Source organism: Rhizobium yanglingense, from assembly GCF_977109285.1.
This window is the reverse complement of record NZ_CDSAWY010000004.1, coordinates 850,571-905,637: the sequence shown is the minus strand read 5'-3', so window position 1 is coordinate 905,637 and position 55,067 is coordinate 850,571. Positions and strand designations below refer to the sequence as shown.

52 protein-coding genes and 6 pseudogenes (2 of these 58 running past the window's edge) are annotated in these 55,067 nt (G+C 60.9%); 25 read left to right on the top strand and 33 right to left on the bottom strand.

The features are described from left to right. Both ACW4PC_RS09515 and ACW4PC_RS09510 read right to left on the bottom strand, forming a co-directional pair. On the bottom strand, positions 1–303 hold the start of the coding sequence (locus ACW4PC_RS09515; protein WP_455873596.1) for a DUF2076 domain-containing protein. 462 nt of this gene lie to the left of the window's left edge; 303 of the gene's 765 nt are visible here — the first part of the coding sequence; its start codon is at positions 301–303; its stop codon lies off the left edge, out of view. Positions 304–407: 104 nt separating this feature from the next. Beyond that, positions 408–1,130: a hypothetical protein gene (locus ACW4PC_RS09510; protein ID WP_455873595.1), complete on the bottom strand. Its 723-nt coding sequence runs from the start codon at positions 1,128–1,130 to the stop codon at positions 408–410. 162 nt (positions 1,131–1,292) lie between these two features. On the opposite strand from ACW4PC_RS09510, the gene ACW4PC_RS09505 reads away from it, so the two are divergent. The 3 genes from ACW4PC_RS09505 (at position 1,293) to leuA (ending at position 5,368) form a co-directional block, all read left to right on the top strand. Beyond that, positions 1,293–1,880, top strand: coding sequence for an ATP-dependent Clp protease proteolytic subunit (locus ACW4PC_RS09505; RefSeq protein ID WP_039845507.1), 588 nt, complete (start codon positions 1,293–1,295; stop codon positions 1,878–1,880). A gap of 261 nt (positions 1,881–2,141) precedes the next feature. Beyond that, entirely contained in the window at positions 2,142–3,326 is a 1,185-nt protein-coding gene (locus ACW4PC_RS09500; protein ID WP_455873594.1) for a benzoate/H(+) symporter BenE family transporter, read from the top strand. 326 nt (positions 3,327–3,652) lie between these two features. Continuing rightward, positions 3,653–5,368 (top strand): 2-isopropylmalate synthase, encoded by a 1,716-nt coding sequence (gene leuA / locus ACW4PC_RS09495; RefSeq protein ID WP_455873593.1) that lies wholly within the window; start codon positions 3,653–3,655, stop codon positions 5,366–5,368. A gap of 43 nt (positions 5,369–5,411) precedes the next feature. Here the strand turns inward: leuA and ACW4PC_RS09490 are convergent. Then, positions 5,412–5,892: pseudogene (locus tag ACW4PC_RS09490) on the bottom strand (winged helix-turn-helix transcriptional regulator); the annotation flags it as partial. A gap of 5 nt (positions 5,893–5,897) precedes the next feature. Here ACW4PC_RS09490 and ACW4PC_RS09485 point away from each other — a divergent pair. Further along, on the top strand, positions 5,898–6,863 hold the full coding sequence (locus ACW4PC_RS09485; protein ID WP_455873592.1) for a quinone oxidoreductase family protein: 966 nt from the start codon (positions 5,898–5,900) through the stop codon (positions 6,861–6,863). Positions 6,864–6,866: 3 nt separating this feature from the next. Here the strand turns inward: ACW4PC_RS09485 and ACW4PC_RS09480 are convergent, their stop codons facing one another. The 4 genes from ACW4PC_RS09480 to ACW4PC_RS09465 all read right to left on the bottom strand — a co-directional run bounded on the left by ACW4PC_RS09480 (position 6,867) and on the right by ACW4PC_RS09465 (position 10,005). Beyond that, the gene (locus tag ACW4PC_RS09480) at positions 6,867–7,712 is read right to left on the bottom strand and encodes an anti-sigma factor family protein (RefSeq protein WP_455873591.1); all 846 of its coding nucleotides are present in this window, start codon (positions 7,710–7,712) and stop codon (positions 6,867–6,869) included. A gap of 3 nt (positions 7,713–7,715) precedes the next feature. Continuing rightward, the gene (locus ACW4PC_RS09475) at positions 7,716–8,222 is read right to left on the bottom strand and encodes an RNA polymerase sigma factor (protein ID WP_455873590.1); all 507 of its coding nucleotides are present in this window, start codon (positions 8,220–8,222) and stop codon (positions 7,716–7,718) included. A 168-nt stretch (positions 8,223–8,390) separates the two neighbouring features. Then, positions 8,391–8,951: a hypothetical protein gene (locus tag ACW4PC_RS09470; RefSeq protein ID WP_039845501.1), complete on the bottom strand. Its 561-nt coding sequence runs from the start codon at positions 8,949–8,951 to the stop codon at positions 8,391–8,393. Positions 8,952–9,096: 145 nt separating this feature from the next. Continuing rightward, positions 9,097–10,005 carry a metallophosphoesterase family protein gene (locus ACW4PC_RS09465; RefSeq protein WP_455873589.1) on the bottom strand — a complete coding sequence of 303 codons (909 nt, stop codon included), beginning with the start codon at positions 10,003–10,005 and terminating at the stop codon, positions 9,097–9,099. 71 nt (positions 10,006–10,076) lie between these two features. On the opposite strand from ACW4PC_RS09465, the gene ACW4PC_RS09460 reads away from it, so the two are divergent. Next, the gene (locus ACW4PC_RS09460) at positions 10,077–10,556 is read left to right on the top strand and encodes an NUDIX domain-containing protein (RefSeq protein ID WP_455873588.1); all 480 of its coding nucleotides are present in this window, start codon (positions 10,077–10,079) and stop codon (positions 10,554–10,556) included. A 3-nt stretch (positions 10,557–10,559) separates the two neighbouring features. Here the strand turns inward: ACW4PC_RS09460 and ACW4PC_RS09455 are convergent. Then, positions 10,560–11,551, bottom strand: a pseudogene (locus tag ACW4PC_RS09455) (glutathione S-transferase family protein). Between the two features lie 232 nt (positions 11,552–11,783). On the opposite strand from ACW4PC_RS09455, the gene ACW4PC_RS09450 reads away from it, so the two are divergent. After that, the gene (locus tag ACW4PC_RS09450; RefSeq protein ID WP_455873587.1) at positions 11,784–12,329 is read left to right on the top strand and encodes a GNAT family N-acetyltransferase; all 546 of its coding nucleotides are present in this window, start codon (positions 11,784–11,786) and stop codon (positions 12,327–12,329) included. 86 nt (positions 12,330–12,415) lie between these two features. Continuing rightward, positions 12,416–12,805, top strand: a pseudogene (locus ACW4PC_RS09445) (MFS transporter); the annotation flags it as partial. 52 nt (positions 12,806–12,857) lie between these two features. Here ACW4PC_RS09445 and ACW4PC_RS09440 read toward each other — a convergent pair. From ACW4PC_RS09440 to ACW4PC_RS09425, 4 genes are read right to left on the bottom strand one after another with little or no spacing between them, the layout of a single operon-like run. After that, positions 12,858–14,927: a hypothetical protein gene (locus tag ACW4PC_RS09440; protein WP_455873586.1), complete on the bottom strand. Its 2,070-nt coding sequence runs from the start codon at positions 14,925–14,927 to the stop codon at positions 12,858–12,860. Position 14,928: 1 nt separating this feature from the next. Continuing rightward, positions 14,929–17,742, bottom strand: coding sequence for a DUF4159 domain-containing protein (locus ACW4PC_RS09435; RefSeq protein ID WP_455873585.1), 2,814 nt, complete (start codon positions 17,740–17,742; stop codon positions 14,929–14,931). After that, entirely contained in the window at positions 17,739–18,659 is a 921-nt protein-coding gene (locus ACW4PC_RS09430; RefSeq protein WP_455873584.1) for a DUF58 domain-containing protein, read from the bottom strand. The genes ACW4PC_RS09435 and ACW4PC_RS09430 overlap by 4 nt, the downstream gene beginning before the upstream one ends. Positions 18,660–18,672: 13 nt before the next feature. Further along, positions 18,673–19,683, bottom strand: a complete 1,011-nt coding sequence (locus tag ACW4PC_RS09425) for an AAA family ATPase (RefSeq protein WP_022714193.1) — start codon at positions 19,681–19,683, stop codon at positions 18,673–18,675. Positions 19,684–19,841: 158 nt separating this feature from the next. On the opposite strand from ACW4PC_RS09425, the pseudogene ACW4PC_RS09420 reads away from it, so the two are divergent. The 3 genes and pseudogenes from ACW4PC_RS09420 to ACW4PC_RS09410 all read left to right on the top strand — a co-directional run bounded on the left by ACW4PC_RS09420 (position 19,842) and on the right by ACW4PC_RS09410 (position 22,361). Beyond that, positions 19,842–20,464, top strand: a pseudogene (locus tag ACW4PC_RS09420) (DUF1285 domain-containing protein). Beyond that, complete coding sequence (locus tag ACW4PC_RS09415) at positions 20,461–21,111, top strand: CoA pyrophosphatase (protein ID WP_455873583.1); 651 nt, start codon at positions 20,461–20,463, stop codon at positions 21,109–21,111. Before ACW4PC_RS09420 ends, ACW4PC_RS09415 begins: the two are co-directional and overlap by 4 nt. After that, positions 21,108–22,361, top strand: a complete 1,254-nt coding sequence (locus tag ACW4PC_RS09410) for a CCA tRNA nucleotidyltransferase (protein ID WP_455873582.1) — start codon at positions 21,108–21,110, stop codon at positions 22,359–22,361. Before ACW4PC_RS09415 ends, ACW4PC_RS09410 begins: the two co-directional genes overlap by 4 nt. Here ACW4PC_RS09410 and ACW4PC_RS09405 read toward each other — a convergent pair whose 3' ends face one another. The 3 genes and pseudogenes from ACW4PC_RS09405 to hemF form a co-directional block, all read right to left on the bottom strand. Beyond that, positions 22,362–22,547, bottom strand: coding sequence for a DUF1059 domain-containing protein (locus ACW4PC_RS09405; RefSeq protein WP_074069055.1), 186 nt, complete (start codon positions 22,545–22,547; stop codon positions 22,362–22,364). A gap of 125 nt (positions 22,548–22,672) precedes the next feature. Next, positions 22,673–22,952: pseudogene (locus ACW4PC_RS09400) on the bottom strand (hypothetical protein). Between the two features lie 116 nt (positions 22,953–23,068). After that, the gene (gene hemF, locus ACW4PC_RS09395; RefSeq protein WP_455873656.1) at positions 23,069–23,983 is read right to left on the bottom strand and encodes an oxygen-dependent coproporphyrinogen oxidase; all 915 of its coding nucleotides are present in this window, start codon (positions 23,981–23,983) and stop codon (positions 23,069–23,071) included. 179 nt (positions 23,984–24,162) lie between these two features. On the opposite strand from hemF, the gene ACW4PC_RS09390 reads away from it, so the two are divergent. Next, positions 24,163–24,423 (top strand): hypothetical protein, encoded by a 261-nt coding sequence (locus ACW4PC_RS09390; protein ID WP_022714201.1) that lies wholly within the window; start codon positions 24,163–24,165, stop codon positions 24,421–24,423. Between the two features lie 3 nt (positions 24,424–24,426). Here ACW4PC_RS09390 and ACW4PC_RS09385 read toward each other — a convergent pair whose 3' ends face one another. Together ACW4PC_RS09385 and ACW4PC_RS09380 are read right to left on the bottom strand one after the other, a co-directional pair. Continuing rightward, positions 24,427–26,073 carry a Na/Pi cotransporter family protein gene (locus ACW4PC_RS09385; RefSeq protein WP_455873581.1) on the bottom strand — a complete coding sequence of 549 codons (1,647 nt, stop codon included), beginning with the start codon at positions 26,071–26,073 and terminating at the stop codon, positions 24,427–24,429. A 203-nt stretch (positions 26,074–26,276) separates the two neighbouring features. Then, a complete protein-coding gene (locus tag ACW4PC_RS09380; protein WP_455873580.1) occupies positions 26,277–26,738 on the bottom strand; it encodes a tRNA (cytidine(34)-2'-O)-methyltransferase in 462 nt (153 codons plus the stop codon). Between the two features lie 381 nt (positions 26,739–27,119). Between ACW4PC_RS09380 and ACW4PC_RS09375 the strand changes: the two genes are divergently transcribed. Further along, complete coding sequence (locus ACW4PC_RS09375; protein WP_455873579.1) at positions 27,120–28,976, top strand: ABC transporter ATP-binding protein; 1,857 nt, start codon at positions 27,120–27,122, stop codon at positions 28,974–28,976. 163 nt (positions 28,977–29,139) lie between these two features. Here ACW4PC_RS09375 and ACW4PC_RS09370 read toward each other — a convergent pair whose 3' ends face one another. Next, positions 29,140–29,364: a CopG family transcriptional regulator gene (locus tag ACW4PC_RS09370; protein WP_455873578.1), complete on the bottom strand. Its 225-nt coding sequence runs from the start codon at positions 29,362–29,364 to the stop codon at positions 29,140–29,142. Between the two features lie 164 nt (positions 29,365–29,528). Between ACW4PC_RS09370 and ACW4PC_RS09365 the strand changes: the two are divergent. The 5 genes and pseudogenes from ACW4PC_RS09365 to ACW4PC_RS09345 all read left to right on the top strand — a co-directional run bounded on the left by ACW4PC_RS09365 (position 29,529) and on the right by ACW4PC_RS09345 (position 35,092). Continuing rightward, positions 29,529–31,419 (top strand): annotated as a pseudogene (locus ACW4PC_RS09365) (ABC transporter ATP-binding protein). Between the two features lie 241 nt (positions 31,420–31,660). After that, on the top strand, positions 31,661–32,239 hold the full coding sequence (gene petA / locus ACW4PC_RS09360) for a ubiquinol-cytochrome c reductase iron-sulfur subunit (protein ID WP_022714206.1): 579 nt from the start codon (positions 31,661–31,663) through the stop codon (positions 32,237–32,239). Between the two features lie 14 nt (positions 32,240–32,253). Continuing rightward, positions 32,254–33,525, top strand: a complete 1,272-nt coding sequence (locus ACW4PC_RS09355; RefSeq protein WP_455873577.1) for a cytochrome b — start codon at positions 32,254–32,256, stop codon at positions 33,523–33,525. A gap of 21 nt (positions 33,526–33,546) precedes the next feature. Further along, complete coding sequence (locus tag ACW4PC_RS09350) at positions 33,547–34,431, top strand: cytochrome c1 (RefSeq protein WP_455873576.1); 885 nt, start codon at positions 33,547–33,549, stop codon at positions 34,429–34,431. A gap of 118 nt (positions 34,432–34,549) precedes the next feature. Further along, positions 34,550–35,092 (top strand): adenine phosphoribosyltransferase, encoded by a 543-nt coding sequence (locus ACW4PC_RS09345; protein WP_028739503.1) that lies wholly within the window; start codon positions 34,550–34,552, stop codon positions 35,090–35,092. Positions 35,093–35,100: 8 nt separating this feature from the next. Here ACW4PC_RS09345 and ACW4PC_RS09340 read toward each other — a convergent pair whose 3' ends face one another. The 3 genes from ACW4PC_RS09340 to ychF are packed head-to-tail and all read right to left on the bottom strand — an operon-like array spanning position 35,101 to position 37,162. Continuing rightward, entirely contained in the window at positions 35,101–35,568 is a 468-nt protein-coding gene (locus tag ACW4PC_RS09340; RefSeq protein ID WP_455873575.1) for a MaoC family dehydratase, read from the bottom strand. Continuing rightward, positions 35,565–36,026 (bottom strand): MaoC family dehydratase, encoded by a 462-nt coding sequence (locus tag ACW4PC_RS09335; protein ID WP_039845481.1) that lies wholly within the window; start codon positions 36,024–36,026, stop codon positions 35,565–35,567. The genes ACW4PC_RS09340 and ACW4PC_RS09335 overlap by 4 nt, the downstream gene beginning before the upstream one ends. 32 nt (positions 36,027–36,058) lie before the next feature. Next, positions 36,059–37,162: a redox-regulated ATPase YchF gene (gene ychF, locus ACW4PC_RS09330; RefSeq protein ID WP_455873655.1), complete on the bottom strand. Its 1,104-nt coding sequence runs from the start codon at positions 37,160–37,162 to the stop codon at positions 36,059–36,061. Positions 37,163–37,527: 365 nt separating this feature from the next. Between ychF and clpS the strand changes: the two genes are divergently transcribed. Further along, a complete protein-coding gene (gene clpS, locus ACW4PC_RS09325) occupies positions 37,528–37,839 on the top strand; it encodes an ATP-dependent Clp protease adapter ClpS (protein ID WP_074069044.1) in 312 nt (103 codons plus the stop codon). Positions 37,840–37,912: 73 nt separating this feature from the next. Further along, positions 37,913–38,296 (top strand): hypothetical protein, encoded by a 384-nt coding sequence (locus ACW4PC_RS09320; protein ID WP_455873574.1) that lies wholly within the window; start codon positions 37,913–37,915, stop codon positions 38,294–38,296. Here ACW4PC_RS09320 and ACW4PC_RS09315 read toward each other — a convergent pair whose 3' ends face one another. From ACW4PC_RS09315 to ACW4PC_RS09295, 5 genes are all read right to left on the bottom strand, one after another. After that, positions 38,297–38,752, bottom strand: a complete 456-nt coding sequence (locus ACW4PC_RS09315) for an N-acetyltransferase family protein (RefSeq protein WP_455873573.1) — start codon at positions 38,750–38,752, stop codon at positions 38,297–38,299. A gap of 5 nt (positions 38,753–38,757) precedes the next feature. Beyond that, positions 38,758–39,474 carry an aminoacyl-tRNA hydrolase gene (gene pth / locus ACW4PC_RS09310; protein ID WP_455873572.1) on the bottom strand — a complete coding sequence of 239 codons (717 nt, stop codon included), beginning with the start codon at positions 39,472–39,474 and terminating at the stop codon, positions 38,758–38,760. A gap of 85 nt (positions 39,475–39,559) precedes the next feature. Next, positions 39,560–40,279, bottom strand: a complete 720-nt coding sequence (locus ACW4PC_RS09305; RefSeq protein WP_455873571.1) for a substrate-binding periplasmic protein — start codon at positions 40,277–40,279, stop codon at positions 39,560–39,562. Positions 40,280–40,301: 22 nt separating this feature from the next. Further along, positions 40,302–42,659 carry an EAL domain-containing protein gene (locus ACW4PC_RS09300; RefSeq protein WP_455873570.1) on the bottom strand — a complete coding sequence of 786 codons (2,358 nt, stop codon included), beginning with the start codon at positions 42,657–42,659 and terminating at the stop codon, positions 40,302–40,304. A gap of 184 nt (positions 42,660–42,843) precedes the next feature. Next, positions 42,844–43,458, bottom strand: a complete 615-nt coding sequence (locus tag ACW4PC_RS09295) for a 50S ribosomal protein L25/general stress protein Ctc (RefSeq protein WP_455873569.1) — start codon at positions 43,456–43,458, stop codon at positions 42,844–42,846. A gap of 374 nt (positions 43,459–43,832) precedes the next feature. Between ACW4PC_RS09295 and ACW4PC_RS09290 the strand changes: the two genes are divergently transcribed. Beyond that, positions 43,833–45,302, top strand: coding sequence for a hypothetical protein (locus ACW4PC_RS09290; RefSeq protein WP_455873568.1), 1,470 nt, complete (start codon positions 43,833–43,835; stop codon positions 45,300–45,302). 87 nt (positions 45,303–45,389) lie between these two features. Next, positions 45,390–45,917 (top strand): 2'-5' RNA ligase family protein, encoded by a 528-nt coding sequence (locus tag ACW4PC_RS09285; RefSeq protein WP_455873567.1) that lies wholly within the window; start codon positions 45,390–45,392, stop codon positions 45,915–45,917. 94 nt (positions 45,918–46,011) lie between these two features. Here ACW4PC_RS09285 and ACW4PC_RS09280 read toward each other — a convergent pair whose 3' ends face one another. The 7 genes from ACW4PC_RS09280 to lgt form a co-directional block, all read right to left on the bottom strand. Beyond that, entirely contained in the window at positions 46,012–46,488 is a 477-nt protein-coding gene (locus ACW4PC_RS09280) for a Kazal-type serine protease inhibitor family protein (RefSeq protein WP_455873654.1), read from the bottom strand. 119 nt (positions 46,489–46,607) lie between these two features. Then, positions 46,608–47,540, bottom strand: coding sequence for a ribose-phosphate pyrophosphokinase (locus ACW4PC_RS09275; RefSeq protein WP_455873566.1), 933 nt, complete (start codon positions 47,538–47,540; stop codon positions 46,608–46,610). A gap of 105 nt (positions 47,541–47,645) precedes the next feature. Then, positions 47,646–48,467 (bottom strand): hypothetical protein, encoded by an 822-nt coding sequence (locus tag ACW4PC_RS09270; RefSeq protein WP_455873565.1) that lies wholly within the window; start codon positions 48,465–48,467, stop codon positions 47,646–47,648. A gap of 98 nt (positions 48,468–48,565) precedes the next feature. After that, entirely contained in the window at positions 48,566–49,717 is a 1,152-nt protein-coding gene (locus ACW4PC_RS09265) for a M24 family metallopeptidase (protein WP_455873564.1), read from the bottom strand. 4 nt (positions 49,718–49,721) lie between these two features. Continuing rightward, on the bottom strand, positions 49,722–50,516 hold the full coding sequence (pgeF, locus tag ACW4PC_RS09260; protein WP_455873563.1) for a peptidoglycan editing factor PgeF: 795 nt from the start codon (positions 50,514–50,516) through the stop codon (positions 49,722–49,724). A gap of 99 nt (positions 50,517–50,615) precedes the next feature. Continuing rightward, positions 50,616–51,716, bottom strand: a complete 1,101-nt coding sequence (locus ACW4PC_RS09255; protein WP_455873562.1) for a class I SAM-dependent methyltransferase — start codon at positions 51,714–51,716, stop codon at positions 50,616–50,618. A 21-nt stretch (positions 51,717–51,737) separates the two neighbouring features. Further along, positions 51,738–52,586, bottom strand: a complete 849-nt coding sequence (gene lgt, locus ACW4PC_RS09250; protein WP_455873561.1) for a prolipoprotein diacylglyceryl transferase — start codon at positions 52,584–52,586, stop codon at positions 51,738–51,740. Positions 52,587–52,779: 193 nt separating this feature from the next. On the opposite strand from lgt, the gene ACW4PC_RS09245 reads away from it, so the two are divergent. The 4 genes from ACW4PC_RS09245 to ACW4PC_RS09230 all read left to right on the top strand — a co-directional run. Beyond that, complete coding sequence (locus tag ACW4PC_RS09245) at positions 52,780–53,040, top strand: accessory factor UbiK family protein (RefSeq protein WP_022714228.1); 261 nt, start codon at positions 52,780–52,782, stop codon at positions 53,038–53,040. Between the two features lie 395 nt (positions 53,041–53,435). Next, positions 53,436–53,936: a YbjN domain-containing protein gene (locus tag ACW4PC_RS09240; protein ID WP_455873560.1), complete on the top strand. Its 501-nt coding sequence runs from the start codon at positions 53,436–53,438 to the stop codon at positions 53,934–53,936. Position 53,937: 1 nt separating this feature from the next. Further along, positions 53,938–54,756 (top strand): pyrroline-5-carboxylate reductase, encoded by an 819-nt coding sequence (proC, locus tag ACW4PC_RS09235; RefSeq protein WP_455873559.1) that lies wholly within the window; start codon positions 53,938–53,940, stop codon positions 54,754–54,756. Positions 54,757–54,765: 9 nt separating this feature from the next. Beyond that, positions 54,766–55,067, top strand: the 5' portion of a protein-coding gene (locus tag ACW4PC_RS09230; RefSeq protein WP_455873558.1) for a tRNA-binding protein. It continues 40 nt past the right edge of the window; the window shows 302 of its 342 coding nt (coding positions 1–302); its start codon is at positions 54,766–54,768; its stop codon lies off the right edge, out of view.

The window sequence follows — 55,067 nt, the reverse complement described above, 5'->3', positions numbered from 1 at the left end:
CTGCGCCTGGCCGGTGCCAAAGATCGAGCTCAGGAAACCGCCGCCCTGTTCGGCCTGGTGATGTTGGCTTTCGCCGGCCTCGAGCTGGCGGATGCGCTCTTCCAGTTCCTTGATGTGGTTGGCGGCCGCTTCAAGACCCTTTTCCTGAACGATGACGGCCTGCGCCAGATAATAGGTCGTATAGGGCTGCTCGCGCACGCCCTGATCGATGAAGGCCTCCGCTTGGCGGTCGCGCGGTGTCGCGGCGGCGGTGCGGATCCTGTCGAAGAGGCCGGCCAGCAATTGGCGTTCTTCCGGTGACATAGCTGTTTCCTTGTGTCTTTCGTGCGGACATGGCCGCCTGAGGATGAGGTAGGAACGGATTTTGGCTTTTCAAAGCCGCGGTGCGTTACATTTCGGTAAGGCCCTCAGGACCGGACCCAGACGCGCAGCGGGCCGAGCGACGTAAAGCCAAGTTCCAGCGCATCGCTCAAATCATCGCCGTGCTCGTAGCCGACGATCGGCATGCCGGGAAAGATCTCGGCCGCCTTCTGCACCAGCCCGGCGCGGATGGCGCGGTCTCTCTTTTTGATGGCAAAGACATTCGAGTGGCCGACCACGTCCGACTGGCGATTGAGAATGCCGCCGCCGCAGAGCGCTTCGCTCTCGAAGGCGGCAAGAAAGGCGATATCCGCATTGCGCAGCAGCGGTTCAGCGAAGATCGGCGTTGTCTGCGGCGGGTCGCCGGCGCCCCAGGCTCTTTCCCATAGCTCGAGTTCAACCGCCGTTGTGATCCGCTTCCATGTCAGGGACTGCTCTTTCGGCGCATGAATCTCAACCGCCTCGATGCCGATCCATTCGGCCTCGAACAAGATTTCGAAACCGAGAGGCGTAAGGGTGAGCGCGGCGTAGCTGTCCTTGACGCCCCAGCCGCCCTTTCGCGAGCGGATCACAACAGCTATCGCTTCCTCCTGCTCGCGCGCGCTATCAGCGCCCGTCAGCGTTATGACGTCCGGATAAAAGGGCGGCGTGCCCTGGCGGTGAAGCCAGACGGTTGCGGAAAATTCGCCGGGCACGCCTTGTGCCTGACAGACGGCATTGCACCAGAGCGCATTGTTGCGGACAGCCGCGCCCAGCATTTCCGATGTCATTTTCGCCTCCGCTTTCAAGCTCTCCGGCAGAATGCGAGCATGTCGCCGGTTTGTCATAAGAATATCTTCACCCGTTCCGTGCCTTGTCTTTTTCCCGCATTGTTTTACCCATTGAGTCGCACTATGTGCGAGGAACCCGATTTGGAAGTAAGAGAGGTTCGTATGAACGACGAAGAACAAGACGACGACAAGACGAAGGAGCTGCCGCTCGGCAAGGAAACGGAGGCGAATCTTTTCAAGTCGCGTTCGATCTTCATCTACGGGCCGATCAACCAGGAAATCGCCCAGAAGGTCTGCTCGCAGCTCGTGGCGCTTGCTGCAGCCAGCGACGAGGACATCCGTATCTATGTCAGTTCGCCCGGTGGTCACGTCGAATCCGGCGATTCGATCCATGACATGGTCAAATTCATCAAGCCAAAAGTCTGGATGATCGGCACCGGCTGGGTCGCCTCGGCCGGCGCGCTGATTTACGTCGCGGTACCGAAGGAACGGCGTCTTTGCCTGCCGAACACGCGCTTCCTGCTGCACCAGCCGTCCGGCGGCACGCGCGGCATGGCCTCCGACATCGAGATCCAGGCACGCGAGATCATCAAGATGAACGAGCGTCTGAACAAGATCATGGCGGCCGCCACTGGCCAGTCGATCGAGAAGATCGCCGCCGACACTGACCGCGACTACTGGCTTTCGGCAGAAGAAGCCAAGGCTTACGGCCTGGTTTCGCGGATCGTAACGTCGCAGAGCGAGATTTGATTTCACTTCGCCCCGGTGGGGAGAAGGCGGGCTGAAGGCACGAATGAGGGGCGGCGCGGCAAGCGTTGCCCCTTTTTCTTGGTAAGCAGATGGTGTTTGCATCGATCTCAAGGATCGATCGCCCGGCTCGGCGGGCGCCACATCTCCCTCACGAGCATCTTCTCCTTGGGGGGACGAGGGAACCATAAGGCGGGCATCTGGACTTGCGCGACTCCATTCGATGGGGCTCCATGGAACTTTTCCAGTCATCCGAGACGCGCCATGCTCAAAGACTTTTCCGTCCAGGCCCTGTTCATGGGCGTCCTCACAGCCTTTGTCGGCTTTGCCAGTTCCTTCGCCGTCGTGCTGCAAGGATTGCAGGCAGTGGGCGCAACGGATGGGCAGGCGGCCTCGGGGCTTATGGCGCTGTCGATCTCGATGGGCATCTGCGGCATCGTGCTGAGCGCGGTAACACGGCTTCCCGTCAGCATTGCCTGGTCGACGCCGGGCGCAGCACTTCTTGCGAGCACCGGGGCGATCGAGGGTGGGTTCAATGCCGCCGTCGGTGCCTTTCTGATCTGCGCGGTGCTGATCGTCGTCGCCGGCCTCTTCAAGCCGCTTGGCCGCGCGGTCGCCGCGATCCCGGCGCCGCTTGCCAATGCCATGCTTGCCGGCGTGCTGCTCGGCCTCTGCTTCGCCCCGGTAAAGGCGATCGCCTTCAATCCGCTGCTCGGGCTGCCCATCATTCTCGCCTGGATCGTCGTCGGCGCCTTCAGGCGGCTCTGGGCAGTGCCTGCCGCCCTCGGCGCCTTCGCGCTGGTGCTCACATTCGGCATCGACATTCCGGACGGAGCGCTGGCCTCGATCGGGCGGTCGCTTGTGCCGACTATCGAGATCGTCCGTCCGGTGTTCAATCTTGCGGGCCTCGTTTCGGTCGCGCTTCCTCTCTTCATCGTCACCATGGCATCGCAGAACATTCCGGGCATCGCGGTGCTGAAGGTCAATCTTTATGATCCGAAGCCCGGGCCGCTCTTTGCCGTCACCGGCTTCTTTTCGGTTCTTTCCGCGCCCTTCGGCGGCCATGCCGTCAATCTGGCGGCGATCACGGCGGCGATGTGTGCGGGGCAGGACGCGCATGCAGATCCGAAGCGACGTTATTGGGCGGCGCTGATCTCCGGCGCCGGCTATGTGGTGTTCGGACTGCTTGCCGGCGTCGTGACAGCCTTTGTGGCTTTGGCGCCACCAATCCTGATCCAGGCGGTCGCAGGGCTGGCCCTCGTCGGCGCCTTCTCCGGATCGGCGATGGCCGCCTTTCAGGCGCCGGAATTGCGCGAGGCTGCGGCGATCACCTTTCTGGTGACGGCATCGGGCGTTTCCTTCGCCGGCATTTCCGGAGCGTTCTGGGGGCTCGTGGCCGGCGGGTTGATGCTGGCGCTGTCGCGTTTCGTGCAGGCGGCAAGAAAATAGGCGGGGGGTTGCCGTTTTTTTGTTCGGCAGCTATAAGCGCGGGCATGAAGACCACTGGCGCAAAGATTTCCAACACTATTGTCCGCGGCCGCGTTGCCCTGCGTGACAACACGCGCGCCCTGACGTCGCTTCTTCTCCTCGGCCTTACACGCGGTTGCCGGGTCCTTTGAGGAGCGCCCGGCGGCCGAAAGCCCGCTGGCCCTATCGCTCCTCGCGACGAATTCCCTGAATTCCAACATAGACCAACAAGGTCCGCATTTGCTGTCGCCAAGCCCGCCATGATGGGCTAAGACGCGGGGCAAATTGCCGGGACGAGGAAGAAGACAATGGACGCGAAGACGCAAAATCCCGCAAAAGGCATGCAATCCGCAGGCGTGAAATACCGCCCGTACCCGCAGGTGAACATTCCCGACCGCACCTGGCCCACGAAGACGATCAGCAAGGCGCCGGTCTGGTGCTCTGTCGACCTTCGCGACGGCAATCAGGCGCTGGTGGACCCGATGGGCCATGACCGCAAGGCTCGCATGTTCCAGCTGCTGCTCGACATGGGCTTCAAGGAAATCGAGATTGGCTTTCCCTCCGCCTCGCAAACGGACTTCGACTTTGCGCGCTGGTGCATCGAGGAAGGAAATGTGGCGCACGACGTTTCGCTGCAGGTCCTGGTTCAGTGCCGCCCTGAGCTGATTACCCGTACCTTCGAGGCGCTGCGGGGTGCCAACAAGCCGATCGTCCATTTCTACAACTCGACGAGTGAGCTGCAGCGCCGCGTGGTTTTTGCCAAGGACGTGCCGGGTATCAAGCAGATCGCCGTCGATGCGGCGAAGATGATCACCGACATGGCGGCGAATGCCGGCGGCGGCTACCGCTTCGAATACTCGCCGGAAAGCTTCACCGGTACCGAGCTCGAAGTGGCGCTGGAAATCTGCAATGCCGTCATCGACGTGATGAAGCCGACGGCGGACAACAAGCTGATCATCAACCTGCCGTCCACCGTCGAGATGGCGACGCCGAACGTCTATGCCGACCAGATCGAATGGATGTGCCGCAATCTCGACAATCGCGAGAACCTGATCGTCTCGCTGCATCCGCATAACGATCGCGGCACCGGTATCGCGGCAGCCGAGCTCGGACTGCTGGCAGGCGCCGACCGCGTCGAGGGTACGCTCTTCGGCAACGGCGAGCGCACGGGCAATGTCGATGTGGTGACGATGGCGCTCAACATGTTCACGCAGGGCGTCGATCCGGAAATCGACTGCTCCGATATCGAGCGCATCAAGAGCGTCTTCGAGTATTCGAACCAGATGACCATCGGCGAGCGCCACCCTTATGTCGGCGAACTGGTCTATACGGCCTTTTCCGGCTCGCATCAGGATGCGATCAACAAGGGTATGAAGGCGATCAAGGTCGCCAACCATCCGGTGTGGGAAGTGCCCTATCTGCCGATCGACCCGCAGGATGTCGGCCGCTCCTACGAGGCGATCATCCGCATCAACTCGCAGTCCGGCAAGGGCGGCATCGCCTATATCCTGCAGCAGGACTACGGGCTCAATCTGCCGCGCAATCTCCAGGTCGAGTTCCGCGAGGACATCCAGCGCATCACCGACGAAGAAGGCAAAGAACTGCCGTCGCGCCGCATCTACGACCGCTTCATCGAGCGCTACGTGACGCAGCCCGAGGGCCGCATCAAGTTCGTCGATCATCACACCTTCGCCGATCCAGAGCGAAAGGGCGTGCGTGTCGTCGCCGCTGAGATTATCGACAATGGCGAGACGAAGCGTATCGAGGGTCGCGGCAACGGCCCCATCGACGGCTTCATCAACGCGCTCTCGCACTATCTCGGCATCGAGATGTCAGTCGAAGACTACTCGGAGCACTCCCTGCAGCACGGCTCGAATGCGGCGGCCATCTCCTACGTCGAGACCGCCTATCCCGGCGGCAAACTCTTTGGTGCCGGCATCAGCACCAATATCGTCGGCGCCTCGCTCGAAGCGATCGTCTCGGCGGCCAACCGCGTGCTGGATGTGAGAGCCGGGAAGAACTGATCGAGATTGCGCAGCGGGCGCGGCCGGCTGCGCGTTTCGTCCCTCAGGCGGCGAAAGATGGCTTGCGCGGGCGGACGATGCAGTCGGCAATGTCAGCGGTTTCATTCTGCGCCTCGGCGTGGCGCTGGCCCCATTGGCAGAGCGCCAGCAGCACCGGTTCAAGCCCAAGCCCGAGCTCCGTCGCGGTATATTCGACGCGCGCGGGAACTTCGGCAAACACCTCGCGCCTTACCAGACCATGGTCCTCCATTTCGCGTAGCTGCTGGATCAGCACCTTCTGCGTGATCTCCGGCATGATGCGTTTCAGCTCCGAAAGGCGCTTCGGGCCGGAGAAAACGTAGTAGAGGATAACCGGTTTCCAGCGCCCGGCGATCACCTTCAGGGCGCGTTCGACGGGCAATTTGGGCAGTCGCTTGATGAGTTCAGCCATGGTCACTTCCTGGTGGGTATGGCACGAAAGAGTGTCTATTCCTGCCGCCGAGCTTACTGATAAAGCGCTGCCCACGCCATTCAAACGTGAGGTCTGCCCATGAAAGCCGTCCGCTTCGACCATTTCGGTCCCCCTGAGGTTCTCAAGGTCGTCGAGGTGCGGAAACCAATGCCGCGCGAAGGGGAGGTGCTCGTTCGCGTCCGTACTGCAGGCGTCAACTTCTTCGAAGTGCTGATGCGCGCCAACCGGTATGCGGTGACGCCGGACTTGCCGATGATCCCGGGTGTTGAAGTCGCGGGTGTTGTCGAGGCGATAGGCGAGGGAGTTGATTCCACTGTCATCGGGGCGCGCGTTGGCGTTCCGCTTTTCGCGCTGGGGCGGGGTGAGGGTTATGCGGAGTACGTCGCCGTGCCGGGTGCGTCAGTGATCTCGATCCCTGACGCGTTGTCCTTCGAGGCGGCGGTTGCGCTGATGGTGCAGGGGCTGACGGCGCTGCATATGGTGCGTCAGGCGCCGCCACGGGACAAAACCGTTCTTGTCCACGCGGCGGCCGGGGGCGTTGGCTCGCTGCTGGTGCAATTGGCGAAGCGTGAGGGCGCCGGATCGGTCATCGCGACGGCAAGCAGCGAGAAGAAGAGATCGCTCTCCCGCACGCTGGGCGCGGATGCGGCGATCGACTATACAGCCGAAGGCTGGCAGGAGACCCTCCGTGAAAAGGCGCCCGTCGATCTGATCTACGATACGATCGGTGGCGAGGTGACACGTGCCTCCCTTGCAGCGCTTGCGCCGGGCGGAGAGCTTGTCTTTGCTGCACTGGGCCGCTTTCGGCTTGAGGTTGCCGACCTGAATTCCATGTTCGAGAAGAACCAGACGCTCAAGGGATTTGCGCTGCTGCCTCTGTTATCTGAAACGCTGGCGGACGATCTCTCCGCGCTGTTTTCGCTTGCCGTCTCCGGCGCGCTGATCGTCGCAAAGGGCGCGAGTTTTCCGCTGGACAAAGCTGCCGATGCGCATCGCGCCTTCGAAAGCCGGGGCGTCAGCGGCAAGGTCGTGCTGGTCCCGTAAGGCTCAGATCGCGGTTGCGACTTCCATGGCGATCTGGCTGAGCGAGGCTTCGGCCGAAGGTCCGGCCAGAACGTAGGAGGTGCCGGCATTGTGCCAGGTGATCAGGCCGATTTCGTCCCTGATCGTTTCCTTGAAATCCTCGGACTCGGGCGGCTGGGCATCCTTGCGGAAGCAGATGGAGATGAGATCGCCGTCCGTGCTCGTATAGACCAGCTGGCCGACCGGCTTTCCGTCGCCAAGAAGCACGCGGGCGCCCTGGAAGGCCCAGCCGTCGGTAGACAAGTCAGGCACGCGGAAGGCGACGCCGACCGTGGACGTCAGCCAGTTGGAAATCTCCTCGGCCTGGGTAGAGGGGACCTCGACGATATGCCGCGGCTGGCGGATCATCAGGCGCTGGTAGGCGGTGATGTCGTTCAGCCAGTTCTTGCTGCTGGCATTGTCGTCCACGATCTGCGTCGTGCCATTGCCCGTGGGAGAGCCAGGGCTCGTGCCGGCGAGATAGCCGATGCCGCAGCCGACGATAAAAAGGATGATCGCTGCGGCCAGCGCCTGCGTGCCGCTCGGCGCGAGCTTCATCGACGGGCGGGTGGTTCGCGGCGCGATGGGCGCCTTGGGCGGCTGGACGCTCTTGATCGAGCGCACGAGTGCCAGCGGAACCGGCTCCTTAAGAATATCGTCCAGACGGCGGCGGCCGAAATCGGCGCCGTGACGCAGCTTGTCGTAAAGCCGACGCGCACCTTCGTCGGTGGCGAGGCGCTGCTCCAGCTCATGCTTCTGTTCCGGCGTCGTTTCGCCGTCGAGAAGGGCGGTCAGCTGCGCGTCAAGCGATAATTTTTTGAAATCGGGCAAAGTTCAGTACCTGTGAGGATGATCGTCGGCGAGGCTTGCGAAGTGCAGCCGCGCCGCGGCAAGCTGCGCGGGCATGCTGCCGGCCGATATGCCCATGATGTCGGCGGTCTGCTGATAGGTATGTCCTTCGACAGCGACGAGCAGGAAGACGCTCGAAATGCCTGAAGGCATTTCGGCGAGCATGCGGTGTATGGCATCGGTATCGGCGACGGCTGCGCGGTCACGCGCCGCCTCGCGGATATCCGTGACGTTGCTCTTGGAAGCCGGTCGCGCCTTGCGTCTGCGGCCATCGTCGCTCCACTGTTGGCGGGCGAGTGTGTAAATCCAGCTTTCGAGCCGGCCTTCGCCGCTCCACTGGTGGCTCTTCGCCACCGCACGCTGACAGACCGCCTGCACCAGATCGTCGGCGGCAGCCGCATCGCCGGCAAGCGTCATCGCGAAGCGCCGCAGCCGCGGGAGCAGGCCCACCAGGTCGCGTCGGATATCGATGGTCGTTACAGGCTGACGCATAGTCTCATTTCATGAATGTGTTCGGGCGAAGCACCCGATGTGGGCCAAGCTTTTTATATCGTGGAAGTGACCTTTATGGAACAATTTTGCACTGCCGCGCAAGAAGAAGACGGCGCGGTCGAAGAATTCCCAAAGGTTTCTCTGTTGGTCGCCGGAGCGCGCCCCGTTTCAATAGGTCCGGTAGCCGTTCAGGCTCTGCAATAGCGCCCGATAAGCCCAGGTGTTTTCGCCGCCGCGGTCGCGAATTTCGACGAGCTGGACGCGGGCACCCTGGATGTCACCTTCTTCGGCCAGGGCCTGGCCCATGTATGATCGTGCGAGGATATAATTCTCGTCGGCTTGCAGCGCCTTGCGGTAATAGGACATTCCAAGTTCCATCCGGCCCGCCTTGCGGTTTGCATAGCCGAGATAGTTCAGGATGCGCGGATCGTTCTTGTTCCTGGCGAGGTTCAAGACGGTGATGGCATTTTCATATTGGCCGGCATAGGCGAATTCGCGCGCTGCCTCGTAGAGGTCGTCGTCGTTAAAGCTGCTCTTCTTCGGCGCGACGCATTCCTTCCTCTTCTTGTCCCACACCTTGCCGTCGGCGCATTTGGTCGTGGTTTCGGTCTTCGGAGGCGGGCTCGTCTCGTCGCTTTCGTCACCGACGGCGAAGGCCGGTGCCGAGAGCCCGGCCGCAAGGCCGAAGGCGAGGGTGAGACGGCAGATGCGGTTTGCTGCGGCGCGCATGGCTTGTTCCCTGATCGGCGGCGATTGCGGCCGGATTGTACAGCGGGATTTGGAAATACCAAGGGCTTAAGCATTGCCTGGGGGAAAATCGCAGCGGCTTCAGAAAATGATTCAAAAAGCGGCGAAAAAGATTCCGCTTTTCCGTCTAAAGCTTGAAAATATCGACACTTTCCGACGAAACGCCATCGCCCATGTCGTTCAAGTTGAAGCGTTCGCCCCTCAGTTCCCAGGCGCCGGGCGAACCGTCGATGCTGAAGAGATTATAGGCGGCACGGGGCTTCAAGCCACCCGGTCCCTGCGAGGCGGAAGCAATACCGACCACAGGCACGGGACCGGTCTGGCCGCGCAGCCAGTGGAGCGTATTGAGATGCGTATGGCCGTGGAGCACGAGTTCTGCGCCGCCGGTCGAGACGACGGCGGCAAAGCGGCGGATGCCAATCATCCGCTTGTAGAAAGCAGTCGCGCCGCGGATCGGCGGGTGGTGGATCATAACGACGCGAAAGAGGCCGGCTTCACCGGCCGCGCGGAGCATGTTGACGGTCTCGCGGGCCTGCCGCTGGCTGAAGAAGCCGCTGGCGGCAAATGGTGGCGTGGCGACGGCCGTCGAGCAGCCGACGAGCGCGACTTTGCCGCGGACGCGGAGATAGGGAAAGATGTGCCTGTCTTCCTCCCATTCGGCTGGGGCGAGGTCGCCGCGCACATAGTCATACCAGGCGCGCATGGATTTCTCGTAGGCGCCGGGCACATAGGCGTCGTGATTGCCGGGAACCACGGAGGTTTCCGCCGGTTCGCCGAGCGCGCGAAGCCAGGCGGCGGCGGAGCGGATCTCAATGCCGCTTGCGAGATTCACCAAGTCGCCGGTCACGGCCAGGTGGTCCGCATGGCGCGCACGGATATCCTCCAGGAGCAGATCCAGCGTGCCGCCGAAAAGATGCTTGCGCCTGTGGCGGTGCCAGTTCACAAAGCCGGTAATGCGCTTCGAGAAAAGCTCGCGGAATGAAAGATTGGGAAGGGGGCCGAGGTGGATATCCGAAATATGCGCGAGCTTGAACATGCTACGACACATAGACCAGGATATTTACAAATCAAACACATCCGATTGAACGAAATAGTGAAAACAGACCCATGACGACCAAGGAAATCAGGCCCTGGCAATCCAAGCTGCTGATGCGGATCGTGCATGGCTATTTCGCCCTCGCGCGCGGCATGACCATGGGCGTGCGGGCGGCCTGTTTCGATTCGTCCGGGCGAATTTTTCTGGTCCGCCACAGCTACATTCCCGGCTGGCATATGCCTGGCGGCGGGCTGGAGCGCAACGAGACGGCAGAGGAAGCGCTGATCAAGGAACTGCGCGAGGAGGGCAACCTCCAGATCATCGGCAGGCCGCAGCTCTTCCATGTCTATTTCAACGCATCGGCGAGCCGGCGCGATCATGTGGTCTTCTACCGCGCCGAGGTCGAGCAGACCGCGCCGCGCAAGCCGGATCGCGAAATTGTCGAATGCGGCTTCTTCGCGCTCGACGGTCTGCCGGACGGCACGACTGAAGCGACGAGGCGCAGGCTGAGGGAGTTGAGCGGCGAAGAGCCCGCCGCCCACTTCTGGTAGGATTCACGCAGCAGCGGCAAGCTTGGCGCGGCCGTGCAGGCGCTCCAGATCGAGCGCCGGGCCGACCGGGACCACGCCCGTCGGATTGATCGTCCTATGGCTGCGGTAATAGTGCTCCTTGATGTGGCGCAGGTTCACCGTCTCCTTGACGCCCGGCGTCTGGTAAAGATCGCGCAGGTAGCCCGAGAGGTTCTCGTAGTCTTCGATGCGGCGGATGTTGCACTTGAAGTGGCCGGCATAGACTGCATCGAAGCGCACCAGCGTCGTGAACAGCCGCCAGTCGGCTTCCGTCAGCCGGTCGCCGAAGAGATAGCGGCTTTTGCCGACGACGCTCGTCCAGCATGTCCAGCGTTTCGAAAATCTTCACGACATTCTCTTCGTAGGCTTCCTGCGTCGTTGCAAAGCCTGCCTTGTAGACGCCGTTGTTGACGGTGTCGTAGACGATCGCATTCAGCGCATCGATATCGGCGCTAAGAGCGGCGGGATAGAAATCCGTCTTCGAATTGGCTCAGGCCGTCGAAGGCGCTGTTGAACATGCGGATGATCTCGGCCGATTCATTATTGACGATCGTACCGGTCTTCTTGTCCCAGAGCACGGGAACGGTGACGCGGCCGGAATAGTGCGGATCGGCCTTCACGTAGATCTCGAAGAGGGTCCTTGCACCGTAAAGGTGATCGCCGGTCGCGCCGTCGCCGACTTTGAATTCCCAGCCGTTCTCGGCCATCAGCGGATCGACGACGGACACGGAGATGATGTCATCGAGCGTCTTCAGTTTGCGGAAAATGAGCGTGCGGTGTGCCCAGGGGCAGGCGAGCGAGACATAAAGATGATAGCGGTCGGCCTCGGCCTTGAAGCCGCCGCTGCCCGTGGGTCCTGCCTCTCCAGTGGCCGTGATCCAGTTGCGGAACTGAGAGGCCGCGCGCTTGAAGTGGCCCTTCGTTTCCTTCGTATCGTACCCGACGTTCTGCCAGACGCCGTCAACCAGCATGCCCATTGTGCGCTTCCTTCAAATTCGCCGTTGGCGGAAACATATTGCACGCGGCCGATCTTTGCAGGGGTGCAAAGACTGAACAGTGCGTCACAAATGTTTTTTCGGTCGCGTCACTTTGCGTTGGACGAGGGAAATTTTTCCTGCTATCGGCCTTTTCACATTTTCTCAGGAACCCGATTTGTTTTACGCATCCAGAAATCCGCGACGACGCTGATGCTTCCGAACGCCTAAGCGCGTGCTCGAAAATCATCACTTCCGTCTATCCGGTTTCTGTCTCATCATGCACAAGCACGATCTGGTCTACCTCACCGAGGATGCGTCTCACGACGCGGTTATCGAACACATCAACGAAGAAGCTTTCGGCCCTGGCCGGCACACGCGTGCGGCGGCGCGCATCCGTGAGCAGGGGCCGCACGATCTGTCGCTCTCCTTCATCTGTACCGATGACGGCGAAACGATCGCCTCGGTCAGGATGACGCCGGTCATGGCGGGCGAGGTTAAAGGGCACCTGCTCGGGCCACTCGCCGTCCGGCCATCGCACAAGAATATGGGCATCGGCCGCGAACTCGTGCGGATCGCGGTGGAGGCGGCAATGCGCAAGGGCTCCGAGGCTGTCATCCTTGTCGGCGATCCGCCGTATTATTGCCCGCTCGGCTTCGAGAAGGTCGCCTACAACGCGCTCGCCTTTCCAGGGCCAGTCGATCCCGCCCGCGTTCTGGTCGTTCCGATTGCCGAAGATGCGCATCAGCGTCTCAAGGGTATAATCGGCTGGCGTGCATAGTTCATAAGTTCTATCGCTGATTTTCCCTAACCTGACTTTGCGCGAAGTTTCGGCAGCTTGGTGGAGGGCGGCATGAGCGAATTTCGATGGACGCGGCGCTGGATCGCGCCGGGACGGGCGCATTTCAGCGGCGGCTGATGGCGATTTTCGGGCTTGTCTGGGCGGCCGACGCCATGCAGGTGCTGGCCGTCTCCTTCACGGCCGCTTTGATCGCCGCCACGTTCCAGCTGACGGTGCCGCAGGCACTGCAGACCGGAACGCTTTTCTTCCTCGGCATGCTGATCGGCGCCGTCGTCTTCGGCCGGCTCGCCGACAGGGTGGGCCGGCGCTCCGTGCTGATCTTGACGGTCGCCTGTGATGCCTTGTTCGGTACGCTTTCTATCTTCGCTCCGGATTTCACCAGCCTGCTCGTACTGCGCTTCTTAACCGGGATGGCTGTTGGCGGCACGTTGCCGGTCGACTATGCTGCCATCGCCGCGCTTGCGATCGATGCAGAAACGCGGCGGGTCTCGCTGGCCTAAGCGAGACTCATCGTCCTTCACGCCACCACATGGCGCCGAAGGCGAGCAGCAGCACGCCGACGCCGGCAAAACCGGCAAAGAGCGGCAGGGTATTGATCCCCTTCAGCACGGTCTCGTTCGTCAACTTGATCTGCATCCGGTCATTGTCGGCGACGCGAACCTGGCCGCGAACCGGCAGGATCGGCGGAACTTCGATCGCTCCATTGGTATCTGAAACGCGGGTGACAAGGCCGCGTGTCTTGCCGGAAATCGGCTTCAGCACATCCGTCGTCGAAATCATCGCCTTGAATTCGGGCGCATCGACGGCGCCGACATGAACGAGCGTCGTCAGGTCGCCGTTGCGGATTTCGAAGAGGCCGATCTCGTCCATCTTCTTCTCGGCCTTGAAGAGACCGGGTTCGGACTGGTTCAGCGGCAGATTTTCCGTCTTGCCTGATGGATATCGGACTGTGGCCTCGCCCGGATTGTCGCCGATCGTCTGGCGGGTTACCTCCAGTGTGCGGCCGGAGGCGCGCGCCGTCAGCGCTTCTTCCTCCAGCGCCGGTTCCTTCATCAGCCAATGGGCGATGCGGCGGTAGAGCGAGACGTGCGGGCCGCCGCCCTCGAAGCCGCGGGCCCAGAGCCAGCCCTGGTCGGAGAGCAGCATGGCGACGCGCCCCTGGCCGGCACGGTTCAAAAGCAGCAGCGGATGATTGTCCGCGCCAACCATGACCGTCTGGCCATGCGGAGACGCGACATCGACGCTGCGGAACCAGCGGCCCCAATGCGGCGGCTCGTCAGCGGAGCCGTCGAGGCCGCGGGTGACGGGGTGCTTGCGGCCCTCCTCGGAAAGGCGGGGATAGAAGGCCTTGTCGATCATCTGGCCGGTCGGCTCGGCAGGGAGAACGGCCGAAAGCGGCGTCAGTGCGATCGAATCCTGGCCGGCATGCTCGGGACCTGCGGCAATCAGCAGCGCACCGCCGTTTTCGACATATTGTGCAATGTAGTCATAGTAGAGGATCGGCAGCACGCCGCGGTGCTGGTAGCGGTCGAAGATGATCAGGTCGAAGTCTTTGATCTTGTCGACGAACAGCTCGCGCGTCGGGAAGGCGATCAGCGAAAGCTCGTTGATCGGCGTGCCGTCCTGCTTTTCAGGGGGACGCAGAATGGTGAAATGGACGAGATCGACCGAGGCGTCGGACTTCAGGAGATTGCGCCAGGCGCGCTCGCCGGCATGCGGCTCGCCGGAGACCAAAAGCACGCGCAGGTTTTCGCGGATGCCATCGATGACATGAACGGCGCGGTTGTTTGCCTCCGTCACTTCGCCGGGCAGCCCGGCCACCGAGAATTCCAGCACGTTGCTGCCGCCGCGCGGAACCTTAAACGAAAACGGCGTATCCTGGCCCGGTGTCGCCTGGAGCGCGGCGATCACGTCGCCGTTCAGCTTCACAGTGACATCGGCCGTGCTGCCCGGGCTCGGGCCGTCGTCGAAGACGCGCAGGACCAGTTGCTGCTCTTCATTGACGATGCCGAAGCGCGGCGCCTTGATCACCTCGACGCGGCGGTCAAATTCGTTGGCCTTGCCGGTGATCAGGCCGTGGACCGGCGCGTCAAAGCCGAGCGCCTGATTGACGCCCGGCGCATCATGCACTTCGCCATCCGTCAGCATGATCGCGCCGCCGATGCGCGCTGGAGGTACGTCGGCAACGGCGGCCGAAAGGGCGGAAAAGAGACGTGTGGACGGCGTATCGGAATTTTCCGGCTCGGTCGCATCGACATATCGCGGTTCAATATTCGGGAAACGCGAGAGGCGATCCTTCAACTGCGCCAGCGCCTCGTCGGTCATCTTGATACGTTCCGGCGTCTGCTGACTCTGGCTCCGATCGACGATGACGGGAACGACCGTCGAAAGCTGCTCGCGATCTTCCTGCATGAGTAGTGGATTTGCGAGCGCTGCCAGCAATGCGAGGGCGGCCAGCGTGCGGATCCAGGCGCCGCGGATGCCGCGCCAGATGGCGAAGACCGCGACAACCGCGACGACGGCCGCGAGCGCTGCAAGAACCGGCCAGGGAATAAAGGGTGAAAAATCAACCGTCATGTCATTGCCCCAGCCGTTCGAGGAGCGCGGGGATGTGGACCTGATCGGTCTTGTAGTTGCCCGTCAGCATATACATCATGATGTTGACGCCGGCGCGATAGGAGTATTCGCGCTGCATCTCATCCGGCGGAACGGTCGGCAGCATCGGTGCGCCGTTCTGATCGACCGCCCAGGCCCCGGCCAAATCGTTGCCGGTGATCAGGATCGGCGAAACACCGTCGGCCGAGGCCGTCGATTTGGTGTCCGAGGCGCGATTGTCCTGCCGCGACTCGATCCAGAGCGGGCTTCCGGAATAGCGGCCCGGGAAGCTGGAGAGCAGGTAGAAGGACTTCGTCAGAACGTGGTCCGAAGGAACCGGCTCCAGCGGGGGGATGTCGAGATTGGCGAGGATCTGCTGCAGGCGCTCGCCGTTGGCACTCGAGGCACCTCCATTGTTATCCAGTGAGGAGAACTGGTCGCGCGTATCGAAAAGCACGGTGCCGCCGGCGCGCATATAGGCGTCGATGCGGTTGATCGCAGCCGTCGACGGCATCGGCGCGGAGGCGGAAACCGGCCAGTAAATGATAGGATAGAAGGACAGCTCGTCCTTCGTGAGATCGAGGCCGACGGGCGGCGCCGGCTCCAGTGTCGTGCGGAAGGTCAGGAACTCGGTTAGGCCTTCAAGGCCGTGCTCGGAAATATTGTCGACATCCTGCTCGCCGGTGACGACATAGGCGAGGTGGGTATTGTCCAATCGCTGGAATATCTGGTCGTCGCCGGGCTTGGAATCGTCGGCGCGCAATTGCGAGGGTTGCAGGAAGAAGGTCGTGCTGACGGCGACTGCGATGATCGCCGCGGGCCGGGCCGCCGAACGCAGCCGGGAGAAAGCGCCGCCCATGAACATCACGACGAGGCTGTCTGCCAGGAGCAGCAGGAAGGCGATGAGGAAGAGAGCGGGCTTGGCGGACCAGGTTTCACCGCCGATCAGGCCCTCGCGCAGGACATTGATGCCGGCTGTGTCGAGCGGCCTCAGCTCGGCGTTATTCGGCAATACATTCAATGCGGTAAAGCCGTCTTCCGAACCATAGAGTCCAGGCGGATTGTCGAAATTGGAAACGGGCTCGGTCTTTGCGTTCGGGATCAACGGCCGTGCCGTGCCGGTCTCCGTCGTGAGCACGCCCTTCGCCGTCAGCAGGCGGAAGGGCGGCAGGGCTTCAGCGGTCGTTGCAGCACCGGCTTCAGAGGTGACGCCGCCCGAGCGGGAGAGCTGAACGATGCGACGCAGCATCTCGACGAAATTGCCGGAGATCGGCAGGTTGGACCACGTTGCCTCGGCGCTGACATGGAAAAGCACGATACGGCCCGCGTTGATCGGCTTGGTCGTTACCAGCGGCGTGCCGTCGGCAAGGCTTGCCCAGGTGCGCTCGGCAAGATCGGGCGTCGGCTCGGCCAGAACCTGGCGCTTGACGGTCACGTCAGTCGGCTTGGCCATGCCGGCGAAAGGACCGAAGTTCGGAAAATCCGCCAGCGGCTGCGGCTCGGCCCAGGAGAGCGCGCCGCCAAGCGCACGCTCGCCCTGGCGCAACGTCACCGGCACCAGCGGATCGTCCGCGGGGGCGGCGGCAAGGCGCGGCCCGGCGAAGCGGATCAGCGTGCCGCCATTGGCGATCCAGCGCTGCATCGGCTCATAGGTTTCCTGCGGCAGCCGGCCGATATCGGCCATGATGATAACGGACGGATTTTGCGACAGCAGATCGGGGATGGAGGCAGCAAGATCCGGCGTGTTCGGCTGGATCAGATCGGCATAAGGCTGCAGTGCGCGCTGGATGTAATAGAGAGGCGATAGCAGCGGCTGGAATTCATCGCCCGCTTCGCCGGAAAGCAGCACCACGCGGCGGCGCTTGAAGCCATCGTCGAGCAGATGGACCGAACCTGCCGTCGCAAGATTGTCGATGCTGACGCGGGCGAAATCGTTGCGCATCTCGAAGGGGGCGGGGATCGAGCCGGAGGCGACCGACTGCCCGGGCTGGAAATCCACCGTGCCTGCGGCAATCGCACGGCCCTGCGCATCCTGCGCCGTCAGCGGCAGCGAGGCGGCGCCCGCGCTGTCGAGGCGCGTCGCGGTCACGCTCATGGCGTCGGCGGCATTCGTGGCACCGGTGATCGCGATCGTCCGTGTGGTATCGCCTTCGATGAGACGGAGCTCTGCAGGCTTCAGATCGGCGAGCTGGCGGACGGTCGCATCGTTTTCCTTGGCGGCAGCGCCGTCGGAAAGGAAGGCGAGCGTGCCTGGTTTCGTGCCGTTGAGGGCGGCGCGCAATGCCTCGAAGGCGCGTTCGCGATCCGGAACGAGCGGCTGCGGTTCTGCGGCGCGCAGCATGTCGCGGGCCGCCGTTGTGGTGCCCGGCACAGCATTGTTGGTGGGATCGGCGGTAAAGGCGACCGCGACGGGGGCGCCGGCGGTTTCGGCGTCGTCGATCAGCGCTTCGGCGGTCTGCACGCGGCGTTGCCAATCCGGCGCCGTCGCCCAGCCATTGTCGACGAAAAGAACGAGCGGACCGCCTGCGGCGAGCGAATTGGTACGAGGATTGAAAACCGGATCGGCGATCGCAAGGATCACGGCAGCGGCGAGAAGCATTCGAAGCAGCGTCAGCCACCAGGGGCTTTGAGCGGGCGTTTCCTCGCGCTTCAATACGGCGGCCAGTATCTTCAGCGGCGGGAAGACTTCGGATTTCGGGCGCGGCGGCGTAAGCCGCAGCAGCCACCAGATGACCGGCAGGGCGACGAGCGCGCCGAGGATTGCAGGATAGGCGAAAGCAAAGGGAAGGGCGCTCATAACAGCCCCCCATGTGTCGCCTTGGCCGGCATCCCGGACAGATACATATGCACCGCAACCAGCGCTTCGGATGCCAGGTGATCGGTGCGATGGGTGACGAACGTCCAGCCGAGATGTCGAAGCGATTGGCCGAGACCGTCGCGGCGGGTCAGATAGGCGCGGCTATAGGCTTCGCGGATGTTTTCCGCGCGGCCGGACACGAGTTTCGAGCCGGTTTCCGGATCGGTGAATTCGGTACGGCCAGTATAGGGGAAAAGCTCTTCGGCGGGATCGGCGATCTCGACCACGTGGCCGCGAAGGCCGCGACGGGCAAGCGGTGTGAGGCGGGCCATGATCGCCGGCGCATCGTCCAGGAAATCGCCGATAAGCACGAGATCGCTCCAGCCGCGGATCATGGCGATGTCCGGCAGCCCGCCCGGTAGCGGAGCATGCATGAGCGCGGTTGCAAGCCGCTCGGCCGCGTTGCGGGCGGCGACCGGTTCCATGACGCCCGGACAACCGATGCGTTCGCCGGAGCGCGCAAGGATTTCAGCGAGCGCCAGCATGATGACGAGCGCGCGGCTTTCCTTCGAGACACTGCCGAAGGTCGACTTGTACATCATCGAGGGCGACATGTCGGCCCACAGCCAGATGGTGTGGGCGGCTTCCCATTCGCGCTCGCGAACATAGGTATGGTCGTCGCGGGCGGAGCGACGCCAGTCGATGCGCGATAGGCTTTCCCCCTCGGTATAGGGGCGGAACTGCCAGAAATTCTCGCCGATACCGCGCTTGCGGCGGCCATGCCAGCCGGCAATCACGGTGTTGGCGATGCGCTTGGCTTCGACCAGGCAGTCCGGCACCAGAGAGGCCCGCTGTCTTGCGCGGGCGAGGGCATCGCTGCCAGGGGTCGGATTGACGATCTGTCCGATAGATGCCACGCGTCCGGCTTCCTTATCCTTTGGCCTGCTTGACGAGGCCGGCGATGACATCGCGGACCGACATGCCCTCGGCACGTGCAGCGAAGGTAAGCGCCATGCGGTGTTCGAGAACGGGCTCGGCAAGCGCATGGATATCGTCGAGCGACGGCGCCAGACGGCCTTCATAGAGCGCGCGGGCGCGGGCGCAGAGCATCATCGCCTGGCCGGCGCGCGGACCTGGGCCCCAGGCCACATTCTTGTCGGTCGCAGCGTTGCCCTGGCCGGGGCGGGCGGAGCGTACAAGATCGAGGATCGCATCGACGACCTTGTCGCTCACCGGCATCTGGCGGATGAGCTTCTGGATTTCCATCAGCCGCCCGGCATCGAGGACCGCTTGCGGCTTCGTTTCGCTGATGCCGGTCGTTTCGAGCAGGATCTGGCGTTCGGCGGCAAGCTCGGGATAGTGCACGTCCACCTGCAGCAGGAAGCGGTCGAGCTGAGCTTCCGGCAGCGGGTAGGTGCCTTCCTGCTCCAGCGGGTTTTGGGTGGCGAGAACATGGAAAGGCGTCGGCAGGTCGTAGCGCTGGCCGGCGATCGTGACGTGATATTCCTGCATCGATTGCAGCAGCGCCGACTGCGTGCGCGGTGAGGCGCGGTTGATCTCATCCGCCATCAGCAGTTGGGCGAACACCGGGCCCTTGACGAAGCGGAAGGAGCGGCGGCCGTTCTCGTCCTGGTCCATCACTTCGGAGCCGAGGATGTCCGACGGCATCAGGTCCGGCGTGAACTGGATGCGGTTCGCGCCGAGGCCGAGCACTTCGCCGAGCGTGGTCACCAGCTTGGTCTTTGCAAGGCCGGGCACGCCGACCAGAAGTGCATGGCCGCCTGAAAGAACAGCGAGCAGGGTGTTTTCGACGACGCTTTCCTGGCCAAAGATCACCTTCGAGACTTCTTCGCGCACAAGGGCGATATCGGCGAGCGCCTTTTCTGCGGCAGCGATGATTTCCTTCTCCCCGAGGCTGTCTTCGGTCTTCATCATACCCATCAAATATCTCCAACGGCTGAATCATTCGTCGCAAATCGGCGGACTTACGCCTCTGCCTCGTACCCTATAGAGTTATGGATATGTTGCGGGCTGACAAGTTCGTTCCAAATGACTATCTCGTGACTATTCTATCGTTAAGAGCAAACCGGGACAGAACAATGGCAGCGCAAGAGATCAGGGCGAGTGAAGATGCGCAGGGCTTGCCGCGCTGATTTCGCGCGCTGCAGGCGAAACCGGCGGCAAGACGCGCGGGCTTCCACCGGTCGAGAAATGGAATCCGCCCTTCTGCGGCGATATCGACATGGAAATCCGCGCTGACGGCACATGGTTCTACATGGGAACGCCGATCGGCCGTGCGCCCCTGGTTCGCCTGTTTTCCACCGTCCTGCGCAAGGACGAGGACGGAAAGACCTATCTCGTCACCCCTGTGGAAAAAGTCGCAATCAGGGTCGCTGACGCGCCGTTCGTCGCCGTCGAGATGAGCGTGACGGACCGCGATGGTCAGCAGGTGCTGACATTCCGCACCAATACCGGCGATGTCGTCGAGGCCGGCAAGGAGCATCCGCTGCGCTTCGTGATTCATGGAGAAAACAGCGAGTTGAAACCCTATCTGCATGTGCGCGGGCGTCTCGAGGCGCTGGTATCGCGGGCCGTGATGTATGAATTGGTGGATCTCGGCGAGATTGCAAATATCGAGGGCAGGGAGATGTTCTGCGTCCGCTCGGCGGGCTGCGTTTTCCCTGTCATGGTCGCCGATGAACTGGATATGCTGTGCCGATGAGCAATGCCCCGACCCAAGGCTACCCACTCTATTCCGCGGCCGAATTCCGCCGCCGGGCGCTCAATCAAAACGGCGGGCCGGTCGATCATTCCTGGCGGGATCACGGCGACCATATCCTCAATCCGGATATCGTCGCGATGGTCGAGGGCTTCCACCTACGCGACGCCGCTGTGCTGGTGCCGGTGGTCGACGACGGCGACGAGGCGCGGGTCATTTTCACCAAGCGCACGGCGAACCTGCGCAAGCATTCCGGCCAGATATCCTTTCCTGGCGGAGCGATCAATTCTACGGACATTTCTCCGGAGATGGCGGCGATCCGCGAGACACAGGAAGAGATCGGCATTGCCGGCTCCTTTGTAGAGACGGTCGGACGCCTGCCGCACTATCTCGCTGCGACCGGCTTCCGCATCACGCCGGTGCTTGGCGTCGTCAAGCGGGGGTTCGAGCTGAAGCCCAATCCGCGGGAAGTCGACGACGTCTTCGAGGTGCCGCTTTCCTTCCTGATGAACCCGCAAAACCACACCCGCGACAGGCGCTTGGTCGAGGGTATCGACCGGCATTTTTACCGCATGCCCTATGAAAGCTGGATGATCTGGGGCATCACCGCGGGCATCGTCCGCACCCTTTACGAGAGGCTTTATGCATGACCAGCCTTGCTGATGAAGCATGGTTCAAGGATTTCCGCCTTCAGCGCGTCTTCGCGCTCCTGAACGCGGACGGCGGGGAGGGGCGCGTCGTGGGCGGCGCCGTGCGCAACAGCCTGATGGGGCTTCCAGTCAGCGATATCGACATCGCGACGACGCTGACGCCGGACGCCGTGACGGAACGGGCGAAGGCGTCCGGCAGCAAGGCGATCCCCACCGGCATCGAGCATGGCACCGTGACGCTGGTGATCGAAGGAAAGCCGTTCGAAGTGACGACGCTGCGCACCGACGTCGAGACTGACGGGCGCCGCGCCAAGGTCGCCTTCAGCACCGACTGGCAGGCGGATGCGGAACGGCGCGACCTGACGATCAATGCCCTTTACATGAATTCCAAAGGTGAGGTGGTCGATCTCGTCGGCGGGCTTGGCGATATTGAGAAGCGCAACATCCGTTTCATTGGGGATGCGGCGACACGGATTGCCGAGGACTACCTGCGCATCCTGCGGTTCTTCCGCTTTTTTGCTCACTACGGCTCCGGCCGGCCCGATGCAGACGGACTGCGGGCCTGTTCGGCGGCGCGTTCGAAGCTCGCTACACTTTCGTCCGAAAGGGTTTGGTCCGAACTTCGCAAGCTGCTTGCTGCCGACGATCCGGGCCGGGCGCTGCTCTGGATGCGGCAGGTTTCGGTGCTCAGCGAAGTCTTGCCGGAGACGGAGAAATGGGGCATCGACGCCATCCCGGGACTGGTCGCTACCGAAAAGGCGCTCGGCTGGAAGTCCGATCCGCTTCTGCGGCTCGCTTCGATCGTTCCGCCCGATGCCGAAAGGCTGGAGAAGATGGCGGTCCGCCTGAGATTTTCGAATGCCGAAGCGGCCTATTTCAGGGCCTGGGCGGCGGCGCCCCCCGTCGATGATGAAATGTCTGCCGCGGCCTTCGACCGGCTGCTCTATCGCAATCGTGCGGACGGTATCGCCACGCGCCTGAAGCTCGCGCTCGCCGTTGCTCGCGGCAAGGCGGAAGGCGACATGAACGAAATGAGCCGGTCGGCCAGGCTCGGCAAGCTATTGGACCGGGCTCTGGCGTGGAAGAGACCGCAGTTTCCAATCGGCGGAGGCGATGTCGTTTCGACCGGAATTCCCGCAGGCCCGCGTGTCGGCGAGGCGCTTGCGAAACTCGAGAACCAATGGATCGACGAGAATTTTGCTGCCGACCGGGCGACGTTGCTCGCCCGGCTGAATGAACTTTCGAAGTGATCAGGCCGCTGTCGCTTCGTCGCGGATGCGGGCCTTGATGTTGTCGATCATGTTTTCGCGAATGGTCGTTTCACCATGGGCGGACTTCATGTGCTCGACCGCGCGGCGGACGATTTCGGCGTCCTCATCGGCGCGGGTGTGCCAGGTGCAGCCCGGAACGAGCGTACCGCATTCGAAAAGTCGCATTGTCTACTCCTTTGTCCGGAACATGACAGGATGATCGCGCTGACACGCGGTTCTCCTCGATGTGCGAAACTTCAATGTGCGAAACGGAGAGAAGGTTCCGGCCGATGATGACATCGGCCGGCAAATCACATGCGATATTCCGGCATCGCCCAGGCGCGGAAGCACTCGGACGACTGGTACGGCGCATTCGAATTTGCGCCTTCTCTTGCCTGTCCGCGCAGTTCTTCAAGCGATTTTCCGGCAGCGAGCTGCAACCTCACCTGTTCGATGAAGCAGGAAAGGGGCAGGTCCGAGCCGCTGCGTGGCTCGCATTTCTTCGGCAATGCGGTTCAGGAAATCCGGGGTGTCGATTGCGCGGGTTGCCTCCCGAACATCAGACGCCGGCGAACCGCTCTGTATCATCATGACAATCCTCCTCCGATTGTTACGCAACACAAGCTCAGTTTAGCACGTTAGTTTAGCGCATGCTCACGCTTCTTGAAGGCCATGTAATGTATTTTTACCCGTACACTGTCGTACAGTCATGGCCACCGGACGACCGGCGGCATCGACGAGAGGATCGATTCGATATTGCCTCCCGTCTTCAACCCGAAGATTGTACCGCGATCGTAGAGCAAGTTGAACTCGACATAGCGCCCGCGCCTGATCAATTGTTCGTCGCGGTCGGCTTCGGTCCATTCCTTGTTGAAATTGGAGCGGACGATTTTCGGATAAACCATGGCGAAGGCCCGGCCGACATCGCGGGTGAAAGCGAAGTCGGCATCCCAGCCGCCGGCTTCCTCGCTCGAATGCAGCCAGTCATAAAAGATGCCGCCGATGCCGCGCGGTTCGTTGCGGTGCTTCAGGAAAAAATATTCGTCGCACCATTTCTTGTAAGCGCCGTAGTCGGCGACGGCCGAATGGCTGCGGCAGGCAATTTCCATCGCCTTGTGGAAGAGGCGACTATCGTCGTCTTCCTGCGTGCGGCGCCGCTCGAGCACCGGCGTCAGGTCCGCACCGCCCCCGAACCAGCGGCTGGAGGTGACGACCATGCGGGTGTTCATATGCACTGCGGGTACATTGGGGTTGACCGGATGGGCGATCAGCGAAATGCCAGAGGCCCAGAACCGAGGGTCTTCGCTGGCGCCCGGCATCTGGGCGCGCAGATCGGGTGCGAATTCCCCATACACTGTGGAGGTATGCACGCCGACCTTTTCGAAAACGCGGCCATGCATCATCGACATCCGGCCCCCGCCGCCGGCGCCATTTTCACGCGACCACTCCTTGCCGACGAAACGGCCGGGCTCCTGGTCCGAAAGAGTGCCGGTCAGCTCGTCTTCCAAGGCCTCGAAGGAGGCGCAGATCGTATCGCGCAACCCTTCGAACCAAGAGCGCGCGGCGACCTTCTTTTCTTCGATATCATCCGGCAGGCCGATCGGCAGGTCTGGTCGTTCCATCATTATCCCCAGCAGTCGTTATTGCATCACAAGCGACTCGATCATCGCTGATTACGGTTTCGTGGTATCAGGTGCCTCGGTGCCTTGCCAGCCGGCGGAAAGCCGCAGTCGAGCCGGCAAAGATTCGACTTGCAAATTGATATTTTCAATACTACCTTTCCCGCTCAGAGGTAGGTTTCATGACTAAAATCCCGGGACCTCCGTCGTTTGACGGCTTGAAGCGCAGGATCGAACGGCATCGGGCGGAAGGCACTGCCCGCAAGGGTGATCACTTCGTGCGCCAGACCTATCGGCTTGGCCTGCTTGACGCGAGGGCAAAGGCGCGCGAATGGTTCGCCGAATATCCGAAGGCGGCCTATTGGACCGAAGTGGAAAGCTGGCGGCAGCTCGATAACGACCAGATCGAATTCACCATGCGCCGGCTGCCTTCCGCCGACTGACCGTCATTGCGCAGGCGTGCGCAGGCGGCTCTCGATGAGCAATCCGCTCTCGTCGAGGATCGGATGCGCGACCGAGACGATATGGGCGTTGATGCGCTTCAGATCGCGCAGCATGTCGAGATGCAGTGAACTCGTCTGCAGGCTGTCGGCATAGCCCTCTCGCAGGCGTTCAAGGTGGCGTTCGGCGGATTGCTTCTCCATCCTGCGGACTTCGACCTTCACTTCCATCATCTGTTTGGCGAGATTGAAGTCGCGCGTCACGAAGATCGTTTGCGCGATCCGCAGGTTGTCGATCGTCAAATGGAAGAGCTTCTTGAGCTCCTGGTAACCATCGTCGGAAAACCGCAGGCCGTGCGAAGCCTTTTTGCTGATCTGCGGCAGCAGGCCCTTTTCGATGATATCGCCGATATGCTCGAGGTTGATCGCGTAGTCCATGATGATGATCGAGTGGCGGCCGTTCTCTTCACTCAGGCCCTCGCGGCCGAGCTTGGAAAGATAGACCTTCACTTCCTGCTGCAGGCTATCGACCCGCTTTTCGAGCGTGGGAATTTCCTTGAGCTTCGTCAGGTCGTTCTGCTCGAAGGCGTCGGAGGCTCGGATCAGCATGCGTTCTATGAGGTCGCCGACGCCGAGGACTTCGCGCGTGGCGCTTGCAAGCGCCACGAGGGGCGTCGACAGCTCGTGCTGGTCGAGATATTTCGGCGCATTGTCGGTTTGTGCTTCCTCTGGAACGAGACGCAGCATCAACTGCGACAACAGGCTCGAGAACGGCCAGGCGACAGCGGCGAGGATCAGGTTGAAGCCGAGATGCGCATCGACCGGCAGCTTGGCGGGATCGAGCGGCAGCATCTCCAGAAGCTCGGCGCCGTAGCCGGCAAGCGGGAGTGCGATCGCACATCCGGCGGCCCGCACGATCAGGTTGCCAAGCGTAACGCGCTTTGCCGAGGCAGGTCCGCCAAGCGAAGCGACGACCGGCGGAATTGCGCCGCCGAGATTGGCACCCAGGACGAGAACGATCACCAATCCCGCCGAGAGAATACCGGTCGATGCCAGGGAAAGGATCAGGACAACGGCGGCAAGGCTCGACGAGGACACGAAGGCAATGCCGGCGGAGAACACAAGCGCCACCGGCCAGGCGTTGTCGAGAAGGCCGATAAAGGCGGCAAGCGCGGGCGACTGGCGCATAGGCTCTGTCGCGCCGCTCAAGAGATGCAGAGACAAGAGCATCAAGCCGATGCCGATCAGTGCGGCGCCACCACCTTGGCGTGCGGTCGAGCCGCTGCGATAGAGGATGATACCCGCGAGGATGACGAGCGGCGACAGCCATTCGATACCGGTCGCGACGATCCAGGCTGTGACGGCCGTGCCGACATTGGCACCGAGCAGGACGATCTGCGCCATGCGTGGCTTCACCAGTTCGCGCTCGACGAAGGAGGCGACCATCAGCGCCGTTGCCGTGGAGCTTTGCAATGCCAGCGTTGCGACGAAGCCTGAAACGAAGGAGCGCAAGCCGCCACGCGTGCCCGTCGCAAGACCTGTTCGCAGCCGCGCACCGAAGGCCCGCGACACACCGTCCTTCACCTGCGCGAGGCCGAATAGCAAAAGGGCTACCGCGCCGAACAGGTTTATCATGACGATCGTGGATTCCATTCTCTGCGGGTCTTTTCTTCTCGTTCACGGCCGGCGCAATGCTGCGCAATCGGTGTCTCAGCGCATTGCCATCTCTTTGAAATCGCGGCCTGGTCCTCACTTTTTGATTGTCCGGCTAATTATAATACGCCTGTTCCTGGATATCACAACGCGTTTTGCGACATATCATGGCGAGGCTTCGCGAGGTCTCTCAGAAGCGAAAATCAACGCCAGACGGTCTGGCGCATGGCCTCGCCAGCGATCATTGCGGCGGAGACCGCGACATTGATCGAGCGCTGGCCCTCGACCATCGGGATCAGGATACGCCCGGCGGCTTTTTCATGAACATGATCCGGAACGCCTGCGCTTTCGCGGCCAAACAGCAAAATGTCGTCTGGCCGGAATGCGAAATCCGTGTATCGGACCGATGCCTTGGTGGAGGCGAGCACGATGCGGCGGCCCGTTGGAGCCCGCCATTGCTCGAAGCGATCCCAACTGACATGACGTGTGAGCGCAACGGCTGCGATATAGTCCATGCCGGCGCGTTTCAGGTTGCGGTCGGAAATGTCGAAGCCGGCGGGCTCGATGATGTCTACGGCAACTCCAAGGCAGGCGGCAAGACGCAGGATCGTGCCGGCATTGCCGGGGATGTCGGGCTGATAGAGCGCCAGTCTGAGATCGGTCATCCGAAGTTCCATCTTGCTGCTTGAGGCGAAGAGACCTAATTCAACTGTGATTTCGGCGCAACAGGGCGCCTTTTGCCCATGAATTGTTCAATTTTTTCCGATTTCGGACTGGAAATTTCGCAATTTTCGCGTTATTGGTGCGCATCTTCAATCGCCAGCTAGGGAGGGCCGACATGAATTTTCTGATGCTTACGCGCCTTCCAGCCGCGATACCGAGCGTGGCGATCTCGCGCTTCTGAGCGCAAGCTTTCTAAAATTCCCCATTTTTGATCCATTGCGCGGCTATCGTGGCCTCGCCCCTCGAACGTCCGGTTCCCATATGTGCCTTAGTGCGTTTTGCGCAGGCCGGGAGGTGGAACGGTGAAGTTCCGGAGCACTTTCATGTTTAGCTGGTTCGAACAGCGACTGAACCCCTTTCCGAGTGAGGAGCCTGTCGTTCCCCCGAAGGGTCTTTTTGCCTTCTGCTGGCACTATACGAAGCCTGCGGCGCCCTGGCTTGCAGCCATGGCCGTGCTGACGGCGCTGATTGCGATTGGCGAAGTGGCACTCTTCCAGTTCCTCGGCGATATCGTCGATTGGCTGACGAATGCCGACAAGGCGACGTTCCTGCAGAACGAATGGCACAAGCTTGCCTGGATGGCGGCTTTGATCCTCGTCGGCCTGCCGCTGGCGGCTGGGCTCGATTCACTTATCATGCATCAGGTCCTGCTCGGCAACTACCCGATGATCGCGCGCTGGCAGATGCACCGCTTCCTGCTGCGCCACAGCATGACCTTCTTCGCCAACGAGTTTGCTGGACGCGTTGCGACCAAGGTGATGCAGACCTCGCTTGCCGTTCGTGAAACAACGATGAAGATCCTCGACGTCTTCGTCTATGTCGTCACGTACTTCCTGACGATGATCATCGTGATCGCAGCGGCAGACTGGCGGCTGATGGTGCCAATCCTGGTCTGGCTTGCCATCTATGTCAGCATCGTATCGTATTTCGTGCCCCTGCTGCGCAGGATTGCGGCGCAGCAGGCGGATGCGCGCTCTATGATGACGGGCCGGGTGGTCGACAGCTACACGAACATTGCGACCGTCAAGCTCTTCTCGCATGCGGGCAGGGAGGAAGGCTATGCCAAGGCCGGCATGGACGAATTCCTGCAGACGGTGCACCAGCAGATGCGTCGCGTCACGCTGTTCCATGTGTGCGTCTATATCAACAACTGCGTGGCGCTCTTCGTCATCTCGGGCCTGTCGATCTGGTTCTGGCTGAATGGCCAGATTTCGGTCGGGGCGATCGCCATCGCGATCGGCCTTGCGATGCGCGTCAACGGCATGTCGCAATGGATCATGTGGGAGGTATCGGCGCTCTTTGAAAACATCGGCACGGTCTATGATGGCATGGAGATGATGACGAAGAACCACGACATCACCGACAAGCCCGATGCACCCCCGATGCAGGCGAAGAAGGGTGCGATCCATTACGAGCGCATCCGCTTCCACTACGGCAAGGGCAAGGGCGTCATCGACAACCTGTCGCTCGACATCAAGGCGGGTGAGAAGGTTGGCCTTGTCGGCCGCTCCGGCGCCGGCAAGACGACTCTGATGAACCTGCTGCTGCGCTTCTACGATCTGGAAGCCGGCCGCATCACCATCGACGGCCAGGATATCTCGCTGGTCTCGCAGGAAAGCCTCCGCTCGCTGATCGGCGTGGTGACGCAGGATACGTCGCTGCTGCACCGCTCGATCCGCGACAACATCGCCTACGGTCGTCCGGATGCGAAGGACGCGGATGTGATCGAGGCGGCGAAGCGGGCAAATGCCTGGGAGTTCATCGAAGGGCTTGTCGACATGCAGGGCCGCAAGGGGCTCGACGCGCAGGTCGGCGAGCGCGGCGTGAAGCTCTCCGGTGGCCAGCGTCAGCGCGTTGCGATCGCCCGGGTGTTCTTGAAGGACGCGCCGATCCTGGTGCTCGACGAGGCGACTTCGGCGCTCGATTCCGAAGTGGAAGCGGCGATCCAGGAGAACCTTTTCGCGCTGATGGAAGGCAAGACGGTGATCGCGATCGCCCATCGCCTGTCGACGCTGACGGAGATGGACCGCCTGATCGTGCTCGACAAGGGCCGGATCATCGAGGCCGGTTCGCACGCCGATCTCGTCAGTCAGGGCGGCATATATGCCGATCTCTGGACCCGCCAGTCCGGCGGCTTCCTCGCCGATCATTCGCAAGAAGCGGAGGAAGCGGCGGAGTAAAGCGAAAGGCCCTCCCGGCGAAAGCGGTGAGGGCTTCTTAACCGAGACCAGTTAAGAAGCCCTGTTATCCTGATCAGGAAAAATCGCGGCATTCTTCGCGTTTAGCACGGTCGGCGCGAGCTGCCGCAGGCACTGAACGATTCCTCGAAGATCCGTTGCCAGTTTACAGGCTGTCTGCCCAGTCTCTTACCCTGTGACGCTCGACCACGACGATGGCGCTTGCCATCGTGCGAAATGCCGTTAAGCGGCGCTCTTCCTCGTTGTCGAGCCATGCGGCAACCGCCTCGCTGACGATTGTGTCGCGCGATATGCCGAGTTGGGCTGCGGTTTCATCGAGTTTGTCCGCAAGCGGAAGCGGAATATGCGACGCGAGCACCCTCGTTTCCATGACGGTATTTCTCCGATAAGCGGCCATTGTACTCCGAGATCGTGACGAGGTCAGCGACATTCAACACGGATGCCGCCGATGTTACCGAAAATTACCAAAATATAAGGTTGTGCTCCGCCCTCCGTCGCCTTTGCCGCAGGGTTGTCTCGGACTATAACGCAATGATGCTCCTGCGCCCGATACTCAGTCTGTTTGAAAACTGGATCGATCCGTTCCGCCGGCGCGGCAATATACAGCCGCCGCGTTCGACGGCCGGCTTCATCTGGTTCTACATTGGCCAGGCGAAATGCGCCCTTCGTCGCGATGCTCGTCCTCGGCGGCATGTCGGCGGCGATTGAGGCGGCGCTTTTCTGGTTCGTCGGACGGCTGGTCGATATTTTGAGCACCGTGAGGCCGGGCGTTGGCTGGAGCGAGATGCTTGCTGCACACGGCAGCGAACTCTTCGGAATGCTGGCTTTGATCGGCTTTGTTCGTTTCGTTGTGGTCTTCCTCATCGCGCTGGTCGATCAGCAGGTCATCACGCCGGGTTTTTACAATCTTGCGCGCTGGCAATCCTATCTCCACGTCTCGCGCCAATCGCTGCATTTTTTCCAGAGCGATTTTTCCGGGCGGATTGTGACGAAGGTCTGGTCGGCCGGCCAGGCGGTGGGCGATCTCGTGACCTCGCTCATGGAGAGCGTCTGGTTCGTTGGAATCTACGCGGCGACGACACTGGTGCTGGTGGCTCAGCTCGATCTTTCGCTTGCGGCCGTCGTGCTGTTCTGGCTCGCTGCCTTCGGCGTGCTCGCCCGCTATTTCGTGCCGCGCATCCGCTATCACTCGCGCGAGACTGCGGAAGCCGCCTCGATGCTCAACGGCCGCATGGTCGATTCCTACAGCAACATCCAGACGCTGAAGCTTTTCGCTCGTGACGAGGAGAGCGACCGCTACATGCGCCAGGGTTTCGATATCTATCAGGATACCGTGCTGCGCTTTACCCGGTTCATTACCGGTGTACGTGCCTCCATGGCGCTGCTTTCCGGCCTGATGATCGTGACGATGGGGGGGTTAAGCGTCGATCTGTGGCTGCGCGGGTTGGTGAGTTCCGGTTCCGTGGCTTTTTCGCTCGCCCTCGTCCTGCGCCTCAACTTCCTTCTTGGGCGCCTGATGACGCAGTTCAACGGCATCATGCGCAATCTGGGCACGATCCAGAATGCTGCCGAATTGATCTCGCAGCCGCTCGGTCTCGTCGATCGGCCCAATGCCCCCGATCTCGTCGTCCGGGAGCCTAGCATCCGCTTCGAAAACGTCTCCTTCCATTATGGCCGGGGCAAGGGTGTCATCGAGAGTTTCTCGCTCACCGTCGCACCCGGCGAGAAGGTCGGGATCGTCGGGCGCTCCGGCGCCGGCAAGTCGACGCTGGTCAATCTGTTGCTGCGCCTCTACGACCTTGAAGGCGGGCGCATCCTTGTCGATGGCCAGGATATTGCTGCGGTCAGCCAGGAGTCGCTGCGCATGCAGATCGGCGTCGTCAGCCAGGATACGTCGCTGCTGCACCGTTCGGTCCGGGACAACATCCTCTTCGGCCGGCCCGATGCGGACGAGGAACGGCTGCTCGATGCCGCACGGCGGGCAGAGGCGCTCGGCTTCATCGAGCGCTTGCACGATCAGCAGGGGCGCAAGGGTTTCGACGCGCATGTCGGCGAGCGCGGCGTGAAGCTTTCCGGCGGGCAGCGGCAACGCATCGCAATCGCGCGCCTCATGCTGAAGGATGCACCGATCCTGGTGCTCGACGAGGCGACTTCGGCGCTCGATTCCGAGGTGGAAGAGGTGATCCAGTCCAATCTCAGCCGGATCATGGAGGGGAAAACTGTGCTGGCTATCGCTCACCGCCTTTCGACGATTGCCGCGCTCGATCGGCTGATTGTTGTCGATCGCGGCCGAATCATCGAAGAAGGCACGCATAAATCTCTCGTCGAAAGAGGCGGGCTTTATGCCGAGCTATGGGCACGCCAGTCCGGCGGCTTCCTCGGTGCAGACGAAGATATGCCCGGGCGCGAGGCGAGGGCCGTTTAGGCAAGCGTCCGCCAGTAAGGCTCCGATCCGCTGAAACCAGGGCATTGCGGTAGAAAGAACATCTGAAAATACCCGCGACATTGTGCCCTCATACTATTGTCAAGGCTGGACATAATTTGCGATCAAGCATAGAACGCGCCGGATTGGCGGGGAATCTAAGGCCGAATTGTGTCTGTGTAGATTCGCCGCTTAGAGGGGCAGGGCGGAATTCCGCGAAAATTGCGCAGAGGATGGTTTAGCCGTGAGCGAACACGAAACGACAAGCGAGGCTTCAGGGGAGCCCACGCGCCGTGATTTCCTTTATCTCACCACTGGTATGGCAGGCGCCGTCGGCGCTGCGGCGGTCGCTTGGCCGTTCATCGATCAGATGCGTCCGGATGCGTCCACGCTCGCTCTTGCTTCCATCGAAGTCGACGTATCGAGCCTTGGGCCGGGCATGTCGCTGACCGCCAAGTGGCGCGGCAAGCCGGTCTTCATCCGCAACCGTACGCCCGAGGAAGTAAAGGCCGCCGACGAGGTTCCGCTTTCGGATCTCAAGGATCCGATCGCACGCAACGAGAACCTTCCGGCCGAAGCGCAGGCAACCGGTGTCGACCGCTCTGCCGGCAAGGACAAGGAAAACTGGATCGTCATGATCGGTTCGTGCACGCATCTCGGCTGCGTGCCGCTCGGACAGGCCGGTGAATACAACGGTTGGTTCTGTCCCTGCCATGGCTCGGTGTACGACACGGCCGGCCGCATCCGTAAAGGTCCGGCGCCGACGAACCTGCCGATTCCGACCTATTCGTTCGTTTCCGATACAGTGATCAAGATCGGTTGAGGGGAGACTGATTTATGAGTGGCCATTCCAGCTACGAGCCATCAACCGGCCTCGAGAAGTGGATCGATGCGCGCCTGCCGCTGCCGCGCATGGTCTACGACAGCTTCGTTGCATATCCGGTTCCGCGTAACCTGAACTATGCCTATACTTTCGGCGCCATGCTTTCGGTCATGCTGGTCGTGCAGATCCTGACCGGCATTGTGCTCGCCATGCATTATGCTGCCGAAACCTCGGTCGCCTTCAATGCCGTCGAAAAGATCATGCGCGACGTCAACCACGGCTGGCTGCTGCGCTATATGCATGCCAACGGCGCCTCCTTCTTCTTCGTCGCGGTCTACCTGCATATTGCCCGCGGCCTTTACTACGGTTCCTACAAGGCGCCGCGCGAAATCCTCTGGATCCTCGGCGTGCTCATCTATCTGCTGATGATGGCGACCGGCTTCATGGGCTACGTTCTGCCCTGGGGCCAGATGTCCTTCTGGGGCGCGACCGTCATCACCGGCTTCTTCTCGGCCTTCCCGCTGGTCGGCGAATGGGTGCAGCAGTTTCTGCTCGGCGGTTTTGCCGTTGAAAACCCGACGCTCAACCGCTTTTTCTCGTTGCACTACCTGCTGCCCTTCATCATCGCAGGCGTTGTCGTCTTGCATATCTGGGCGCTGCACGTGACTGGCCAGACGAACCCGACCGGCGTCGAGGTCAAGACCAAGACGGACACCGTCCAGTTCACGCCCTATGCAACCCTCAAGGACGCACTCGGCGTTTCGATCTTCCTGCTGGTCTACGCCTACTTCATCTTCTACATGCCGAATTTCCTCGGCCATCCGGACAATTATATCCCGGCTGACCCGTTGAAGACGCCGGCGCACATCGTTCCGGAATGGTACTTCCTGCCGTTCTACGCGATGCTGCGCTCGATCACCTTCAACATCGGTCCGATCGATTCCAAGCTCGGCGGCGTCCTTGTGATGTTCGGCGCGATCATCGTGCTGTTCTTCCTGCCATGGCTCGACACGTCGAAGGTCCGCTCTGCGGTCTACCGCCCCTGGTACAAGATGTTCTACTGGCTGTTCGTGATCGATGCGATCATCCTCGGCTGGCTCGGTTCCCAGCCGGCGGAAGGTGCCTTCGTCCTGATCTCGCAGATCTGCACGCTGCTTTACTTTGCTTTCTTCCTGGTCGCCATGCCAGTGCTTGGTCTCGTCGAGACGCCGCGCCGCATTCCAAACTCGATCACCGAAGCCGTACTGGAAAAGCGCAATCCACAAACAGCTACGGTCAAGGCATAAGCGAGCGGAAGGAATAGAACGATGAAAAAGCTTGTTGCAAGCATTCTGCCGCTCGCAGTCGCAGCTATCCTCGGGACTGCTGCATTCGCACAGGAAGCGACGCACGGCGAGGGCGCTGCTCCGGCCGAGCACGAGGAAGGCGCCACGCCGCACTATCCGCTGAAGCACCCGCGGGAGCAGGACTGGAGCTTCGCCGGCCCGTTCGGCCATTATGACAAGGGCCAGCTGCAGCGGGGCCTGAAGGTCTATACGGAAGTCTGTTCCGCCTGCCACTCGATGAGCCTCGTTCCCTTCCGCATGCTCGGCGAACTCGGCTACTCCGAGGCGCAGGTCAAGGCTTTTGCCGCGAACTACGACGTTCAAGATGGCCCGGATTCTGCGGGTGAGATGTTCACACGCAAGGCTATCCCTTCGGATTATTTCCCGTCGCCATACGCCAACGCCCAGGCCGCTGCCGCCGCGAACAATGGCGCGGCCCCGCCGGACTTCTCGCTGATCGCGAAGGCCCGCGGGATAACCCGCGGCTTCCCGCAGTTCGTCTTCGATATCTTCACGCAGTATCAGGAAGGCGGGCCGGACTATATCTACTCGCTGCTGACCGGCTATGAAGAGCCGCCGGCGGGTTTCCAGGTTCCGGAGGGCGCGCATTACAACCCTTACTTCAACGCTGCCGCGGCCTTCGCGATGCCGAAGCCGCTCTCCGACGATCAGGTGACCTATGACGACGGCACGCCGCAGACGGTCGATCAATACTCCAAGGATGTCTCCGCCTTCCTGATGTGGGCCGCAGAGCCGCACCTCGAAGAGCGCAAGAGCACCGGCTTCATGGTCATCGTGTTCCTGCTGATCTTCTCGGGTCTCATCTTCCTGACGAAGCGCTCGGTCTATGCCAACAAGGAGCACTGAGCGGTTCTAGCTCAACAAGCAAAAGGCGGCTTTCGGGCCGCCTTTTTTGTTGGTTCCATGTCAGTCAGTTGATAGGGTGCAACCGACTAAATGCCCCTCGCAGACAGACGGACTTTCCATGAACAATATTGCCTCGGAGCTTGCGGTTAGCATCCGCTCCATCCCGGACTATCCAAAGCCCGGCATTATCTTTCGCGACATCACGACGCTGCTCGGCAATCCGCGGGCGTTTCGCCGCGCTGTGGATGAGCTGGTGCAGCCTTATGCGGGCCTGAAGATCGACAAGATCGCCGGCATGGAAGCGCGCGGCTTCATTCTCGGCGGCGCCGTGGCGCATCAGCTTTCGGCCGGCTTCGTGCCAATCCGCAAGAAGGGCAAGCTGCCGCATGATACCGTGCGGATCGCCTACAGCCTGGAATATGGTGTCGACGAGATGGAGATGCACCGGGATGCGGTTCAGCCGGGCGAGAAGGTCATTCTCGTGGACGATCTGATTGCAACCGGAGGGACGGCCGTCGGCGCGACGAAGCTACTTCGCCAGATGGGCGCGGAAGTCGTCGGTGCGTGCTTCGTCATCGATCTGCCGGATCTCGGTGGCCGCAGGAAGCTCGATGAGCTGGGGGTGAACGTCCACACGCTGGTCGAATTCGCCGGGCACTGAAGCCCGGCTTACTCGAATTCGAGCACGCTGCCCTCGAAGCGGATGACAGGCGTGCCGTCTTGGTTGACGCCTTCGTTGAGGATCGAATTGAGGAACCAGCCCGGCCGCGATGTGAGAGGCCGGCTGGCAAGCAAGGTCACCGAATAGCTGACCGTCTCGTCGACGAAGACCGGACGCAGCCATTGCAACTTCTGGAAGCCGGGCGAAGGGCCGAGCTTCGGCGGGGCGACTTCCTCCCTGGCAAGTCGCGCAGTTTCCTTTTCCCAGTAATCCAGGAAAGTTCGCATCCAAGCGGCGCATGTATGCCAACCCGAGGCGCAGAGATTGCCGAAGAGCGTGTTCCTGGCTGCTTCCTTGTCAACATGGAAGCGCTGCGGATCGAAGCGCGTGGCGAAATGGATGATCCGCTCCTCGGTAAAGGTATAGCCGCCGATCGCGGCCTTTTCGCCGATCGTGTAAAGCTCCGCCATCCTCATGGGTTTGTCTCCGCTGTGTCGCGCATGCTGAACATGATCCAGTTTTCGCAATAGCAGACCAGATCGCCGTGCTGATTTTGGACCTCATGCTTGAAGCGGGCGATGCCGATCCCGGGCCGCGAGCGCATGGCGCGCGACTCCAGCACCGTCGAACGCCCGGACAGCGTGTCGCCGGCAAGCACAGGCTTCCTCCATTCCATCACGTCGATGCCGGGTGCGCCCTGGGAATGTGAATTCAGCAGAAAACCATAGGCCATCATGCGCATGAAGAGCGCGGACGTATGCCAGCCGGAAGCCGCGAGCCCGCCAAGGATGCTGGCGCGTCCGGCCATCTCGTCCATATGCATCGGCTGCGGGTCGAATTCGGTTGCGAACTCGATGATTTCCTGCGCCGTCACGGCGACCGGGCCTAGCGCAAAGCTGCGGCCCGGCTCGAAGTCTTCAAAAACTAGCTTCATCTGGCCTCGTCCTCCCTCGGCCGTGCGGCCGATCAGGTATTGAAGCGGAAGTGGATCACGTCGCCGTCCTGAACCACGTATTCCTTGCCTTCGTCCCGGGCTTTGCCCGCGTCCTTGGCGCCGGTTTCGCCGCCCAGCGAGATGTAGTCGTTATAGCCGATAGTGAAGGCACGGATGAAGCCGCGTTCGAAATCCGTGTGGATGACGCCGGCAGCGGCCGGTGCCTTGGTGCCGCGCACGATCGTCCAAGCGCGGGTCTCTTTGGGGCCGACGGTGAAATAGGTAATCAAGTCGAGCAGGTGATAGCCCGCACGGATTAGGCGGTCGAGGCCGGCCTCTTCGAGACCAAGTGCGGAGAGGAATTCCTTGCTTTCTTCTTCCGGCAGTTGAGCCACTTCGGACTCGATCGCGGCCGAGATGATCACGCATTCGGCGCCTTGGGCTTTCGCCATCTCGGCAACAGCCTCGGTATGTTCGTTGCCTGTTGCTGCCTCGGCTTCCGCGACGTTGCAGACGTAGAGTACCGGATGGGAAGTCAGAAGGTTCAGGCCCTTCAGCACTTCGATTTCGTCGGCGCCGAGCGTCTTCAGCAATAGACGAGCCGGCTTGCCTTCGTTGAGGAGCTTGATCACCGCTTCCATGACGGGAAGCTGGGTCAGCGAATCCTTGTCCTTGGAGGCGGCGCGTTTGCGGGTTTGCTCGACACGGCGCTCGAGACTTTCAAGGTCGGCAAGCATCAGCTCGGTTTCGATGGTTTCGGCGTCGCTGACCGGATTGATGCGGCCTTCGACATGGGTGATGTCGTCATCCTCGAAGCAGCGCAGCACATGCACGACAGCATCGACTTCGCGGATGTTGGCGAGGAACTTGTTGCCGAGGCCTTCGCCCTTGGACGCACCGCGTACCAGACCGGCGATATCGACGAAGGAAATGCGGGTTGGGATGATTTCCTTCGAGCCGGCGATCGAGGCGAGCTTCTGCATCCGTGGATCTGGAACGGCGACTTCGCCGGTGTTCGGCTCGATGGTACAGAAGGGATAGTTCGCCGCCTGCGCCGCTGCCGTCTTGGTGAGCGCGTTGAAGAGTGTCGACTTGCCGACATTCGGCAGACCGACGATACCGCATTTGAAGCCCATGACTGGATGTCCGTATTCGCTGAAATCGTTGCCTTGCCTATGGGATAAAGGAGCCATGCGGTCAAGTCTTCCGCCGCTTTTACCGCTGCTCACTTGCCGATCGGGCGACGCTGGCCTATTTTCTGCACGCGGAGATTTCGAGACGTAATATTGCGGATTTCACCGAAAGGGCAGGTGACCTTCACCCAAGGAGACCTAGACCATCTTGGTGTCAAACACCTCGACGAGCTTGAACTTGAGCTCTTACCCGATCGCAAGGCTTAGTCCGGGCTCGCAATCGACAGGTGAGTGTCGAAATTCCCTAACCGACAATGCCTGTCTAGTTTAGAAACTACCTCTCATGTCATCAACGGGTGGATTTTCCGATGAGTGACAACGACGTTGCCATAAAGCCGAAAACGAAGGTCAAGCTGAAGCTGGATAAGCCCAAGCTCTACAAGGTTCTTCTTTTCAACGACGACTATACGCCACGCGAGTTCGTCGTCATGATCCTCAAAGCCGTTTTCCGTATGAGCGAGGAGACGGGATACCGGGTGATGATGACGGCGCATAAAATGGGCTCCAGCGTGGTCGTCGTCTGCGCCAAGGACATTGCCGAGACCAAGGTCAAGGAGGCGATGGACTATGCCAAGGAGGCAGGCTTCCCGCTGATGTTTACGGCGGAACCCGAAGAATAGGCGTTTCTTAACCAATCTTATTAAGCCGCCATCCGTCAATTGCCGCTAGATTGCGCCCACGATGGAGGCGCGCATGCATGCTGAGGCTGCTACTTGGCATTATTTCGTCGCTGCGGCGCTCTTTGCGATCTTCGGTGCGATAGGCCATGTCGTCCGTGCGCTGTTCAACGTCTATCCGGACAGGCTTTCGGACAAGCCGATCATCGATCTGACCATTTCGGACGGTTATGATCTTTCCGACATGCTCTTCGGAACGGAATATGACGATGCCGGCTACTATCGGCCCGACAGCCTCAAGAACCTGCGCATTGCCTGCTCCATTGCCGTCGTTGCCGGCATTGGCACGATGCTGTTTGTAGAGGATGCCTCGATCCTGATGGCAACGGCGATCGACGACGGAGCCAAGGCACTTTGGGAACTGCTCCTCTACCGCCTTCAAGAGCTGCAAGTGCTTTGATCAGCCGGGGCGCCTGATCTGATAGCCGGTCTTATCCCGCATGAAGCCGCAGTTTTCGTAGAAACGCAGCGTCGCGGGGTTCTTTGAACCGGTAAGGAGCATCACTTTATAGCAATTCTTCGCCCAGGCCGCGGCGCAGGCATGACGGATCAACGCGCCAGCATAACCCTTCCTGCGGTGATCGGCGTGCGTGATGACATTCTCGACCAGAGCGTATGAAGCACCGTTTCGCGTGAGATTGGGTGTGATGATCAGCGTAGCGGATGCAACAGGCATATCGGCGGCCAGCGCGACAAATATGGTCATGCCCGGTTGGGCAAGGATGGTTGAGAAGCGGTCGCTTGCCCAGGCGGGATCGATCGCTGGATCATCGGGATTGAGGTGGCGATAGAGCTCAAGAAGCGCCTGTAAGTCGCCGGGCCCGGCGGGCTTTATCATGATATCTCGCTTCGGCATCTTGCTTACTCGCCCTTGTTGCCGAATATCTTCTTCAGCATTTCGGCCATAGGGCCGGTCGCAGGCAGCTTAGGCTGCGCGTGATTTCGCGCCTGATGGATGTGGGATTGCGCTGCCGGCTTCTTTTCGGGCTTCGACTTGTCCTCCTCCGCCTTGCCGCCGACGGCGAGAGCCAGCTTGTTCATCAGCTGCGAATCCTCCTTGCGCACCAGCATGTCGGCATTGTCGGCAAGCGTTTCCAGGAGCGGCTGCAGCCAGACCTGGTCGGCCTTGGCGAAATCGCCGAGGACGTGGTGCTGCACAAGTTCCTTGACGCCAGGGTGCCCGATGCCGAGGCGCAGGCGCCGGTAATCCTTGCCGCAATGGGCGTCGAGCGACCTGATGCCGTTATGGCCGCCATTTCCGCCGCCGATCTTCAGCCGGGCCTTGCCGGGCGGCAGGTCGAGCTCGTCATAGATGGCGACGAGATCGGAAGGCTGCAGCTTGTAGAAACGCATAGCTTCGCCGACGGCTTCGCCGGAGAGGTTCATGTAGGTTTGCGGCTTGATCAGCAGCACCTTTTCGCCACCAAGCTCGCCTTCCGAAATTTCCGCCTTGAACTTCTTGGACCAGGGGGAAAAGCCGTGGCGCCGGTGGATGGCGTCGGCTGCCATGAAGCCGATATTGTGACGGTTTCCGGCATATTTGCTTCCGGGATTGCCGAGACCCGCGATGATCAGCATTGGCCAGTCCGTTTCTTGAATGCCTGCTGCCCGCTTCACCACCGCGAAACGCGCAGGAAGTCAAGCGCAAAGGCACGGCGCGGCGCTAATTGCCGAGATGCAGCCCATACTTCAGGAAAATCTCTTTCTGGGTGCCGTCGGCGATCAGCTTGTCGAGGGCGGTCTGCATCCGCACCTGAAGATCGGATGGAAAATCCTTGTGACAGGCGATACCCATCGGCTGAGAGGAGAGCGTGGTGACCACCTCCACCGGCTGATCCGCCTTCAGCTTTTCGAAGTAGAGCTCTGAAATGGGCATCATGTCGATACGGCCGCCGAGAAGCTTGCGAAGCGTGGCATTGAAGTCGGTGGCGATATCGAGCTTGGTAAAGCCCTTTTGCCTCAACACCATCTCGGTATAGTCTTCGCGCTGCGTGCCGACGGTATATTTCTTGGACGCCTCGAGGTCATTCGCAACGACGCCCGATCCCTTCCGTGTGATCAAGATATTGCGATCGACGAGCAGCGGCTCGATCCATTTGAAGAGGGGATCGCGCAGGGCATTGTGTGCCGTGGCAAAAACGCAGGTCATGGGCTGTGATTGCGCGAGGCTGTAGGCTCGCGCCCAGGGCAGCATCTCCATGGTATAGTCGACGCCGATATCGGCCATGACCTTTTCGACTTGTTCGACGGTCGCGCCCTTGATCACCTTCCCGTCGCGATAATTGAAAGGCGCGTATTCTTCAGTCGTGAAACTGACCGTCTGCGACTGTGCCGGCGCTGCACAAGGAAGCGTCAGAAAAGCAAGAAGCAGGAGCTTTTTCATCTTTCCACCTTCAATGCGCCGATCACGAGGCTTGGGCGACCTCGTTTACCACGGCTGTGAGGTCCTCAATCAATTTCGAGGCATTCTGCGGACGATGGAAGAGGTAGCCCTGACCGTAGTCAAGCCCCATCTGGTGTAGGGTGCGGCATTCTTCTTCGGTTTCGATGCCTTCCGCTATGACGGTGCAGTCCATCTTGTGCGAGAGCGTGGTGATGCCTTCGATGAGCATCCGGCTCTTGTGGCGGACGTCATCATTCGTGTCGTTGATCGACCGCGTGAAGGATTGGTCGACCTTAATGATGTCGACCGGGAAGCGGTTGAGATAGCTCAGCGACGAGTAGCCGGTGCCGAAATCGTCAAGGGCGATGCGGCAGCCGAAACGGCGCAGTTCGGTGAGCACCATGCGTATTTGCGGATTGTCGTGCATCAGAACGGCTTCGGTGATTTCGACGACAATTCGATCCGGACGGATGCCGTGCCGCCCGACGAGCCCGGCGAGGCGGGAGGGCAGGGCGACTTCGAATTGCAGCGGCGAGAAATTGATCGCGAGATAGGTATCCTGCATGCCCGGGATCCGGGAGATATTCGCCAGATGCCCGATCGCCTTTTCCATGATGACGTTGCCGACGCGGACGATCTTGGCGGTCTCCTCGGCGACGTGGATGATGCCAGCCGGCGGCATCAGGCCCTTCTGGGGATGATTGAGGCGCAGGAGCGCTTCGAAGCCCGCGATGCGGTGATCGTCAAGCCCAACGATCGGCTGCAGATAGGCGTCGAACCAATCCTCGGCGAGGCCATTTTCGATGTGGCTTTCGATCTCGGCGCGCGCCCTTGCACTGTCCAGCATGCTGTTGTCGAAAATCTGCGCGCCATTCTTGCCGTCACGCTTCTTCGCATACATCGCCATATCCGACTTCTGCAGCAGTTCGGCTGCATTCGACGCATGGCGCGGATAGATGGCGATGCCGATGCTGGCGCTCAGATGCAGGTCGGGGCCGAAAGGCGCCTCGAAGACAGTGGCAATCTGCTCGCACATCGCCCTGGCGCGTTTCTCGCCGTCCTTGGCCGGAAGCAGGATGGCGAATTCGTCGCCGCCAAGGCGCGCTGCCTGATCGGAGGGTGCGAGATGCTTGTTGAGCCGCTCGACGAGCTCGCGCAATGCGCGATCGCCTTCGGCATGGCCCATATTGTCGTTGATCCACTTGAAGCGGTCGAGATCGATGAAGAGGCAGGCAAGCTCCTGGCCAGCAGCGTCGGCTTCGGCGATCTTGCCGTCGAGGGCGGTCTCGAAGCCTTGGCGGTTCAACAGGCCGGTGAGATGGTCGGTGATCGCCTGGCGGTGGTTGCGGTCTTCCGAGGCCTTCAGTGCGGTCACGTCGGTCATGACCGACAGCGAGAGCTGGTTTGGTCCGGTGGCTGTCTTGGATTCCAGAATCAGCACGTCCATGATGCGGCCGCCTGCGCAGAGGAACTTCACGGTCACGTCCAGTGCCGCGCCGTTCTCGAAACCTTCCTTGCGGTTTTGGAACGCGTCGCGGGTGTCGGGCGTCACGAGTTCGGAAAATCTGCGTCCGATCACCTCAGCCCTGCCGTAGCCCGTTGCGACCAGCCAATAGTCGCTGACCGCTATGATGCGATCCTCGTTGTCCAGCGAGAAGAGCATGGCGGGCGTGAGGTTATAGATATCGGTTGCGAGGCGGTGAGCGAGCTTCAGTCCCTTCTCCTCGCTCTCCAGCTTCGTCTGCATCTCGTTGAAGCTGCGGGCAAGGCGGCCGATCTCATCGCTTGACTGCCAATCGACGTGATGGCGCGATCCAAGCTGACGTGTCGCCTCTATGGCTGCAATAAGCCGCATGAGTGGCTGGATGACGAAGAGGCGGTTGCCGATCAGTGCGGTGCCGAAGACGGTGAGCACGGCGAAGATGAAGATCGATATGAAGACGACTTCTTCATGCTTCAGGCCGGAGAAGAGGCCAAGCTTCGGATAATAGACCGCGATGCTGCCAAGGTTCTTCGGACCGTCAACCGTGTTGTATATGATTGCGCGGGAAACCTGAACGAGCTCGCCATCAAAGGATTTCGGGATGGTCGATTGCGTCACGTTGAGCTGACTGGATTGATCGCGAACCTCGACCTTCACGATCGCGCCCTGCGAAACCATCGTGGCGCTGATCTGCGTTACGCTGTCTTCGTCCAGATCCCAGAGCGGCTTTGCGAGCGCCTGGGAATTGGCAACCAGAAGAACGGAGATGTGGTCGCGTATTTCCCTGTCGGCGCGCTCGGAGGAGAGGAAGAGAAACAATACAAAAAGCGGAGCGACAAATATGAGAAGCGCCCCGCAAACAATCGCAAAAAATCTGTTCTCAACGGAATTGTTCATGGTTCCGTTTTCTCCCCGGGCTCTCGCTTCGCGGCCATAACGGCAAAGAGCGGCAAGTGTAGAAATGCTTGGGGAATGCTTTCACGAATGTGTTAAATGTTGCTGAAGTGGCTCGCGTTAAAATTGATAAGGCCCGCCTTCCAGGGGAAAGCGGGCCTTATAATTACGAATTGGTGTATGCGGATTATGCTTCCGCTTCGCCTTCGCCTTCAACCGGAGCTTCTTCTTCAACGCCAGCGGCCGGAGCAACGATCGTTGCGATCGTGAAGTCGCGGTCGATGACCGTTGTCACGCCCTTCGGCAGTGCGACTTCGGAGATATGGATGCTGTCGCCGATCTTCTTGCCGGAGAGGTCGATATCGAAGAATTCCGGGATCGCATCAGCCGGGCAATGAACTTCGATTGTGTGGCGAACGATGTTCAAAACGCCGCCGATCTTCACCTGCGACTTCTCTTCGTTGATGAAGTGAACCGGGATTTCGACGGTGACCTGCGTGTTGCCGGAGACGCGGAGGAAATCCACGTGCATCGTGAAGTCGCGAACCGGATCGAGCTGATAGTCCTTCGGCAGAACCTTGTACTTCTCGCCGCCGACGTCGATCGTCGCAACAGTGGTCATGAAACTACCGGCATGAATGCGCTTCGTCACCTCATTGGTGCTGAGAGCGATAGAAATGGGGGCCTGCTTGTCACCATAGATGACAGCTGGAATCAAACCGTTGCGGCGAAGTTCACGGGCGGACCCCTTACCAACCCGTTCGCGCGCCTCGGCCTTGAGCTCGTAAGTTTCCTGGCTCATGGCTATTCCTTTCGAGGTTATTTGGAGAGTCTCCGAGCGGTATCATCCTTCCGGTGACTGGAGGGGCGTTTGGGCCTTCCTCATCCGCGTTGCCTCCAAGGGTGTCTGCGCGGACGCGTGCGCTATAGTATAAGTGAAGCGGAAACGCAAGGCGACGCGGCCCCTATATCTCGGGTTGCCGGTCAGTGCCAGGATACTGCGAAATAAAGGAATCCGACGCGGTAATACAATAGAGACAGGACCGGTATCAAATTCGGTTTCTAAATGTTGCGATTCAGCAGCTACAGGGCTTGCCTTTTCGGCAAGCCTGAGTTGACATCCGGCCGCGCACATTCTCACATGACCGCCGGTCGATGAGGCGGAGGAGCACATACATGCGGTACAGGCTGATGACGGCGACGAGCGCCGTTGTTCTCGGATTGATGACGGCGGGCCATGCGGCTGAGATCGACCGCGATGGTGCAAACGCCATTCGCGACCATCTCAACAGCCTGCTGCCCGAAGACATTGCCAAGAGCGGCGTCGTCGCCGTCAATCCGGCCGGTGCGCGCTACGAGATCATCTACGACCTGGCCAAGCTGCTTTCCAAGGTCAACCCGGCCGATTTCGCGATCAACGGCCTGAAACCGATTTCGATGTTCGCCACGCCGCAGGACAACGGACTCTGGAATGTCGAAGGCGACAACAGCCTGAACGTTTCCGGACATTTCAAGGGACCGGACCAGAAGCGCACCGATTTCACCTATTCGATCGCCTCAATGGTCTATACCTCGGTCTTCGATCCGGCGATCAGCTATTTCCGCTCCGGCGATTTCAGCGCCAAGGATATCAAAGTCACGACCGCGACCGATACCGAACAGGTCAATGCCAGCTTCGGCGACATGAAATACAAGCTTACCTCCGCTGTTGGCGCTTCCGCCGACAGGACGGACTTTGCGGCGAACGGCACTTTGACAGCGTTTGCCGAGCAGGTGAGCGGGAAGGAAATGCCGCCGCTCCAGATCACTGCCGATACCATCGATTTCGACGCCAAGGTCAACAGCCTGCCGGCGAAGCAGTTGAGAGACATTGTCGTCTTCGCAGTCGACCATGCCGAGGAAAAGCAGATGAGCAAGGAGAGCGAGGAAAAGCTGAAGGACATGCTGCGCGACGCTTTTCCGCTGATCTCTTCGCTCGAGGAAACCATCACCCTCAACAATCTTGCAGTGACGAGTGCTGCGGGCGGAGGCGGCGCCAAGAGCTTCGGCTACCGCCTGGCTGTAAATGGGCCGAGCAATGCAACGCAGCTTGGCGTTGCATTGAATGCTGCCGACGTCACATTTGACAGCCCGATGGTTCCTGCCGCCTATTCCGCCTTTCTGCCTCAGGCAGTCGATGTGCAGTTCGCCATCCCGGATATGGATTTTGCGGCGTTCGGTGATGAATTCATGAAACTTGATCTCACCAAACCGCCGGAGGGCGGGGAGGACGCAGGCAAGAAGGCCGTGGAGCGGCTTTTCCGCGATGGCAGGTTTGTGATCGACTTTTCGAAGGTTAGCGCCAAGTCCGGCGTCTACGACATCGACATATCCGCCAAGGTCGAGAGCCGCATCGATGCGGGCAAGGACGACTATGCGCTGCAGGCATCCATTCTGGCGCGCGACTACGACAAGACCATCGCGGCGGTTCAGGAGCTTGCCAAGACCAATCCCGAGCTCAATCAGGCGTCCTTCGGAATGCTGATGGTCAAGGGTTTCGCCAAGACAGATCCGGACGGCCGGCAGCGCTGGGACGTGACGGTCATCCCCGATGGCACGGTGACCGTCAATGGCCAGCAGCTCAAGGGGCCGGATAAGCAGGAATGATTTTGCTGAGCATCAGGCGACAATGATTGTCACGGCAGCTCTGGGCGCCTAAAAGTGGCCGACAATGGCGCTGAAGGCGTTTAGCGCATGCCTCATGCGATAAGTCTGAAATGCTTAAACGAGACCGCATCGCCAATAGTCGAGCTTTGGCAGGAAACGTCCGCGTTCGAACCTGCTCCTTCGATGAAGGCCCTAGACTATCCTCCGCATGTGACCTTAGCGGTGTATGACGATTTTGTGCCCACCGATGTGCTGTCCAGAATTTTTGGCGCTCAATCGGCAATACCCGTGACTTTTTCGGGTATTCGCTATTTTCAAAACGAATTCCTAGTGTTGTGGGCGCGTCCTTTATCGAATGACCGGCTGCTGCAACTTCACGCGGCCGTCCATCGTGAAATAGACCCGGCGTTCTGTCGCGAGCACTATCGCCCCGGTCGCTGGGTGCCTCATTGCACGATCGCAATGAAGATCCCCGGGTCCATGTTCGAGCCCGCCATCAAGTGGGCATCCGAAACAGAGGCACAATTCTCCGTTATATTCGATGCGTTGGATATTGTGCGGTTTGTGCCAGTCGAGGTCTTGAGCGAAGTCAAGTTGACACATGACAGCACGTGACCGCACACAGCCGCCTTTCCAAACCGCTTTGGCACAGTCGGGCTAGGCGGCCGGTCCTTTGGGCCAACATCATCGCCGGCATCGGCGCCGATGATCAGAAGCGGCACTCGCCGCCGCTGATGATCCGGAAGCCTGCATTGCCTGCCTCGCAGGGGTTCGGGAAGGTCTGTGTCTGACGGCCGCGCTGACCGCAGACCGGTGCGTATTCGCGCGTGCAGATGCCGCCCGGGCGTTCCGGACGGTCAGGTCTGTCCGGGCGATCCGGCCAGTCGGGGCGCCCGGGACGATCCGGCTCGGGGCGCGCAAAGGGCGGCGGTGCGTGGCGGCATTCGCCGCGGCCGACGATCATGAAGCCGCTGTTGCGGGCCTGGCAGGCATTTCCGAAGGTTTGAAGCCGGCGGCCGCGTTCGCCGCAGACCGGCGCATATTCCATGGTGCACATTTGCTGCTGCGGCGGCCACGGGCGGGGCGGCGGGCGCGATGGACCGGGATCGACCTCTACCGTGCAGGCGGAAAGCAGTGGAATAAGCGCGAGAATCGCAAAGCGCTTCGAGCCAACTGAACATTTCATATTGATTGCCGTCATATGGCTTCCTAAGCAAATCACTTTGCGTGAGACTAGCCGAAAGCGGGCTGCCGAAGAAGACGAAAAATACAACCTTGCCTATCTTTTGCTGACAGGGAAAACTCTCAGTCGAAGAGACTGGAAACAAATTCTTCCTGGCTGGTGCGGTTGATCGCTTCGCCGATAAGGGTTGCGGTCGTGATGACGCGGATATTGTGGGCCGACTGGACGGCGGTGGTCGGCTGGATCGAGTCGGTGATCACCAGCTCGCGCAGCTTCGACGAGGTAATGCGGGTGACCGCGCCCCCGGAAAGAACGCCGTGCGTGATGTAGGCGGTGACGCTTGCCGCACCTTGGGCCAGCAACGCATCTGCGGCGTTGCAAAGCGTGCCGCCGGAATCGACGATGTCGTCAATCAGCAGGCAATCCTTGCCTTCGACGTCGCCGATGATGTTCATGACTTCGGATTCACCTGGGCGGTCACGGCGCTTGTCCACGATCGCCAGAAGACAGTCGAGGCGTTTGGCAAGCGAACGGGCGCGGACGACGCCGCCGACGTCCGGCGAAACGACCATGACGTTGCTGATGTCGTAATTGGCCTTGATATCGCGCGTCAGAACCGGAACGGCGTAGAGGTTGTCCGTCGGGATGTCGAAGAATCCCTGAATCTGGCCGGCATGCAGGTCGAGCGTCAGAACGCGGTCGGCACCGGCCTCGGTGATGAGGTTGGCGACCAGCTTCGCGGAGATCGGCGTGCGCCCTGAGGCGCGGCGATCCTGGCGGGCATAGCCGAAATAGGGAAGAACTGCCGTGATGCGGCGCGCGGACGAACGGCGCATCGCATCGATCATGATCAGCAGTTCCATCAGATGATCGTTCGTCGGAAAGGAGGTCGACTGGACGACAAAGACGTCTTCGCCGCGGACGTTTTCCTGGATTTCGACGAAGATTTCCTGATCGGCAAATCTTCTGACGCTGGCCTTGCCTAGGGGCACATTGAGATAGGTGCAGATCGCTTCGGCGAGATGCCGGTTCGAATTGCCTGCGAAAACCTTCATTTTGGCCCGCCTGTTGTCTGCTGATAGCCGCGCTTTTTAGCCAGCTTGCTTCCGAATGCAAGCGCAAAGGCGCCACAGGCTTTGATATTTGTAAAAAGCCTGTTGCTAACCGGCGCGCGTCTGCCGCCAGGAATTGAACTCGATGATCGTTTTCGTGGCGATCTGCTGCATGACGGAGGCAGGAACGCCGACCCAGGGATCCTGTGCCGCGGAAGGCACCTTTTCCTGTCCCTGGATGCGGTGCAGGCGGGCGCCGCTGCCGTCGAGGATATCCCAGACGTAAACGACGGTCACGTTGCCTTCGTCGGTAAAGGCCGAGAGGTAACCCTTCAGGATATAGTCGCTGCTGGCGTCGTTCGAACTCTTGATCGAGAGACCGTGCGAGCGCGCCTCGGCTCCAAGCTGGCGGGAAAGCGGCGTCACCGCTTGGACGGGAGCACCGATAATCGGCAGGAAGCGAACGGTGTTGCCGCCGATTGCGGACGAGGCGGCAGGATCGATGGCTGCGACCCGTTTCTGCTGGCGGGCAGGGGCCAGATTGCCCATGTCTTCTTCTTCCGCCTGCGCGTTGGAAACCGGTTCGGCAAGCGTCCGGCCTTCGACAGGCTGCGAAGCTGCGGGCGAGGATCCGCGCCGGGCAAGCGCGTCGGCCTGCTCCTGCATTGTCGTCGGCGGCGCGCCGGGGCCGGATCTGTAAGTCTGATTGTTGTATGCCGGGTGATAGCCGGCCTGCCTGGATTCGCCAGCAAAGGCTCGCGGAGGCTCTGAGCCTGCCATGCGCTCGACTTCGCGCTGGGTGACGGGTGAGGAGCGGCCAAACGATGAGTCGCCAATATCGACTTGTGGCGTCAGCGCATCGGTGGTGTTGCAAGCGGAAAGCGCGGCCAGGCAGGCAAGGAGCATCGGCGCAGTCTGAGCTCGCGTCATCGCTGTCGTCGTCCTTCCCACATTCGCATCAGCCCGCCTGATTTATGGGGGCGGAGGCTGTCCGCTGTCAATTCCGGATTCTTGCCGGTGATTGCCCGTCATGCGCCGATGAAATCGAGCGAGTGGCGGGAAAGCGTCCGCGGTGCATCCGTCGTCGTCAGGTAGGTCTGGCCAAGCGTCATGGCCGTTCCGGTGTCGGAATCGGCGATGATCATGTGCACGAAGAGCGACATGTTCGGCTCGATCGGCTGCGGATTGCCGACATGGAACATCTGATGTTCCATCCAGGACGGCGAGAAGCGGGCGCCGAGGGAATAGCCGCAGGCGTTCAGCCGATGCCGGGCAAGCCCGCGCTCGTCCATGATCTTCGCATGCATGTCGAAAACGTCGCCGAAGGTGTGCCCCGGTTTCAGCACGGTTTCGATCGCCTGCAGGTTTTCCAGGCAGGCGTTATAGAGTTCGCGGTGGCGGTGCGTCGGCTCGCCGATGACGATCGTGCGCATCATGGCGGCGTGATAGTGAGCATAGGTGCCCGCCCATTCGAGCGTAAGCTGGTCGTTTGCATCGAGCTTGCGGCGGCCGGCCTTGTAGCGGCAGAGCAGGGCGTCCGTGCCGGAACCGATGATATATTCGTTGGCGGGGTAGTCTCCGCCACCGGAAAAGACCGCACCCTGCATGGCGGCAAGGATGTCCGCCTCGTCGGCGCCGGACTTGGTCAGCCCGATCGCGGCATCCAGAGCATCGTCTGCAAGGGCTGCGGCACGCTCGACATAGACCACCTCCGCTGGGCTTTTCACGAGGCGCAAGCGGCTGACGAGATAGGAGGCATCGACGATCTGGCCGAAGGTGGAAAGCTGGGCGTCGAGCAGGCGGGCGATTCGCCCGGTCATGCCGTGGGTGTCGTATTCGACGCCGATGCGCGCACCCAGCAGGTCCATATCGACCAGCAGGTTCCTGAGGTCGAGCGTCGGGTCGGCATTGACGCGGTCGACCCAGATGTGGATGTCTTCAAGGATCGACGTGTGCTTGGCCTGACGAAGGTCCGCAGAGCGGGTAATCAGCGACATCGTGCCATCGGCCTTGACCACCAGCGTCTGGAAGAAGCAGTAGCCGAACGTGTCGTAGCCCGTCAGCCAGTACATGCTTTCCTGCGCGAAGAGCAGGACGGCATCGAGCTTTTCCGCGCGCATCTGGTCGGTAAGGCGCGTGAGGCGGCTTGCGAATTCGGCTGTTTCGAAATGCAGTGCCATTCGGTCAAATCTCCCTGATGCTGATCGCTGAAATCTGGCGGCCGTAGTCCGGCTCCTTATTATGTGTGGTGCGCCGGTACGAGAAAAAGCGCTCGCTGTCCGGATAGGTGCAAATGCCAAGGCTTTCGGCACGCACACCCGCCTTCAGCAGCCGGTCGATGGTCAGCGCCGGAAGGTCGAACATCGCATGGCCTGACGTCTTCGAAGGAATGAAATAGCGCTCGTAAGACGAATCCTGTGTGACGAAGCGCTCGACGAATTCCGGGCCGACCTCATAGCTTGTCTGGCTGATCGAGGGGCCGAGGCAGGCGATGATGGTCCGGCGCTTCGCTCCAAGTCTTTCCATCGCTGCAACGGTGTTTTCCAGAACGCCGGTCAGTGCGCCTTTCCATCCGGCATGTGCGGCGCCGATCACCCGGTTTTCCGGGTCGGCGAAAAGGATCGGGCCGCAGTCGGCTGCAAGAACGCCGAGGACGATGCCAGGCGTTGCCGTGACCAGCGCATCGGCTTCGGGGCGCGTGCCGTCATAGCTGCTGTCGACGGTGACCGCATCTGGCGAATGAACCTGATGGACTGTCGCGAGCCTTTCCAAGGGCTGGCTGAACCAGGCGGCAACGCGACGGCGGTTCTCCATCACCTTTGCGCGGTCGTCGTTCGAGCCAAGCCCGACATTCAGGCCGCGATAGAGCCCTTCCGAAACCCCGCCCGCCCGTGTGAAATAGCCGTGGCGGATCGCTTCGCCGGCCGCTTCGTTCAACAGCGCGCTTTCGATCGGTGCGGGAGAGGCCGCGTCTTGCATCAGTGATTCCGGGGTGTTTGAACGGCGCCATTGTCCGCCGGTCCGCCCGGCGAAGCATTCTTGATTGCGCCGGATGTTGGCCCAGGGCCGCGCGTCCTGTCAATCCACCGGGCGGAACGGCATGAGATCGACGGCCGGATAGGAGACGGCCATCGCCTTGAAAAGCTCGCCCATCCGGCCCTCGCCGGAGCCGGCCAGCCGGTCCACCGCGCTCTGGATGATCTGCTGGGTGCGCGGTTCACGATCGCGGCCGAGAGCGGCGGCGCGCTCTAGAATGCCGAGGCCGATCAGGAAATCCCCCTGGTGCAACGCGCCGTTGAGATGCAGCCCGGCGCCGACAGCGGTCTTCGCAAGGTCTTCGAAATCCACATGGCTCGTCAGGTCCGCTTCGCCGGGATGGGCAAGCGGCGGATCGAACTCGTGCATGCGCACGGCCTGTAGCGTATCGCCGAAGCCGGTGACGAGATGGCCGTAATCGATCGCCAGCGCCGTGCCGCCGAAAGCCTTCAGACGATCGCAGATCGTCATCATCACAGCCTCTCGGGCCGGCGAAATCTCGAAGAGCGTGCCGGCCGGCGCGGCCTCCGGTTTTTCAGGCAGCAGTGCCGGATCGATGCCGGCGATCCCGGCGGCGAATGTCAGCTCGCCATCGATATCGAGGCCAACCATGCGCTCACGAAAGCCGGTCGGCGTCTTGATGAATTGGCGGATTGGAATGGCGTCGAATAGCTCGTTTGCCGCAATCAGTGTGAAGCCCGGCGGCACTTCCTCGAAATCGGCATGCCAGCTGATCTTGCCCTCATGTGCGTCAAGCGTCTGCTGCTGGATACCGCGCAGGCGCTCGCTCGTTTCGACGAGATGAACCGTCATATTCTCGAAAAGCGGCGTGGCGAGACGCTCGATGACACGCAGCATGTCGGCCATCATCGTCCCGCGACCGGGGCCGATTTCAACGAGGCGCACGCCTGCCGGCGCGCCATGGCGCTGCCAGGCATGCACGACGAAGACCCCGATCATTTCGCCGAAGAGCTGGCTGACTTCGGGCGCAGTGACAAAATCGCCGGACCGGCCAAAGGGCTCGCGGGTGCGATAGTAGCCGTATTCCGGATCAGCGAGGCAGAGCGAAAAATAATCCGTGACGCTGATCGGCCCGTTCGCCTGAATGATCGACTTTATCTTTTCACCGAGTGCGGTCGTCATGATCCTACCGTCCTGACAGGCTCAATGCTGCAAAGCGGCCTGGCGGCGGGCACGCGCCATCGCCCAGATGCCGAGCAGGAGCATCGGGAAGGAAAGGACCATGCCCATGGTCAGCCAGTTCGTGCCGAGCAGGTAACCAAGCTGCGCATCCGGCTCGCGGAAGAACTCGACGAATATGCGTGACAGCGCGTAGCCGCAGACGAAGAGACCGGTAACGAGCCCCGGTGATTTCAGCGCCCGGAAACCGTAGACGACAAGACCAAGGGAAAGCAGCAGCACGATGCCTTCGAGGCCTGCTTCGTAGAGCTGGCTCGGATGCCGCGCAAAAGGCCCGCCGGTCGGGAAAACGACTGCCCAGGGCACATCCGTAAGCCGCCCCCAAAGCTCGCCGTTGATGAAGTTTGCAATGCGGCCGAAGAATAGGCCGATCGGCACCACGGTAGCGACGATGTCGAAAAGGCTCCAGACCGGAACGCCGTTCTTGCGCGAAAAGAGGATCATGGCGATCGTCGTGCCGATGGTTCCGCCGTGGAAGGACATGCCGCCATTCCAGATCTCGATGGCACGGAGCGGGCTTTCGATCACGGCCGGCAGATCGTAGAAAAAGATGTAGCCGATGCGACCGCCGAGAACGATGCCGAGGGCTGCCCAGACGATGAAGTCGTCGATCTGCGCCTTGGTGATCGGCGAGGTATTGCCCGGCCAAAGCGCATCATTGCCGGCGATCTGCCGGGCATAGAGCCATCCGAGCATGATGCCTGCGACATAGGCGAGACCGTACCAGTGAACAGCCAGAGGGCCGATCGCAAAGGCGATCGGATCGATATCCGGAAAGGGCATGATCGAAAGAAGATTGGCTGCAGTCGGCAAGGTTTTTCCACCCGTTGATGTGCGCGGAACATGGCGTTGCGATACGAAGCGGTCAAGTCGATTGTGAGGCAGAGCAATGCCCGAAGCGGCTTATCCAGAGCAAAGCGCTTGCATCCTTAACAGCAAAGCCCTACCTCACTCCTTAGGGCTTCGGGCCCATCAAAATCATGTGGTGGGAAGGAGAAAAGCCGCCATGACCAGTGGAACAAACCGCATCATGGATGAATTCGCCAAGCTGATGACGGATGCAGCGGGCGCTGCCCAGGGTGTGCGCAAGGAAATCGAGACTGCCTTCAACGCTCAGGCCGAACGCTGGCTGAACACCATGGATGTGGTCAAGCGCGAGGAATTCGAGGCCGTCCGCGAAATGGCGATCAAGGCGCGGGACGAGAACGAAGCGCTGCTTGCCCGAGTCGCCGCGCTCGAAGCGAAGCTAGCTGCAAAAACGAAGTAAATCCCATTCAGGCACAGGGTACGGTGTGGCGCGTAAGCGGCACGCCGCCTCATCGACAAAAAAATCAGGTGTCCTTTTCCACCTGTGGACACTGCCAAAAAAGCCAATACGCAGAGTCGTTTACAACCTCCTTTTGAAATCAAATTCCGAAGCGCTGTCCACAGTGCCTTTCCGGAAATGACCGGAGAGGGGCTGGCTTGTCACCGGGGGCGTTATACACTGATTTTAAATGATGATTCGAAGCGGACATTGGTAAGCTCCGGGCAGGTTCACTGCGTTAGGTCTGGCAGCGGTTCAACGAACATCCGAGTGGTGGTTCCGGTATTTGCGTGTGTCTTTTCTTGTGTTCGTAAACCCAAGTTCAGTCGCATTCATTCCGGTCAAGAAGGTGCTGCATGAGCCTTATGGAATTGGAATTCGAGCGTCAGTCGAACCCGGTCGATATGATCGAGTACGTCGCCGCCAATAACGACTGGTCGTTTGAGCGGTCGGGCGAGGACGAGATCGCAATGACGGTCGAGGGGAAGTGGGCCGATTACCACGTTTCCTTCTCCTGGATGGAGGAATTCGAAGCGCTGCATCTCGGCTGCGCGTTCGACATCAAGGTTCCAGAAGCTCGCGTCAATGAGGTCACCAAGCTTTTGGCGGCGATCAACGGGCAGGTTCTGATGGGTCATTTCGATCTGTGGCGGCAGGAAGACGTGATCATTTTCCGGCAGTCGCTGCTTCTGGCGGGCGGTGCCGAGCCAACGAACCGTCAGGTGGAAGTTTTGCTTTCCAGCGCGCTCGATACCTGCGAAGCTTATTTTCAGGCGTTCCAGTTCGTCATCTGGTCCGGCCTGGATGCCGCCAAGGCCATGGAAGCAGTCCTCTTCGAAACGGTCGGCGAAGCGTAAAATGTCACCATCGTCTTCCGATACAGTCGTTCTCGTCGGCGCCGGCAATATGGGCGGTGCGATGCTCTCCGGCTGGCTGAAGAACGGAGTTCCGGGATCCTCCGTTGTCGTGATCGATCCGGGTCCGTCGCCTGCGATGATGAAGGTGATCGGCGATGCGGGCGCGACGCATGCCTCAACCGTTCCCGCCGGCCTGAAAGCGGATGTCATCTTCCTCGCAGTGAAGCCGCAGGTGATGGAAACAGTCCTGCCACCGGTGAAAAGCGCCGTCGGATCCAAGACGGTGGTCGTTTCGGTGGCTGCCGGCAAGACGCTGGCTTTCCTCGAAAAGCATCTCGGCGAAGCCGCCATGGTCCGCGCCATGCCAAATACGCCCGCCATGATCGGCCGCGGTGTCACCGGTGCCTTCGCCAATTCGCGCGTCAGCGCTGGGCAGCGCGATCGCGTTCATTCGCTTCTTCGCGTCTCGGGTCCTGTCGAGTGGGTTTCGGCTGAATTGGATATCGATGCCGTGACGGCATTATCAGGCAGCGGCCCGGCCTATGTGTTCTATCTCGTCGAGTGTATGGCAGAAGCAGGCCGTAAACTTGGCCTGCCGGCGGACCTTGCCATGCGCCTTGCACGGGAAACTGTCGCGGGGGCTGGTGAACTCCTACACCAGTCCCCCGACGATGCCTCGAAGCTTCGCCAGAACGTAACGTCGCCGGGCGGCACGACGGCTGCGGCCCTTTCAGTGCTTATGTCAGAAAAGGGCATGCAGCCGCTGTTCGACGAGGCTCTTGCGGCTGCGCGCGCGCGTGCCGAAGAGCTTGCCGGTTGAGGATGCGCGATGGCTGAAGAAATCACCTACGCCGATTTCGAGCGTGTGGACATTCGTGCTGGCACGATCATCGAGGCCCAGCCCTTTCCGGAAGCCCGAAAGCCGGCCGTCAAGCTGCTGATCGATTTCGGCTCGGAAATCGGCGTCAAGAAATCCTCGGCGCAGATCACTGTTCACTACACGCTGGAAAACCTCGTCGGCCGCCAGGTTCTCGGGGTGGTAAATTTCCCGCCGCGCCAGATCGGATCGTTCCGCTCGGAAGTGCTGACGCTCGGCTTCGAAGACGAAGCGGGTGCGATCGTTCTTGCTGC

Excerpts from the sequence above, each read along its gene's own strand:
- ACW4PC_RS09285 (WP_455873567.1), top strand. The coding sequence starts at position 45,390 with ATGCCTCATGCGATAAGTCTGAAATGCTTAAACGAGACCGCATCGCCA.
- ACW4PC_RS09320 (WP_455873574.1), top strand. The coding sequence starts at position 37,913 with ATGCATGCTGAGGCTGCTACTTGGCATTATTTCGTCGCTGCGGCGCTC.
- proC (WP_455873559.1), top strand. The coding sequence starts at position 53,938 with ATGTCACCATCGTCTTCCGATACAGTCGTTCTCGTCGGCGCCGGCAAT.
- ACW4PC_RS09505 (WP_039845507.1), top strand. The coding sequence starts at position 1,293 with ATGAACGACGAAGAACAAGACGACGACAAGACGAAGGAGCTGCCGCTC.
- ACW4PC_RS09265 (WP_455873564.1), bottom strand. The coding sequence starts at position 49,717 with ATGGCACTGCATTTCGAAACAGCCGAATTCGCAAGCCGCCTCACGCGC.
- ACW4PC_RS09375 (WP_455873579.1), top strand. The coding sequence starts at position 27,120 with ATGTTTAGCTGGTTCGAACAGCGACTGAACCCCTTTCCGAGTGAGGAG.
- ACW4PC_RS09355 (WP_455873577.1), top strand. The coding sequence starts at position 32,254 with ATGAGTGGCCATTCCAGCTACGAGCCATCAACCGGCCTCGAGAAGTGG.
- hemF (WP_455873656.1), bottom strand. The coding sequence starts at position 23,983 with ATGGAACGACCAGACCTGCCGATCGGCCTGCCGGATGATATCGAAGAA.
- ACW4PC_RS09240 (WP_455873560.1), top strand. The coding sequence starts at position 53,436 with ATGAGCCTTATGGAATTGGAATTCGAGCGTCAGTCGAACCCGGTCGAT.
- ACW4PC_RS09380 (WP_455873580.1), bottom strand. The coding sequence starts at position 26,738 with ATGACCGATCTCAGACTGGCGCTCTATCAGCCCGACATCCCCGGCAAT.
- leuA (WP_455873593.1), top strand. The coding sequence starts at position 3,653 with ATGGACGCGAAGACGCAAAATCCCGCAAAAGGCATGCAATCCGCAGGC.
- ACW4PC_RS09340 (WP_455873575.1), bottom strand. The coding sequence starts at position 35,568 with ATGAGGATGGCGGAGCTTTACACGATCGGCGAAAAGGCCGCGATCGGC.
- ACW4PC_RS09290 (WP_455873568.1), top strand. The coding sequence starts at position 43,833 with ATGCGGTACAGGCTGATGACGGCGACGAGCGCCGTTGTTCTCGGATTG.
- ACW4PC_RS09350 (WP_455873576.1), top strand. The coding sequence starts at position 33,547 with ATGAAAAAGCTTGTTGCAAGCATTCTGCCGCTCGCAGTCGCAGCTATC.
- ACW4PC_RS09370 (WP_455873578.1), bottom strand. The coding sequence starts at position 29,364 with ATGGAAACGAGGGTGCTCGCGTCGCATATTCCGCTTCCGCTTGCGGAC.
- clpS (WP_074069044.1), top strand. The coding sequence starts at position 37,528 with ATGAGTGACAACGACGTTGCCATAAAGCCGAAAACGAAGGTCAAGCTG.
- ACW4PC_RS09475 (WP_455873590.1), bottom strand. The coding sequence starts at position 8,222 with ATGCGTCAGCCTGTAACGACCATCGATATCCGACGCGACCTGGTGGGC.
- ACW4PC_RS09390 (WP_022714201.1), top strand. The coding sequence starts at position 24,163 with ATGACTAAAATCCCGGGACCTCCGTCGTTTGACGGCTTGAAGCGCAGG.
- ACW4PC_RS09500 (WP_455873594.1), top strand. The coding sequence starts at position 2,142 with ATGCTCAAAGACTTTTCCGTCCAGGCCCTGTTCATGGGCGTCCTCACA.
- ACW4PC_RS09460 (WP_455873588.1), top strand. The coding sequence starts at position 10,077 with ATGACGACCAAGGAAATCAGGCCCTGGCAATCCAAGCTGCTGATGCGG.
- ACW4PC_RS09425 (WP_022714193.1), bottom strand. The coding sequence starts at position 19,683 with ATGGGTATGATGAAGACCGAAGACAGCCTCGGGGAGAAGGAAATCATC.
- ACW4PC_RS09510 (WP_455873595.1), bottom strand. The coding sequence starts at position 1,130 with ATGACATCGGAAATGCTGGGCGCGGCTGTCCGCAACAATGCGCTCTGG.
- ACW4PC_RS09255 (WP_455873562.1), bottom strand. The coding sequence starts at position 51,716 with ATGACGACCGCACTCGGTGAAAAGATAAAGTCGATCATTCAGGCGAAC.
- ACW4PC_RS09315 (WP_455873573.1), bottom strand. The coding sequence starts at position 38,752 with ATGCCGAAGCGAGATATCATGATAAAGCCCGCCGGGCCCGGCGACTTA.
- ACW4PC_RS09440 (WP_455873586.1), bottom strand. The coding sequence starts at position 14,927 with ATGACGGTTGATTTTTCACCCTTTATTCCCTGGCCGGTTCTTGCAGCG.
- ACW4PC_RS09345 (WP_028739503.1), top strand. The coding sequence starts at position 34,550 with ATGAACAATATTGCCTCGGAGCTTGCGGTTAGCATCCGCTCCATCCCG.
- ACW4PC_RS09405 (WP_074069055.1), bottom strand. The coding sequence starts at position 22,547 with ATGCGACTTTTCGAATGCGGTACGCTCGTTCCGGGCTGCACCTGGCAC.
- ACW4PC_RS09485 (WP_455873592.1), top strand. The coding sequence starts at position 5,898 with ATGAAAGCCGTCCGCTTCGACCATTTCGGTCCCCCTGAGGTTCTCAAG.
- pth (WP_455873572.1), bottom strand. The coding sequence starts at position 39,474 with ATGCTGATCATCGCGGGTCTCGGCAATCCCGGAAGCAAATATGCCGGA.
- ACW4PC_RS09335 (WP_039845481.1), bottom strand. The coding sequence starts at position 36,026 with ATGAAGCTAGTTTTTGAAGACTTCGAGCCGGGCCGCAGCTTTGCGCTA.
- ACW4PC_RS09270 (WP_455873565.1), bottom strand. The coding sequence starts at position 48,467 with ATGACGCGAGCTCAGACTGCGCCGATGCTCCTTGCCTGCCTGGCCGCG.
- ACW4PC_RS09415 (WP_455873583.1), top strand. The coding sequence starts at position 20,461 with ATGAGCAATGCCCCGACCCAAGGCTACCCACTCTATTCCGCGGCCGAA.
- pgeF (WP_455873563.1), bottom strand. The coding sequence starts at position 50,516 with ATGCAAGACGCGGCCTCTCCCGCACCGATCGAAAGCGCGCTGTTGAAC.
- ACW4PC_RS09470 (WP_039845501.1), bottom strand. The coding sequence starts at position 8,951 with ATGCGCGCCGCAGCAAACCGCATCTGCCGTCTCACCCTCGCCTTCGGC.
- ACW4PC_RS09385 (WP_455873581.1), bottom strand. The coding sequence starts at position 26,073 with ATGGAATCCACGATCGTCATGATAAACCTGTTCGGCGCGGTAGCCCTT.
- ACW4PC_RS09435 (WP_455873585.1), bottom strand. The coding sequence starts at position 17,742 with ATGAGCGCCCTTCCCTTTGCTTTCGCCTATCCTGCAATCCTCGGCGCG.
- ACW4PC_RS09410 (WP_455873582.1), top strand. The coding sequence starts at position 21,108 with ATGACCAGCCTTGCTGATGAAGCATGGTTCAAGGATTTCCGCCTTCAG.
- ACW4PC_RS09275 (WP_455873566.1), bottom strand. The coding sequence starts at position 47,540 with ATGAAGGTTTTCGCAGGCAATTCGAACCGGCATCTCGCCGAAGCGATC.
- ACW4PC_RS09295 (WP_455873569.1), bottom strand. The coding sequence starts at position 43,458 with ATGAGCCAGGAAACTTACGAGCTCAAGGCCGAGGCGCGCGAACGGGTT.
- ACW4PC_RS09465 (WP_455873589.1), bottom strand. The coding sequence starts at position 10,005 with ATGTTCAAGCTCGCGCATATTTCGGATATCCACCTCGGCCCCCTTCCC.
- ACW4PC_RS09300 (WP_455873570.1), bottom strand. The coding sequence starts at position 42,659 with ATGAACAATTCCGTTGAGAACAGATTTTTTGCGATTGTTTGCGGGGCG.
- ACW4PC_RS09305 (WP_455873571.1), bottom strand. The coding sequence starts at position 40,279 with ATGAAAAAGCTCCTGCTTCTTGCTTTTCTGACGCTTCCTTGTGCAGCG.
- ychF (WP_455873655.1), bottom strand. The coding sequence starts at position 37,162 with ATGGGCTTCAAATGCGGTATCGTCGGTCTGCCGAATGTCGGCAAGTCG.
- ACW4PC_RS09280 (WP_455873654.1), bottom strand. The coding sequence starts at position 46,488 with ATGAAATGTTCAGTTGGCTCGAAGCGCTTTGCGATTCTCGCGCTTATT.
- ACW4PC_RS09245 (WP_022714228.1), top strand. The coding sequence starts at position 52,780 with ATGACCAGTGGAACAAACCGCATCATGGATGAATTCGCCAAGCTGATG.